Raw genomic sequence first — 57,671 nt, forward strand, 5'->3', positions numbered from 1 at the left:
CGTTGCTCCCGTTGCTCCCGTTGCTCCCGTTGCTCCCGTTGCTCCCGTTGCTCCCGTTGCTCCCGTTGCTCCCGTTGCTCCCGTTGCTCCCGTTGCTCCCGTTGGACCTGTTGGACCTGTTGGACCTGTTGGACCGAGCTTAGGAACTGTCCCATCGCAACTAAAACAGCACGAATCAACATGTAAACCATTTTGATTATTACATCCACAATATCCATTTGCATTATTACTCCATAAAGACATGTTGACCCTCCTTCGTGTTCGATCTTTTAAGTAAGCCCACTAATTAAAAATATCTTTCTAATAAAAATCAGTTTTTATTTTCCTTATCAACTACCCGCTCTGGAACAAACCTTTTATAAACAAAGTTTTTTTCCTTACATTCTAATAAATATTACATGCAATACGCTCTCCTTTCGCTTGTACTTTCGCCTTCCTCATTAAAGGAATTTCAGCTCCTTCAACCTTGATACACGTATATATTTTAATACAATATATTAAAATCCGTATAAATCGTTATTATTTCGTCAAAATTCCCAAAAAATATTAACATTTAAAATACCCTCATATTTTGTTAAATTAACATTTTTTCCTTCTACATATATTTTTTGCTGAAACTCTTGTAATTGATAGACCTTATTACTTTTTCGTTTATAATCAATGGCTTTAAATTTCGCAACAGATATAAGCCAATTTCTAAACTTCCCACGATTTTTATCATAACTATTAATGTTGTACCAAACGATTAATAAAATATCGTCAACACATTCATCCACTAGCACCTTACTATGTGCCGTATCTAAAACACTATGAACCACCTTATAAATTAAATCTCCATATTGATCAATGACTGTATGTAACGCTAACATTTCTTGTTTTCGAAGACCTTCTACTATTTCTATATCCTTCACCCTTATCACCACTCTTTACTCTATTCTTTATTCATTACATATACGAATGAAAAGATCGATTTTCTGACACTTTTACAAATATTTTCTAATTATTTTTATATCGTATCAATATATATTGAATTTTTTCTATAAAAAGGGAATGAATTAAGTATCTCGAATTTAATCTATGAACATAAGTAGGGGGGATAACAATAATGTACCAAACCATTGAAGGTTTTCTACAATCATGGACATACGAAGCTGAGTCTACTCAGAAGATGCTCGATGCATTAACTGATGAATCTTTATCACAAGAAATTGCACCTGGGCACTGGACGTTAGGCAGAGTTGCTTGGCATATCGTGACTGCAATTCCTGTTATGCTATCTGGAACAGGGCTTCAGTTTGAAGGAGAAACGAAAGATTATCCTGTACCAACTTCAGCAAAAACAATTGCAGATGGGTATCGCAAAGTGAATACGGCTTTTATTGAAGCACTTCAAAGTGAGTGGACTGATAAAGACTTAGCTACTATTAATAACTTCTTTGGTCGTCCTATGCCGAATTCTATATTTTTAATGACACTCATCAATCATCAAAATCACCACCGCGGACAGATGACTGTTTTAATGCGTCAAGCTGGCTTAACAGTCCCTGGCGTTTATGGTCCTGCAAAAGAAGAATGGGCTGCTAATGGAATGGAAGCTCCCCAAATGTAACGACAGAAAAAGACAAGGTGCATAAACACCTTGTCTTTTTCTGTAACTTGTTTCATGTGAAACTATTTTCTACTAAATGGTATTTTATGAGAAAATACGTTAAGATAAATTCATATTAATTGGAGGGAACTAAATTGAATACAAAAAACAAAAAAATAACAATAAGAACTCTCTTACTAACTTCTATCATTGGAGTTATCGGTATATCTCTTTATTTCACAAGTTATGGTACCCCTTGGGGAAAACAAACAGCAGTTACGGAATCAAAAGAATATATTACAAAATACTTTAATCTAGATGCAGAAGTCAAAAATACTTCTTACGATGCTAAAATGAATAGCTATGCAATCGCCTTTGAAACAATTGAAGATGGAGAGTTTACTATCGAATATAAAGGTCCTAATAACTTTAACATTTCTCCAGGAGTGCAAGAGTATTTAAGCAAACACTATAAATTTACAGAGTAGTAACGAAGCATACATATACAAAAAAGAGTTGGTATAACGCCAACTCTTTTTTACGTATTCTTGTCATACTGTTATATCTTCCTTCTCTATATTTTTAATTCCGTAATATGCAATCGCAACTCCAATCGCTGCAAATGTGAATTGAAGAGGAAGAAACGTCGCTATAGGAAATATGGACGGGTTATTAATTGCGATTAATACAACGATAATAGAAGAAACGATTGTAGCTGGCACAGAACGTTTACGCATCCCGAAATATAGAGGAATTAAGCTTATTCCTGCCGTGGCAATGGCTAAAGGAATAAGCTTTATCCCTTCTTGAATCAATTGATCTACTGTGAATGAATTAGGAAGAATTGAAAAATAACTATCTATCCCAAAGAAAATTCCTACTACTAAAATGTTCGATAAAATAACTGTTATAAATGTTAATGTCGCTGTAATAGCCAACTTACTAGCCATCATTTTCTTTCGGTTAATTGGATAAGAAAACATGAGTAGTATTGTTTTACTTTTATATTCATCAATTATTAACTTGGCTATTAGTACGCCACCAAAAATAATAAATGTTGCTCTTACTAACGCACTAGCCATCGACAAAATTATCTGCGGATCCCTTATTTTTGGATCCCCTTCTATTTGAGCAACGATACTAACGAAGATTAGTAGTGCCAGTATAACGATATTCGCAATAACCGCTCTCTTCACATACGATCCAAGCTTAAACTTCCTCAATTCTAGCTTCATAAGACGTAGCATGATAGTCCTCCTTTCATGTAAGTTACTAAAATTAACTTAAAATTGCAATTACTATTATTTTTTTCACTATTCATACCCCAGTTCGTTGTTGTTTTAAGCTTACTTCACGCCACATCAATTTTGTCGATTTTACGATATGAAAGATAACTAATAAAAATCCCTAATAAACAGAGCACTATTGGAATAGCGATAAAATTAAACATACTTACTTGACCGTTTCCAGAACCAACGTTACCATTAATTAGCATCCCAATTATTACTGCAGAAGTAATTGTTGTCGGTGTCGATTTTTTTCTCATCCCAAAAAATAAAGGAATTAAACTTATACCAGATATCATAAATGCACTTATAATAGTAGTTGGAACGCTAGCTATTAATTCGCCTATCGTAGCAGGCGTTTCAATCAGTCCGATCATTGGACTCACAAAATATACGAGCAAACTAATAATGAAAGTAGCAATAATCGTGCTCACAAAACAAAAACAAAAAACAATTGTTAATTTCGCCCTCATTAGCATTTTCCTTTGTAGCGGGTACATAAACGATAGTTGCATCGTTTTGTTCTTATACTCATCAATTACTAAACGTGATAAAAGGACTGAACTAAAAGTAATGAATGTTATCCTAATAAAAATGTTTATTAAAGCCATTTGTTGTGTGAAGTCAGAGAGTAGCAAATCTACCTCGCCTTTCCCTCCCAACATCATGAGGTTTACTACGGCGAAAATTGCTATAATACAAATTGCTACACTTTTAAAGTAACTAGATAATTGATGCTTCTTCCATTCAAGCTTCATTAATTTAAGCATATAAACCACGCCTCCATTCCTTATATAGCTGTCCTTACGCTACTAACATTCTAATTCCAGCAGTAACTACGCTTAACATTCCTATCACTAGTAAAATTAAAATCCAGTTTCGTTCTGGCTTTTTATAATATAAGATTCCACTTATGAGTATTACGATAAATCCAGCTATAAGATTTAGTATTAATGCATTCATGATCATATCCCCCTCGCTGAAGTTACATTAAGCATGAATGCCCTCTCCATCCATTACGTTTAAGAAATATTCTTCTAAGGAACTATGTTTCTTATTAATACTTTCAATTTCTAAATCGTTCATAATAAGTGCTTTTGAAATAGCTTGCTGAGACGCTGCCGTATCATACACACGAATCATATTTCCACTCATTATTTTGTAATTTTTTATACCGAGTTTATCTTCTAAAATATAAGCTGCACGCTTCACATCAGGAACAGTAATTTCAATGTACTCTGTTTGTTTTCCGTTAATACTCTTCATTGAAACTTCTTTTATTAGCTTTCCATTTTGAATCATACCGATTGTATCTGCCATTAGTTCCATCTCGCCTAAAATATGACTAGAGACTAATAACGTAATACCATATTCTTTGCAAAGCATTTTAAATAAATCTCTTAATTCTTTAATACCAATTGGATCTAATCCGTTAATTGGCTCATCTAAAATGAGTAATTCTGGCTTCGTCATAATCGCCCTTGCAATACCAAGTCTTTGCTTCATCCCTAATGAAAAATCTTTTACTTTTTTATCATCTATACCGTGCAGCTTCACTAAATGTAAAGCATGATCAATTGCGTTTTTATCGTAATACCCCATATATTCACAATGTAATTCTAGGTTTTCCTTCGCCGTTAATTTATCATAAAAAATTGGATATTCGATAATTGTCCCCATGCGCTTTAACAATTCATAAGATGTATCCGTTAGCTTCTCACCAAAAATTTCAATATCACCGCTCGTCGGTTTTATTAAGTTTGTGATCATTTTCATAATCGTTGTTTTACCTGCACCATTCGGTCCTAAGAAACCATATATCTCACCTTTTTTCACATGCATGTTAACGCTAGAAATTACTTCTTTCCCTTTAAACACTTTCGTTAACTGATTCGTTTTTAATATATATGTCATGTCACTATCTCCTTTCGCACTACCTTATACTTCTATAATAGACAACGGAATTCTCTTTTTTCTTACCCGTTCCTTACAAATTCCTTACGCTGAAAAAAAGCTTGTAGAATCTACTTCTCTACAAGCTAAAACAGCATCTTTTTTAATACAACAGTAAAAATTGTTTTTTCATACGGCTTACTAGAAAGATGTATTTTTCCATCCATCGCTTCCACAAGTCTTTTCGTAATCGTTAACCCTAAACCGCTCCCTTGGTACAATCTATTTCTGGAATCTTCAAGTGTGTACATACGCTCAAACACTTTATCAATATGAGATTCATCAATTCCTTTTCCTGTATCCCATACATCTATATACACACTCGTTTCATCATCTCTTAACGTCACACCAAGTGTCTTTCCATCGTCTCCATATGTAATTGCATTGGATATTAAATTATTCAATACTCTACCTAATACTTCTACATTTCCAAGTGCAAATATATTTCTTTCTGGTATATCAATATGAACTTGAAATCCTTTCGTCGTCACTAAATCATAAAAAGATAAAATCTTCTCGCGGCAAACTTCATTCATATTTACTTTTGTCATCTCGATTGCTTTGTCACCGGATTCTAATTTTGCTAAATCAAAAAACTTATGAATCAGTTCCATCACTTCTAGTGTTTTTACATGCACCTTTTCGAGTAATATTTGCTGCTCTTCCTCATTTATCGTTTTATCCTTATTTAACATTTCGGTATATCCAAGAATAACTGTTAGTGGTGTTTTCAAATCATGTGAAATATTTGAAAGCATTTTTCTCATCGAAATTTCCACTTTCGCATGATCTGCATTCGTTTTCTGTTTTGCATCTAATAAATGATTAATCGCCACTAATAACTTTTGCAATTCTAGATCATCTGTCATAATTAATAGCTTCTCACCAGTTTGTTCTTTTACAATTCGATTTAACTTCTCATACGTGTAGCGTAAATTCCTACTACTATTTTTTCTAATTTTATATTGCACGTAAATAACGATAAGCAATATAATAATCACCACTGTTAAAAATACAACCATACTACATCACTTCCAACTTATAGCCGATGCCCCATAATGTTTTAATATATTCTGGATTAGATGGATCACTTTCAATTTTCTCACGTAATCTTCTCATATGAACATTAATAACGTTATCGTCACCGTAATACTCTTCATTCCAAACTAACGTATATATTTGTGCTTTTGTAAATACACGATTTTGATTCTTTAAGAACAGTTTTAAAATCTCAAATTCTTTTAACGTAAGTTTGAGATGCTTCCCATTTTTTTCAACCGTAAAATTAATTGGATCGATTGTTAAATCACCAATCTGAATCCTCTTTTCTGTTGTTTCTGTAGCCGAATATTTCGTAGACCTCCGAATCCCCGCTTTTACACGTGCAGCCAATTCAATCATAGAAAATGGCTTACAAATGTAATCATCTGCTCCAATTCCTAATCCAACAGCTTTATCAACATCTGTATCTTTTGCCGACATCATTAAAATTGGGACGGCACTTTTTTCTCGAATGATTCGCACAACCTCTAAGCCATCTAACTTTGGCATCATAATATCGAGAATGATCAAATCAAATGAACCTTTAAAAAATGCGGTAACTCCTTCTTCTCCGTCAGATGCGATTGTAACTTGAAAGCCTTCTTTTATTAAATATGTTTCAACCATCTCCTGAATTGAGATATTATCTTCAACTAATAAAATATGATGTGACATATTTCTATCCCCTTTTTTTTACAAACATTAACATTTTAATTGTATCGTAACGAATGAATACTGGAAAGAATTATATGAATTTTCAAACCAACTTCCCTTCCTTCCCTAACAATGATATGATGAAATTCACTACGATTGTTCATAATTAACTTTATATAAAGGAGACTTATCATGTCAGAAAACAAAAAAGTAAGCTTAGCTGATTTAATGCGCGAACAACTTGCAAAGAAAAAGCAAGGAAATGGAAACGGCTCAAATAATGGAAGTCAAAGTCAAGAAACGAAAAAATTACAAAACCAACAAACGAAGAAAACAAACAACCAACGTAGACGTACAGGTGTATAAATGAACGGGCAAAAACGATCTAACATTTCATCAGGCCTTGAAGTTGATATTGTATTAAAACAAGATCAACGTACAGGCAAGCTAACAAGAGGAATTGTAAAAGATATTTTAACTAACTCACCCTCTCATCCGCACGGCATTAAAGTACGATTGCAGGACGGGCAAGTTGGCAGAGTCCAAAATATCATTCAATAAGAAAAGGAGCTCATTTAAACTTGAGCTCCTTTTTTCTTTATTAACCTTTAATTTTCTCGATGAAAACTACTTTTAAATAGTCTCCTTCTTTAAATTGATCAATTGTACGGAAATCTTCCGGTAAAGAATGTTCTTCTAATATTTTATACTTACCGTTCATTTCTTTAAATGCAGTATCGATAAAGCCTTTAAACTTTTTCATATCGAATGCACTGCAATTTGTTGAAGCGACGATAATACCATTATTTTCTGTAATGGCAATTGTTTCTTTTAATAAATTTTTATAATCTTTCGCTGCACTAAATGTATATTTTTTCGAACGTGCAAAGCTTGGAGGATCTAGCACAACCATATCAAACTTCATCTTTTTCTTAGCTGCATATTTAAAGTAAAGAAATACATCTTCTACGATAATATCTTGTGCTTCGTAATCAATTTCATTTACACTGAACTGCTCAATCGTTTTACTTAAACTACGATTGGCAAGGTCAACACTTGTTGTTTTACTTGCCCCGCCAAGCGCTGCAAATACAGAGAAAGCCCCAGTATAAGAGAACATATTTAAAACCGTTCTTCCTTGTGCATACTTATCACGAATTTGTTTTCGAACGTTACGCTGATCTAAAAACACACCAACCATCGCCCCGTCATTTAAATATACAGCAAAGTTTACACCGTTTTCTTTTACGATAAGTGGGAACTCACCGCGCTCTCCTGTTACGAAATCATCACCTTCAATGTACTTTCCTTTCGTATCAAAACGCTTTTTCTCATAAATCCCTTTGAAGTTTGCTACTTTTTGAAGAGCTGCTATAATTTCATCTCGGAAAGTATAAATCCCTTCACTATACCAGCTTACTACGTAATAGCCGTCATAATAATCGATGATTAAACCGCCAAGGCCATCACCTTCACCATTCAGGGCACGAAATGCTGTTGTATCATTTGATTTATAAAAATCTTTTCGTTTATGTAAAGCAGATTTGATTTTACTTTCAAAGAAAGATTGATTCACTTCCTCCTTCTCTTTTCTCGTTAAAATCCATCCATATCCTTTATTTTGTTTTCCATAATAGCCTTTTCCGATGAATTGGTTCTTCTCATCCACTACGTTGATGATTGTCCCTTCTTCACGTACATCATTTAAATTTTGAATTGCATCTTTTAAAATAAGTGGATATCCACCTTTAATTTCTTTTATAAACTTCGGTTTTATTTTTATAGTTACTTCAGATCGCATGTAATGTCTTCCTTTCCATTTGAATGCTTTCTATTAGTAGGAAGCATTTAAAAAACGAGACTGAAAAAAGCCTCGTTTCACTATACCATATTATTGCTTTGCTAGTACAACTAGCTCATCCTCTCGCTTAATCGAAAAAAAACTTATATATTTTATCATTATCATTGACAACGATAATGATTTTCATTATCATTTAATACATATGAAACGATGAACATAATGATAGATTTATAGGAGGAATAAAGAAATGATTATTGTTACAAATACATCTAAAATTACGAAGGGTGACGCACATAAATTAATTGAGCGCTTTAATAAAGTAGGTAAAGTTGAAACGATGCCCGGTTTCTTAGGATTAGAAGTTCTTCTAACTGAAAATACAGTTGATTATGACGAAGTGACGATCAGCACTCGTTGGAATGCAAAAGAAGATTTCCAAGGTTGGACGAAGAGCACTGCCTTTAAAGATGCGCATTCACATCGCGGTGGATTACCAGACTTTATTATCGATAATAAAATCTCATTCTATGACGTTAAAATTGTTCGTATGCCAATAGCTGCGGCTCAATAACTTCGGTTTTAATAATTGGTATAGAAGTATGAGAAGTGATACATCTTCTCTACTTCTATACCTTTTCTTTTTTCAATTTCTTTTCACCAATTTCGCATGCACGACTAGTCTACCAGCCTCTGAATCCAGTGCATAATCACACGTTGAAAGTGTTACAATTTGATCATCCCCTGTCACTTTTGTATCTGTTTTATAGAGTGACCTTCCCTTAATTTTTTCTAGAAAAGATACATAGTCCTCATCGCTTCCAAAATCCGTTTCAATATAATAGAAATCAGTTGTCGTTGTATATACTGAAAATACTTCTACATCGTATCCTTCAAACAAAGTATCGTAATACAATTTGCGATGAGACATAAAGAAATCTTCTTCTAACATTTTTTTTAGACTCCCAAACATAGAACCGTCTTTCATACGATGTCCGTATAGAATCGTATTTCGATTTTGAGATTTCACATCGTTACGATGATCCATGAAGATACTTCCTGCTCTCATATCCTCGCCTTTATAATTACGATACAAATAGTAATCATTATCTTTCGCTTGAACAATCGGATAATTAATTTGCGTATCATCCATCGTAATCCAACCAACTATTTCTGGATTAATTTTTTGTAAGGCTTGGAACTGTGCACGTACTGCTCCATCTGATGATTTTTCTTCCATCGGACTCCTTTGATAAATATCTTGTGCTTCAGCCATTACTTTGCGATTTTCATAGTAATCTATGAACATCCCGCCTAATTCATACACAGAGTAGAAAAAGATGCCTAAAAAAACAACTGTAAGTATTCTTTGAAAAAAGGAATTCTTTTTCTTTTCTTTCTTGCTGCTCAAAATATCACCTCAAAACGAATTGCCAAAGGGATTTAGCCGCCTGTCAAATCCCCATTGGTACCATATACAATCCTGTATCTTCATCGTGTTTCACAACGACCTCTACGCCATATATGCTCTTAATCATATCTTCTGTTACAACATCATGTGGCGTACCTTTCATAACTATTTCTCCATCCTTCATCACGATAATATGATCGCTATAACGGATTGCTTGATTAATGTCATGTAATACCATAACAATCGTTAAACCATGTACTTCATTTAACTCTTTCACTAACTCTAATATTTCAAGCTGATAGTAAATATCTAAATACGTCGTTGGTTCGTCTAAAAACAGCATGGGCGTATTTTGCGCTAAAGTCATCGCAATCCAAACACGTTGCCTTTCTCCACCAGATAATGCGTGTATTGGCTTATCACGCTTATCTTGTAGTCTCGTACACGTCAATGCTCTTTCGATTGCTTCGCTATCCTCATCCGTTTGTGTAGAAAAAATATTTTTATATGGCATACGCCCAAAACTCGTCAATTTTTCAACTGTAATATCTGCTGGCGCCTCATTTTGCTGATGAACGACCGCTAGCTTTCTAGCAAACTCTTTCGGCTTATACTGGCTAATAGCTTTACCATCTAGCATTACTTCTCCACTACGGGGATCATGATTTCGCGACATAACACCTAGTAATGTTGATTTCCCACAACCATTTGGGCCAATAATTGTTGTAATTTTTCCAACCTCTATTTCACTACTAACAGACTTTAAACGATCCGTTACATTATCATAAGAAAAGGTTACATTTTTAATTTCCATGAACTTGATCACTCTTTCTAAGCAAGAATATTAAGAACGGACCACCGATAACTGCCATAATCGTTGCTGCTGGAATTTCATTTGGCGGTACGATAAGCCTACCGATTGTGTCTGCCGTTAAAATTAATAACGCACCTGCAAGGGCTGAAAACGGAATAAGTACTTTATGATCCGATCCAACCAATTGCCTTGAAATATGCGGGATAAGTAATCCAACGAAAGCGATAACGCCCGCAATCGCAGTTGATACAGCCGCTAACAAGACAGCGATAGCAGAAATAATAAGGCGTACCCTTGTTACATGAAGTCCAAGGTTTTTAGCCGTTTTATCTTGTAAAGATAATAAATTACACCCTGCCCCTACAAACAGTGCAAGTATAAGGCCGATTGATCCATATGTAACAAGTACTTCCACATCGCTCCATGTCTTCATCGTTATATTAGATGTTGTCGTCTGCTTAATACTTTTAATGAAATATCCGCAAATCGTAACGAAAGATTCATTTAAACCAGTAAACATCGCATTTATCGCTATACCGATCAAAATGATACGCAGCGGACTTAAACCTGATTTCCAAGAAAACGCATAAACGAGATAACAAGCAAACGCACCGCCTAAAAACGCGAATAGTGGTGTCCAGAAAAAGAACTGAGGAAATAGTGTAATGATAACAAGTGTCATAAAACTGGCCCCTGAAGATATCCCGATAACCCCAGCATCCGCAAGTGGATTTTTCATAACCGCTTGGAAAAGCACACCAGAAACAGCAAGCGCTGCTCCAGTGAAAAGTGCAATAATAATACGCGGGAAACGTAAATCTTTAATGACTTCAACATCTTCATTTGTCCCTGTAAATACACCTTGTAAAAGATCAATGACACCTATTTCTAAACTACCTTTCACAGCGGATACAGTAGTCATAATAACTAGTAATACCGTGACGATGAAGAAACTCCAAAATTTTTTATTCATCTCAATCTTCCTTTATATATACATGTATCATGGATACATCATTTTCTTTAATTCATCTAGAGCTTCAATAGCTGCTAAATTCCCTGTTGTTCCAAACAAACGCTCTTCTAAATCGTACACTCTATTATTTTTAACTGCGGCAAAATGCTTCCAAATGTCGTTCGTTTTAAATTCCTTATCGAACATTTTCACAACTTCATCTGGCATACCGTGTGCTGCACGTAAAATAATATCTGGGTCAGCTTTTTTTAAGTACTCTGTATTAGAAGCTAAATACTCTACTTTTTCACCTTGTACGATATTTTTACCACCTAGTTGTTTTACTAAATCCCCAATATATGAGTGTTCTGTCGCTACCAAATAACTTCCAGGTACTCCAAGTAAAATAAGGACTGTCGGTTCTTTCTTCCCTTTTACTTGTTTTTGAATGTCTGTAACCTTGTTATCAAACTTTGTTACAACTGCTTCAGCCTGCTTCTCACGCCCATACTTTTCACCCAACTCTGTAATTGAGTTTTTCATGTTTTTTAAACTCGTTAAATTTAAAAAATTTGCCTTAATGCCCGCTTCATTAAAAACTGGCTTCAACTCATATTCAAGCGTCGTAACAGATAATACTTCTGATGGTTTCATTGATTTTACTTTTTCCATATCAGGACTCATCGGATTTCCAACATCCGGTAAACCTTTATAACGCTTCGGTAATGTTTTATAACTAGTTGGAACACCAACTAAATCTACTTCTAATGCATCCATAATTTCAGTCACGGCGACTGTCGTTGCAATAACACGTTCCTCACTACTGCTCTTTACCTTTTTTGCCGTTTCTTTTTTGGGTGATGAGCACCCAGCTATACTAAATAAAAGAATGATAGCCATGAATACACTCGTGATTTTCTTCACTCTCAATCACCACTCCTTTCGGTACAATATGAAACGAGTCTTGATGCATGAAACCATGCATCAAGACTCCAAATTTTACAGTCTACCTGCTCTATATTTACGAACTAAGAAAGCAAGTGATCCTAGTAATAGCAACATATACATTCCAATCTGTGCTGTATCTGCTGTTTTTGAGTTTTTCTCTTTTTTTACATCATTCTTCACATTTTCATTTTGCTTCTTACCGTCTGCATTTCGATTAAAATCAGGATTACTGATTGTTTTTACATTGTCTACTTTCGGTGTACTCACTGGATTTTTCGGTTCATTCTTCGGATCGTTTTTCGGATCCTCTTTAATAGTTCCTACTGCACCAATATTATTTGTATCAAATTGAATTTGCACGTCGTAGAAATGATGGTAGTTCATTGAATCGATATCTACTTTTGTTTTCGCATTTAATTTCGCAAATAACTCATCAATTTCAAACTCTACTACTCTCGTATCTGCATTTTTATCTTCACTCACTACTTTTGCATCAACAAATGCACCAGCACTTTCTGTTTGGAACTTCGTAATCCATGCACTATTTTTCAGTGTCATCGCAACATATTTCTTGCCATCTTTCACTGTTAATCTTGCTGGCTTTACAACGTATTGATTCATCATTGAAATCTCATCCGTTTTATCTTTTAACACTTTAAAAGTAACATCATATTGACCGTCTTTTAAATTTTTCGGATCAACTATTGTGTGTCCATTTTGATTATTATTTCCACCTTGATTATTGTTATCGTCTTGGTTGTTATTTCCACCTTGGTTATCGTTTCCGCCTTGGTTGTTATTTCCACCTTGGTTATCGTTTCCACCTTGGTTGCCTAAAGCTTTAATACTACCTTTATCAAATGCGAATTGAATGTCGTAGAAATGATGGTAATTCATCGTATCAATATCAACTTTCACTTTTGCATTTAACTTTTTCGATAAGTCGTCTACTTCTACTTCCACTACTCTTGTATCTAGCTCTTTATTTGTACCTAATACTTTCGCATCGACAAACGAATTATTCTTTTCAAACTCAAACTTTGTAATCCATGAGCTATTCGTTACTGTGAAAGATACATATTTCTTACCATCTTTCACTTTTAATACGCCTGGACTCTTCGTATATGTGTTCATCATTGAAATTTCGTCTGTTTTATCTTTTAGCACTTTAAAACCGATACTGTATTCACCGTCTTTAAGAGCATTGGGATCAATTGTTGTGTTATTGTCTTGGTTGTCGTTTCCGCCTTGGTTGTCGTTTCCACCTTGGTTATTGTTTCCGCCTTGGTTGTCGTTTCCACCTTGGTTATTGTTTCCGTTTTGGTTGTCGTTTCCACCTTGGTTATCTAACGGCTTAATGCTATCTTTATCAAATGCAAATTGAATATCGTAGAAATGATGATAATTCATTGAATCGATGTCTACTTTTACTTTTGCATTTAATTTTTTTGATAAATCTGCTACTTCTACTTCCACTACGCGTGTGTCAGCTTTCGTATCTTCACTTAATACATTCACATCAACAAACGAACCATTTTTATCAAATTCAAACTTTGTAATCCATGCGCTATTCGTTAATGTAAATGATACATATTTCTTACCATCTTTTACTTTTAATACACCTGGATTTTTTGTATATGTGTTCATCATTGAAATTTCGTCTGTTTGATCTTTTAATGTTTTAAAATTGATGCTGTATTCACCATCTTTAATTGTTTCAGCATCTGGGTTCTTATTTCCATCCGGTTTTTCTACTTCCGGCTTTTTATCTTCATCCGGTTGTTTCTCTTCATTTTTAACTTGTTCAAGTTTATCTTGCTCAAATACAAGCTGTACGTCATGAGTTTGCTTGTAACCTTGCGATGCCACTTCAATAAATACTTTTGTATTTAGTTTTTTTGATAAATCAGCTACTTCAAATTCTACTACTCTTGTATCTTTTTCTTTATCTTCACTCACTACTTTTGCATCAACAAATGCACCATCTTTTTCCGTTTGGAAATTTTTAATTAATGAGCTACTTTTTAGCGTTACAATCGCTTTTTTCTTACCATTTTCTACTTTCAATACCCCTGGATTTTCCATGTAAGTATTCATCTTAGATTCTTCATCTGTTTGATCTTTTAATACTTTAAATGGAATGCTGTACGCACCATCTTTAATTATTTCAGCATCCGGCTTTTTATCTTCATCCGGTTGTTTCTCTTCATTTTTAATTTGTTCAAGCTTGTCTTGTTCAAATACAAATTGTACGTCATGAGTTTGCTTGTAGTTTCTTGATGCCATCTCAATAAATACTTTTGTGTTTAGTTTTTTTGATAAATCAGCTACTTCAAATTCTACTACTCTTGTATCTTTTTCTTTATCTTCACTCACTACTTTTGCATCAACAAATGCACCATCTTTTTCCGTTTGGAAATTTTTAATTAATGAGCTACTTTTTAGCGTTACAATCGCTTTTTTCTTACCATTTTCTACTTTCAATACCCCTGGATTTTCCATGTAAGTATTCATCTTAGATTCTTCATCTGTTTGATCTTTTAATACTTTAAATGGAATGCTGTACGCACCATCTTTAATTGTGTTAGAATTTGGTTGTTGATCTGAGTCAGGCTTTTGGTCGGGCTTCTGACTTGGATCCGGATTTTCATTTGGATCTGGCTTATTAGCTGGGTCCTCTTTTTCATCTGGTTTTTCTACATGAATTGGTGTAATGCTATTTTGGTCGAATGAAATACGAATATCATAGTAATGATGATAATTAAAAGCATCAATATCAACTTTCACTTTCGCATTTAATATTTTCTCTAAATCTTCCACATCAAATTCTACTACTCTTGTATCGCTCTCTTTATCTTCACTAACTACATTTACATCAACGAATTGACTACCTTTTTCTGTTTCAAACTTCGTAATCCATGAGCTATGCGTTAACGTAAAGGATACTTTCTTTTTCCCATCCTTCACCTTCAAAGTCCCAGGGCTTACAGAATATTGATTCATCATTGATTCTTCATCTGATGTATCTTTCAAAACTTTAAAACCAATTGAATACTCACCGTCAGCTAATTGGGTAGCTGCTTGAACTGCAAGTGGTTGTAGTGTCGACACGAATGTAAATATGGTTAAAAACATTGCAACGACAATTTTAAAATATCTGTTCAATAGAATGACTCTCCTTTTTGAAAAATTTCCAATTATTTAATACTGTTCCCATCAAATACAAAACGAATATCATATGAAGCGTTATAATTAATAATTGGGATATTAATTTTCACCTTGCCTTTTAGTTTTTCTGACAAGTCAGCAACTTCAAATTCTACTACTCTAGTATTCTCTTTTTTGTTTTCACTTAAGACTGTTGTTTCTAAGAATTGACCATCTTTTTCTACTTGAAAACTTTTAATAGAAGCACTATCTTTCACTTTAAATGAAACATATTGTTTTCCATTTTTAACGGTTAATGTTGCTGGGCTTTCAAAATAACTATTCATTCTAGATGATTCATCTTTATCGCCTTTCCACACAGTAAAAGCAATATTATATTTTCCATCAGCTAGTTGTGTAGCAGCTTTTGCATCTTGTAAACCTAGTGTTGCTATAAACGTAAATAAGACAGCAAATACGGCAATAATCATTTTAAATTGTTTAAACATATATTCATCGCCCTTCCAAAGATTTATTTACTTAACTTCACTTTACGAACTAAGAAAATACCTGAGATTAAAACTAACGCTGCAAATAATCCAATGCGAGCATCATCACCTGTTTTTGGGTTATCTGTTTTTTCAGCCTTTCCACTTTCATTTGTTCCTTTATTTGCATCTTTATTTGTTGCTTTGCTCTCTTCTTTCTTTTGCTCTTCTTTTACTTGGCCATCTTTTTTAGTTTGATCATCAGTTTTTGTTACACCAGCTACACCTTTATCGCCACCTACAGCTTTTACATTCGCATCAAATGCAAAGCGAACTGTGTAATGATGGTCATAGTTTGCACTTGGTACAACAACATGAATTTTTACTCCTAACGGTTTAGATAAATCATCAACTTTAAATTCAACCGTTCTTTTATCTGCTGCTTCGTCTTTGCTAATTACTTTTGAATCAACGAAGTTCCCATTATCTGGTGCTTTAAATTCTGTAATCCAAGCACTATGATTCATTGGAACTTGTACTCTCATCTCACCATTTTTCACAATTAACTTAGCTGGTTTTTCAAAATAATCATTTGCCATTGAAGCTGAATCATCTTCCGCCTTTTTGATAACGTAGTTAATATCGTAAGTACCGTCAGCTAATTTTGCTGAAGCTTGTCCAGATGGCATTACGAGAAAAGCTAGCATACATACTAACGTTATAATAAATGCGGATAATACTGAAAACTTTCTCATTTTGCTTACTTCCTCCTTGTTTATCTTTCGTTTTATAATTTGAAAATGATAATTATTCTCAATTTATAAGAAAAAAATAATCTCTTCTACCTTTATTTAATTGTCATTACTTTATGTAATATAAGTATCATTGATTATCATTCTCACTAGAGGTCAAAAAATATAATATCCCTCAATATTCCCTATAAAAAGCAATCTAAAATAATTTAACCATTTTACTGATTATCATTCTCAACAGACTACAAAAAAAATAAACTACCTATTCTACTGTTCCATCACCCCTTCTTCAAAAATGATATAGTCATAGAAAACCTCTTCCCTTGCCCCCGTCACTTCCCTTCCAACATTTCCACAACTAAGTCAATCTTAGCCTAATGCTAATTTTTTTGTCAACTATATTATGTATAAAATTTTTAATATCTAAATTTCTCTATATACGGCTTTCCCTACAAAAAAAGAGACTTTCTTTCATAGAAAGCCTCTTTTCTCTATTTTTCTACAGCAATTTTTTGCTTTTGAAACTTAGGAACTATATAACCAATTCCTATACCGATCATACCTGGAACTAACCAGCCAATCCCTACACTATATAATGGAATCTTCTCTAAAATAGGTGCTAATGCTGCAATTTGCAGATTCGCATTGTGCAATCCATCAAAGAAGCTAATTGCAAATGCGCCTACAATACCGCCTACATACATAGCTAATGGAAGACGAATATAGTTTTCAACAAGTGATAATACGATCAGTACGATACCAATTGGGTAAATTGCAATTAAGATTGGTAATGCTAATGCGTTTAACTGAGTTAAACCAAGATTTGCTACCATAAATGCTAATACAGAGAAAATGAAAATGACTTTTTGATAAGAAAGCTTTGGTAATAACGAAGAAAAATATTCTCCACAAGCTGCTACAATACCGACAGAAGTTGTTAAGCATGCTGCTGTAATTGCGATACCTAGTAATAATGTTCCGTAGCTACCAAATAAATGATTCACGACGTTTGTTAAAATAATTCCGCCGTTTGCTCCCATTCCAAGTGAAACACTTGAAGCTCCAAGGTAAGCAAGTGCTAAATAAACAAGAAGTAAGCCAAGTGCTGCAATAAATCCTGCAAAGATTGTTACTTTCGCAATACTGTTCTTATTTGTAATGCCTTTTGCTTTTAAAGCATTGATCACAACATTTCCGAAAACAAGTGCTGCAAGTCCATCTAAAGTTAAATATCCATCAATAAAACCTTTAAAGAGCGGGGCACTATACGCTTCTGTAGGGGCACCAAACTCTCCCATTGGAGTCATAATTGCTTTCGCTATAATAATTGCAATAACAGCTAATAAAATTGGAGTTAACACTTTACCAATGCGCCCCACTAATTTCGATGGGTTTAATGCTAAATAGAAAGTTACTGCAAAGAAAATAAATGTAAAGATAACAAGTGGATAGGATTGACCAGCTATCTCACTTGGTAAAAACGGTGCAACACTCATTTCATAAGCAACAGTCCCTGTACGTGGCACACTAACAAATACGCCTAAACATAAATAAATTGCAGTAATGAAAATTAGCGCGAATACAGGATGTACACGTCTTGCTAATTCATTAATATCTCCCTTTAGAGCTATAACAATAACTCCTAATAAAGGCAGTCCTACACCTGTTACGATAAAGCCAAATAACGCGATCCATACATCTGTTCCAGCACCTTGCCCTAACGCTGGTGGGAAAATCATATTACCGGCACCGAAAAACAGTGCAAATAACATTAAGCTTATTGCAAACATCTCAGAAAACTTTAAAGATGACTTCATTTCTACTACCTCCTAATTATTTTATTGACAAAATATTCTGAATTAAAATCCGTCACATATCCTCTTTCAAGCATACTTCCCCGTAAAAGAACGCAAAAAACACCCGTCCCTAACAAAGGGACGAGTGTTGAAATCGTGGTTCCACCCTTATTCTAATAAAATGAATTTATAACGAAATAAGCTCATTTTATAGCTCGTGTAAATTGATAACGGTTTTATCCGCCAAGAATTACAATGCATCTGCAGTTCACTCTTGAAGTTTAGAGGTGGTAAGTTTGTCTTTCCGTATTAGGAAGCTCACAGCCTAAGGCTTCCCTCTCTGAAAATCGTCAAAAACAACTCATGTCCTCATCATTACTTTTATAAAATATGTTGTCGAAACTTGTTGTTTTTTATTATATGGGCTATTTTTTAAAAAATCAATAGTTTTATTTTTTCTGACAAAAAAATATAGGGAGAAAACTTTCCTCCCTATAACTGCCTTATTAATATTTCTAATTCCTTAGGTGTAATGTCTCGCCATTTTCCAGCTTCAAGCTCATTTAGCTCTATATTCATAATGCGCACTCGCTTTAGCTTTGTTACAGTAAATCCGAAAGCACGACTCATTCTACGAATTTGCCTGTTCATTCCTTGCGTTAAAACGATGCGGAATGTAGACTGATTAACTCTCGTCACTTTACATGGCTTCGTCATTCCATCTTTAATCTTTACACCGCTGGACATCTCATCAATAAACCAATCTGTAAACGGCTTATCAACAGTGACAACATATTCTTTCTCATGCTCATGATCACTGTGCAAAATTTGATTCGCAATCGTGCCATCATTCGTTAATAAAATGAGTCCTTCCGATGCTTTATCTAATCGTCCAACAGGAAAGATTCGCTCTGGATAATTGATATAATCAATAATATTATCTTCAATATGATCGGCTGCTGTACAAGTAATTCCAACTGGTTTATGGAAGGCAATATACACCTTTTCTTTCTCTTCTTTTGCAATAACTTGCCCATCAATCGTTACAATATCACCTTCATTAACGAGTGCACCGTGCGTACATACTTCACCGTTAATACAGGCACGTCCTGCTTTAATGAGACGGTCTGTTTCACGTCTTGAGCAGGATTTTGCTTCGCTTATGTATTGGTTGATTTTCATGTTTTATTCCTTTTCTTATAGATTAAAAGCGTCAATCCATGGCAATATCATTATGCCAAGATTGACGCTCCTTTACTTCGCAAAAACAACTAAATAAATAACCCCAATTACCAAAAATATTCCGCAACAAGCTAACAATACTTTTGCAAGTTTGTCCATAAACATATAATGGTTTCCCCTTTTGTTTGGTTGTTTGCTATTTTAATTCGACAACTGTTACGCCTAGGCCTCCCTCGCCCATATCACCGTAGCGGTAGGTTTTCACGCCGCGATGTTTCTTCAAGTAATCTTGTACACCTTGGCGAAGCGCTCCTGTTCCTTTGCCGTGAATAATTGATACACGAGGATAGCTTGCAAGCTGTGCATCGTCTAAATATTTTTCAACGCGCATCATTGCATCTTCATAACGTTCGCCGCGAAGGTCTAGCTCTAACGACACGTGATAATCTCTACCCTTCACACTTGCGACTGCTTTTTTCTCAGTTTGCTTCGGTGTATTAATGTATTCCATATTGGATTCTTTCACTTTCATCTTCAGAATACCAATTTGTACGCTCCACTCTGTATCACTTACTTTTTCAAGTAATTGACCTTTTTGACCGAACGTTAACACTTTTACTTCATCACCTGATCGTAATTGTTGTTTCGGCGCTGTATTTTTCACATGTACTTTTTGTTTCTTCACAAGCTCTGGCGCTGCCCCTTCTAGACGGCTCTTCGCTTCAATAAGCTCATGGTCTTTCACATTTACAAGCTGTGCTTTACGCAATTGACGAAGTTCATGAATAATGCCTTCTGCTTCTTTCTTCGCAGCTTCGACTTTTTCTTCCCCTTCTTTTTGCGCTTTTAATAATTTTTCATCGCGCTCATCATTAAATTCAATAATTTGACGCTGTAATTCACGATGAAGTTTTTCAGATTGCTTACGATGCTCTTCCGCTTCTTTTCGTTCGCGCTCTGCATTTTTTTGGCTTTCTTCTAGCTTTGCAATCATATTTTCGATTTTGTTCGTATCTGTACTAATATGGTTACGAGCGCGATCAATAACTCGATCAGACAAACCAAGACGCTTCGAAATTTCAAAGGCGTTACTACGTCCTGGTACACCGATTAATAATTTGTACGTTGGGCTTAATGTATTCACATCGAACTCAACGCTCGCATTAATAACTTGCTCACGATTGTATCCATATGCTTTTAATTCTGGGTAATGCGTCGTTGCAACAACGCGAGCACCACGGTTACATACTTCATCTAAAATAGAAATCGCTAGTGCAGCCCCTTCTTGCGGATCTGTCCCAGCACCTAATTCATCAAATAGGACTAAACTTTCAAAATCAGCTTTTTCTAAAATATCTACAATGTTTACCATATGAGAAGAGAATGTACTTAAATTTTGTTCAATCGATTGCTCATCACCGATATCAGCAAAGATGTTTTTAAATACACATATCTCTGATTCATCCATTACTGGAATATGAAGACCAGATTGCGCCATTAAGACACAAATACCGACTGTTTTAAGTGTAACTGTTTTACCACCTGTATTCGGTCCTGTAATAACGATTGTTGTAAAGTCTTTACCAAGCATAATGTTATTTGGCACGATAATTTCCGGATCAATAAGCGGATGGCGTGCTTGTTTTAAATCCATGTAGCGTTCATTATTTACGATTGGCTTCGTCGCTTTAATTCGCTTCGCATAAAGAGCTTTCGCAAAAATAAAATCAAGATTTGCAACTACTTCTACGTTTGATAAAACAATATCAGCTTCCACTGCCACTTCTTCCGTTAACATCATTAAAATGCGTTCTACTTCTTGTTTTTCTTTCACACGTGCTTCTTGAAGTGCGTTATTTAATTCCACGATTACTTGCGGTTCGATAAATAATGTTTGTCCAGAAGCAGATTGATCGTGAACAATACCACCATATACGCCGCGGTATTCTTGTTTTACCGGGATTACGTAGCGTTCGTTACGAATCGTTACAATTGCATCTGATAACATTTTTTGCGCGTTTGAAGAACGCGTCATGTTTTCTAATTTCTCACGAATACGGCTTTCCGCAGTACGAATTTGATTACGAATACCACGCAATTTGTCACTTGCGCTATCGACTACTTCACCGCCGTCACCAATACAATTTGTAATCTTCTTTTCTAAGTCATATAAAGACACAATTTGCGCGACATGTGTTTCTAAAATTGGAAGCTCAACACCGTTGTCAATCATATCGTCAATGAAACGTTTCATTTGGCGACTACCGTACATCGTACTTGCGATTTCAATTAATTCATAAGGACTTAACATACTTCCAATTTTCGCACGCTTAATATTTGAACGAATATCAGAAATCCCTCCAAGTGGTACATGTCCTTTTAAACGGATGACTTTCACTGCCTCATCCGTTGTTTCTTGCAATTCCACAATTTCTTCAAAATCTGTGCTTGGCACTAAATTCTTCACTTTATCACGACCAAGTGAAGATGCTGTATGTTCAAGTAATTGTTCTTTTACTTTATTGTATTCTAATACACGCAACGTTCGTTCTAACATGTTGCAGGTCCCCCCTGTATTACTTATTACGTTTAATATAGTCTAATAAACGTTCAATATCCCATGTGTTAATCACGTTATCTTTTTGAATCCAACCTTTACGCGCTGCTGCTACACCTGTTTCCATATCTTCTAACATTTCAAGTGTATGGGCATCCGTATTAATCGCTACTTTTACACCAGCATCTTGTGCTTGTTTTAATAATTTCGCGCTTAAATCTAGACGGTTTGGATTTGCATTTAATTCTAAAACTGTATTTGTTTCTTTTGCGAGCTGGATTAATAAATCTGTATCTACATCGTAACCCTCACGGCGCCCAAGAAGACGTCCTGTCGGATGGGCAATCATTGTGACATGCTTATTCTCAAGTGCAGTGCGAAGACGCTTCATAATCGTTTCACGGTCTTGTGAGAAGCTTGAGTGAATAGCTCCAATGACATAATCTAGTTCTGCTAATACTTCATCGTCAAAATCAAGTGTCGCATCTGGTAAAATGTCCATTTCAATCCCGCGCAAAATTGTAATGTCTGGATACTTTTCATTCATACGTTCAATTTCTTTCGCTTGTTCACGAAGACGCTCTTTCGTTAAACCGTTCGCTACTTTCAAGTATTGCGAGTGATCAGTAATTGCCATAAATTTATATCCATGAGCGCGGCACGCTTGTACCATTTCTTCAATTGAAAAAGCACCGTCACTCCACGTTGTATGCATATGTAAATCACCCTGTATATCAGAGAACTGAATTAAGTTCGGATACTCTTTAATTAATTCAATTTCTTTTCCATCTTCACGCACTTCTGGTGGGATGAATGGAAGGCCAAAGTGGGCGAAGAATGCTTCTTCTGTTTCGAATGTTTTCACTTCACCTGTGTCTAAGATTTCCACACCGTATTCACTAATTTTCTCGCCTCTATCTTTCGCAATTTGGCGCATTTTTACGTTATGGTCTTTTGATCCGGTGAAATGGTGAAGAGTTGTAATAAATTCTTCTGGTTTTACTAAGCGGAAGTCAATTGAAATATCATATTCATATTGAAGACGAACAGATACTTTCGTATCTCCACTTGCAATCACTTCAATCATATTATCAAATTGTAGTAAATGTTCACGCACTACTGCTGGCTCTGTCGTTGCAATGATGAAATCTAAGTCCTTCACTGTCTCACGAACACGGCGTAAACTACCAGCGCGTGAGAAACGAATTATTTCAGCAACATTCGACAATTTCTCCTCTATTTCCCCGGCAATAGGCAATACCATCGCAATTGGTAAACGCTCTGGACGAGAGCCTACTTGATCAATTGCTTCTAATATTTTCTCTTCTGTTTTCTTACCGAATCCAGCTAAAGCTTGTACTTTATTTTCTTCACAAACAGCTTTTAACGTTTCCATATCAACAACACCAAGTTCTTTGTATAACTTGGCCACCTTCTTACCACCAAGGCCTGGTAGTTTTAATAGTGGTAATAAACTGCTTGGTACTTCTTTTTCAAGTTCTTGTAGTACTTCAGATGTTCCCGATTCTATATATTCTTGAATAACTGCTGCCGTTCCTTTTCCGATACCTGGAATCTTTGTGAAATCTTCAATTTCAGAAAGACTACGGTCATCACTTTCTAGTGCTGCCGCCGCTTTACGGAATGCAGATATTTTAAATGGATTCGCGCCCTTTAGTTCCATAAATAGGCCGATTGTCTCTAGTAATTTGATAACTTGTTTTTTATTCACTTTCATCATTGCCCCGCCTTTCTTTCATAGAAAAAAACTTCTCTTTCCGAAAAAAGAGAAGTTACACTCTGCTACCTGTCTGCCATAGTTCCTTCACCTTTTCAGAAAGAATCGGTGTATCGTCTACAATTATTTTGCTAATTGATGATTTTTGTAATGGTGTTTGTATTTGTTCAATTGGAAGAATTGTTCCAACAATAATTAAGACAAACAGAATGATATACACTTCTAAAAAGCCAAGAAGTGCCCCAGCAACCGCATTGACTTGCTTTAAAACTGGGATTTCTGCAAACATATTCAGTAAATTACCAAGTAGTGAAAGTGCGATTTTTGTAATAATAAATAATACGATAAACGCAATTGCTTGATAGAAGACACCCTCAATATTATTCGCATCTATCCATTCTGGAACAGAAACATTCTTATCAAATGGATACGGAATAATTTTCGCAAGTGCTGGCGCTAAATCTTTACAATACCAGTATGCAACGAGGTATGCGATAATAAAGCTTGTTAACTTTACAAGTTGCAAAATAAATCCTCTGCGTAAACCGAGGAAGAATCCCATAACAAGCAATAAAATGATAATAATATCAATCATGTTTATTCAATTCCTTTTTGTGTCATACTTTCTTTCAATTTCTCATGTTCTTCTTTTAATTTTATGTAATCGTGTATGACGTTTACCGCCGTCAATACCGCTAGTCTACTCGTATCAAGCGAAGGATTCTTGGCATTGAGTTCGCGCATTTTATCATCCACAATCGCTGCTACCATGCGGATATGACTTGTACTTTCATCGCCAACAACTGAATACTGTTGGCCATATATTTCTACATTAATTCGACTTTTATTTCCCTTTTGTTGTGACAACTCACCGGCCTCCAATCACGTACAGAATCCTAAAGTTTATCATACCATGAACCATCATAATATGGAAACAGAAAGAACAATCCGATATGATAAAAATAACAACATAAAAAAGGAGCGACCATTTTGTCAAATTCTATCGTAATACAAACAAGTTCTACAGTAATTGAAGACATGAAACAACAATACAAACAAGCACTTAGCCCCAAAATTCCGCAAGGCGGTATCTTTATGGCAAAAGTTCAATCTTGCACAATTACAGCTTATAAATCAGGAAAAGTGATGTTTCAGGGTGGACGTGCTGAAGCAGAAGCTTCTCGTTGGCAAACTGTCTCTCAAACACCAAAATCAGCTGTAAAAAAATCGGTCAATTCACATCGTTATGCGCCGCCCGCTTCCATCGGCACAATGTCTATTCTAGGATCAGACGAAGTAGGTACTGGTGATTACTTCGGACCGATGACAGTAGTTGCTGTATATGTGGATGCAAAGCAAATTCCACTTTTAAAAGAACTTGGTGTAAAAGACTCCAAAAACTTAAATGATGCTCAAATTGCTGAGATTGCAAAACAACTCCTTCACGTTGTTCCTTACAGCTCCCTCGTTCTTCATAATGAAAAATATAACGAGCTATTTGATAAAGGAAACAACCAAGGTAAACTAAAAGCTTTACTGCATAACAAAGCCATCACAAACTTATTGGCAAAAATCGCGCCTACAAAACCAGAAGGCATCTTAATCGACCAATTTACACAGCCTGATACATACTATAAATATTTAGCGAAACAAAAACAGGTACAGCGTGAAAATGTTTACTTCGCTACAAAAGGTGAAAGTGTCCATTTAGCAGTAGCCGCCGCTTCCATTTTAGCTCGTTACTCATTCGTAAAACAATTTGACGAACTAAGCAAAAAAGCTGGTATGCAACTTCCGAAAGGTGCTGGTAAACAAGTTGATATTGCCGCTGCTAAATTAATTCAAAAGCTTGGTAAAGAACGACTACCTGAGTTTGTGAAAGTGCATTTTGCTAATACAGAGAAGGCGTTTCGCTTATTAAAATAGTATCGACAAAAACAGGAGCCTACAAACTCCTGTTTTTTGTTTCGCTTTAGTCCACTCTACTATCGCCTGTGTATTTTTGTTATAATTAAAATATACATATTTTTCAAATATATGAGTTCCTATTACTACTTCTACAAATGATTCTAGATATTTTACTAGGTGATCCACACGAAAAACAGTTCGAAATTAGAGAAAACATTCAGCTACTAAGTGAACAACCAGTGTTCAACGATTTAATAGAGCGCTATGGCCGATCTTTCTTATTAAACTTTCGGATTCAAAGATTTATCGGGAAACACGATGCCCGCTTGTTAATACATAATCCAGCAAAGCTGCAACACTTCTGTGAGGAACTTGAATTTATGATTAGAAAAAGAGGATTGTTTAAATAAGGAGGTAATTCATATGAACTCTGTTAAAGTTAAAAAGATATTATATGTTTTCGTACACCTCGTGTTCCCTCTTTCTTATCTTACAATCTCTATCATTTGGGGAGCTTTTTTCACTTCCAAATCCACATTCGAAAATATATCTGATAATCTTTGTGTTATGGCCATCTATTACGTTCTCATGAGCTTACTGTGGTTTTTCTATTTAGATCGATTAGACAAAGATGTAGATAAAATTACAAAAGAGATTAATGATAATAAGATGTAATACATAAAAAAGGAGAGCCGCCAAGACTCTCCTTTTTTATGTTAGCTTCGTTTCTGCTTCTTATTTGATGAAGATACTTTATGAGAACCTGTTTCATGTGTCGTCGTTCCTTGTCCTTCTACTTCAGGAGAACCTAGGCTTGATCTTGAATGATCTTTTTTCACTTTTTTACTCATTTATATTCACCCCTTCGCGTTACTTTTTGCTACGAGGTAATAAACTATTCAAAATAAAAAGCGAGAGGAAACCCTCTCGCTTTTTTCATATTTTAGAACTCAGAAGAACCTGGAGTTCTTGGGAATGGAATTACGTCACGGATGTTAGCCATGCCAGTGATGTACATTAGGAAGCGCTCGAAACCTAGGCCGAATCCAGCGTGTTTTGTACCGCCGTATTTTCTAAGTTCTAAGTACCACCAGTAGTCCTCTTCGTTCATACCTAATTCTTTAATTCTGTCTACTAAAACGTCCATTCTTTCCTCACGTTGACTTCCGCCGATTAATTCACCGATGCCAGGAACTAGAAGGTCAGTAGCTGCTACTGTTTTACCATCTTCGTTCATACGCATGTAGAATGCTTTAATGTCTTTCGGATAGTCAGTTACGAATACAGGGCGTTTGAAGATTTCTTCTGATAAGTATCTTTCGTGCTCTGTTTGTAAGTCAATACCCCATTCTACTGGGTATTTAAATTCAGCACCTGATTCTTGAAGTACTTTAATTGCTTCTGTATAAGTGATGCGACCGAAGTCAGAGTTGATCACGTTGTTCATGCGCTCTAGAACTGTTTTATCAACGAAGCTGTTGAAGAAGTCCATTTCTTCTGGTGCATGCTCTAGTACGTATTTCATTGCATATTTCAGCATATCTTCTGTAAGATCCATTACATCGCCTAACTCAGCGAATGCAATCTCAGGCTCAACCATCCAGAACTCAGCTGCGTGGCGAGTTGTGTTTGAGTTTTCTGCACGGAATGTAGGACCGAATGTGTACACATCACGGAATGCTAACGCATAAGCTTCAGCATTAAGCTGTCCACTTACTGTTAAGTTTGTTTCTTTACCGAAGAAGTCTTTTGATTCGTCAACTTGTCCGTCTTCACCTTTAGGTACGTTGTTTAAATCTTGCGTTGTTACGCGGAACATTTCGCCTGCACCTTCTGTATCACTACCAGTGATGATTGGTGTGTGAACATGTACGAATCCACGCTCTTGGAAGAACTGGTGAATCGCAAATGCTGCGATAGAACGCACACGGAACGTTGCAGAGAATGCATTTGTTCTTGGACGTAAGTGAGCGATTGTACGTAAGTATTCAAACGTATGACGCTTCTTTTGAAGTGGGTAATCAGAATCTGATAAGCCCTCGATATCAATTTTTTCTGCTTTAATTTCAAATGGTTGCTTCGCTCCAGGTGTTGCAATTACTTTACCTTCTACTTTAACTGAAGAGCTAAGTGGAAGTTTTGCAATTTCTTTGAAGTTCTCTAATTCTGTATCGAAAACGATTTGAACGCCTTTGAAGAAGCTACCGTCGTTTAATTCGATGAAACCAAATGCTTTTGAATCACGTAAGTTACGAATCCACCCTGATACTTGTACTGTTTGATCTGCATACTTTTCTGTATCTCTATACAGACTTTTTACTAATGTGTTTTCCATAGTGAAATTCTCCTTTGCTGATATATTTAAATACAAAAAAACCTTTCATCCATAAAGGGACGAAAGGTTAAACTTCGCGGTACCACCCAATTTGTCATAAAGACCAACTTTAACTCGTATGTAATACATACTTCCCGGTTTGTAACAGGCCGGATTCCCGTCTAAGTCTACTCTTGAATACAAGTTTCAATTTCGGTTAGCAACTCCAAGGTGTTCTTCACATATACCGCCTCATCAGGCTCTCACCGTCCCTGACTCGCTTTGGATTATAGTATATACTACTTTTCCTTATCATCGTCTTTCGTTTTGTTAAACTAAAATTAATGTACTACATTCGAGAGAAAGATGCAAGATGCCAGAAAATATATCAGCGATTTTCGCAATATATCGACCGTAACTCCAAATATATCAGCGATTTTTATAATATATCGACTTACCGACATTTTCCGACAATCATGCCATAAAAAAAATTACCGGACTTAATCCGGCAATTTTTTATTACTTACGTAACTCCGCACCAAATTTCTCTTCTACCGCTGTTAATACACGGTTATGTGCTTCTGTTACTTCTTCGTCTGTTAATGTACGTTCTGCATCGAAGTAGTTCATAGAGAATGCAAGTGATTTCTTGCCTTCTTCCATTTTTTCGCCTTCGTATAAGTCGAATAGTGCTACGTCTTTCAGAAGTTCTCCGCCAGCTTCAGCAATGACTTGCTTCATTTCACCAGCTTTTGTTTCTGTTGTTACTACAACAGCCATATCACGTGTCATAGATGGGAAACGTGGAATTGCTAAGTAGTAAGTTTCCTCAGCGTCTGCACCGAATACTTTTGCAAGAGATAATTCGAATACGAATGTATTTTTCACATCTAATTGTTTTTCTGTTTCCGGGTGCAATTGACCGATGAATCCGATTGCTTCACCATCTAATACGATGTCAGCTGTACGGCCTGGGTGCATACCTTCACGTTTTGCTGGTGCATAAGTGATTTGATTTGCCACGCCAAGTACGTCGAATAATCCTTCTAATACACCTTTAACAACGAAGAAGTCTACAACTTTCTTCTCACCTTGCCATGCATGGTGAAGAGCAAGACCTGTCATAACACCTGCAAGATGTTGTTCTTCTTTCGGAAGTTCTCCTGCTTCTGTTGGTAAGAAGATAGAACCTACTTCATATAATGCAACGCTGTCGTTTTTACGTGCAACATTGTATGAAACTGCTTCTAACAATTGTGGCACTAAGCTTAAACGAAGTTGGCTACGCTCTTCGCTCATTGGAAGCGCAAGATTTACAGGAGCTTTTTCGTTCGGCTCAACCATATATTGTTTCGCTTTGTCAGCGCTTGTTAATGAATATGTGATTGCTTCATATAAACCAGCACCTTCTAGGAAGCGGCGTACTTTACGACGTTTCGTTTGTGCTGATGTTAATTTACCACGTGTCATTGTTCCAGATGGTAATGTAACTGGAATGTGATCATAACCATACAGACGACCTACTTCTTCTACTAAGTCTTCTGAAATTGTAATGTCAGGACGACGTGCTGGTACATTTACATGGAATGTTCCTTCTACTTCTGTGAATGGGAATTTTAAGTTTGTGAACATTGTACCCATTTCACTCGCAGAAATATCTGTACCTAATACACGGTTTACTTTTTCAGCTGTAACAGATACTGTACGTTCTTGTACTTGTAAGTTATCAGCTTCTACTACACCTTCAAGTGCTTCTCCACCAGCGTATTTTGCCATTAAAGCAGCTGCATGTTGAATTGCTTCAAATGTACGTGTTGGGTCGATTCCTTTTTCAAAACGTGCACTTGATTCGCTACGAAGACCTAAGTCTTTTGATGTACGGCGCACGGTTTGACCTGCAAAGTATGCAGACTCAATTAGAACGTTTACTGTCTCGCTATCAACTTCAGAATCCGCTCCGCCCATTACACCAGCAACAGCTAACGCTTTTTCACCGTTTGTAATAACAAGGTGGTGGCTTTGTAACGTACGTTCTTGAGCATCTAATGTTTGAATCTTTTCGCCTTCTTTTGCAAGACGAACAACGATTTCTTTTGAACCTAATTTATCGTAATCGAATGCATGTAACGGTTGACCGTATTCCATTAAAATGTAGTTTGTAATATCAACTACATTACTAATTGGACGAATGCCAGCTGCCATAAGACGAGTTTGCATCCACATTGGTGATGGACCAATCTTTACGTTCTTCACCATTTTTGCAATATATAATGGGTTTTCTTCTTTCGCTTCTACACTTACAGAAATGTAATCAGAAGTTTTTTCTTCTGTTTCTTGTAAGTCGATAGCTGGAAGTTTTACTTCACGGCCGTAAATAGCAGCTACTTCATATGCAACACCTAACATATTTAAGCAATCTGCACGGTTTGGTGTTAAACCAAGCTCAAGTACTTCATCATGTAAATTTAAAATTTCAAGTGCATCTGCACCAACTTCAGCATCACTTGGGAAGATGAAGATACCATCTGCATATTCTTTCGCAACGAATTTCCCATCAATACCAAGCTCTTGAAGAGCACAAACCATACCGTGAGAAGCTTCCCCGCGTAGTTTTGCTTTTTTAATTTTGAAGTTACCAGGAAGTACAGCGCCAACTTTTGCAACTGGTACTTTTAAACCTTTTGCAATGTTAGCAGCTCCACAAATAATTTGAACCGGCTCTTCTTCACCGATATCGATTAAGCATTTGCTTAATTTATCAGCTTCTGGGTGTTTTTCACATTCTAATACGTGACCAACTACAACACCCTTTACACCTTTATTTAATACTTCAACACCTTCTACTTCAATACCACTTTTCGTGATTTTGTCTGCTAGTTCTTGTGCTGTTACATCTTTAATATCTACATACTCTTGTAACCAACGATATGATACGAACATATTTATCCTCTCCTTCCCTTACGCTCGTTTGAATTGTTGTAAGAAACGTACATCATTTGTATAGAAATGACGAATGTCATCTACGCCGTATTTCAACATTGCGATACGCTCTGCGCCCATACCGAATGCGAAACCTTGATATTCTTTTGAATCATAACCAGCCATTTCAAGTACGTTCGGGTGAACCATACCTGCTCCTAAAATTTCAATCCAGCCAGTCCCTTTACAAGTGCCACAACCTTTACCGTGACACATCATACAAGAAATATCCATCTCTACAGACGGCTCTGTGAATGGGAAGAAACTTGGACGAAGACGGATTTCACGATCTTCACCGAACATCTTTTTCACGAATACTTGCAGTGTACCTTTTAAGTCACTCATGCGAATGTTTTTATCAATTACAAGACCTTCAATTTGCATGAATTGGTGTGAATGCGTCGCATCATCGTCATCGCGGCGATACACTTTACCAGGACAAATAATTTTAATCGGTCCTTTTTCTTTATTCTTTTCCATCGTACGTGCTTGCACAGAAGATGTATGTGTACGTAGTAACGTTTCTTCTGTAATGTAGAATGTATCTTGCATATCACGCGCTGGGTGATCTTTCGGTAAGTTTAATGCTTCGAAGTTGTAGTAGTCTTTTTCTACTTCTGTTCCTTCAGCTACTTCATAACCCATACCGATGAATACATCTTCAATTTGTTCAACAACTGCTGTTAACGGATGGTGACAACCTGTTTCAACAGGACGACCTGGCAGTGTAACATCAATTGTTTCAGTAGCTAATTTCGCCTCAATTACTGCTTTTTCTAAGTTACCAATTTTGTCTTCTAGACGCGTTTGAATCGCTTCACGTACTTCATTTACTAATGCTCCCATACGTGGACGCTCTTCTGCTGATAATTTTCCCATGCCGCGTAATACTTCTGTAATTGGACCTTTTTTCCCTAAATACGCTACGCGTACGTCGTTTAAGCCCTTTAGCTCTTTCGCTTCTTCAATAAGCTCTAACGCTTTTTGCTTTAGCTCTTTTAAACGTGCTTCCATTTGGAACCCTCCTAATTTTAAAAATAAAAAAACCCCGCTCCCAAAAAGGGACGAGGTAAATTCGCGGTACCACCCTAAATTGACAGAACAAGTCTGCCCACTCATTAGTTATAACGATCAATTCTGACCGGAACGCCTTTACATATAAATGGTCCTGGCGCCAACTCCAGAGGTGAATTCACTTCCATCTACCATAAGAATGCTTTCAGTCTACGGCACTCTCTCCCTATATGGCGATTTTGTAAGCTACTCTTCTCTATCAACGTTTTTCATTAATATACTTTTATTATATGTTCAAAAAAGTTCGATACTCATTTCACCACTTTTTTATGAACATGCACTTCAACTTATTATAAGAAGTTTTTTATCGATTCGCAACTGGGCTTTGTAAATAATACGTTAAAATCCCTGCTGCAACCGCAACATTTAATGATTCTGCCCCGCCGTAAATCGGAATATACAAGTTTTGATCACTTTTCGCAAGAATTTCTTGGCGTACGCCGCTTCCTTCATTCCCTACAATTAATGCAAAACTTCCAGCCGGGGTTACTTCACCAAATGGAACTCCATTTTCAAGAGCTGTTCCATATACAGGGACGTTATTTTCTTTTAACTTGTCTACCCATTCTTCTAAGTTCCCTTTCACAACCGGTAAGTGGAAAATAGAACCTTGTGTAGATCGTAGTACTTTACTATTATAAACATCAACGCACCCTTCTCCAAGCACAACGGCATGAATACCCGCTGCATCCGCTGTACGAATAATCGTTCCCAAATTACCTGGGTCTTGAAGGCCGTCTAATAAAAGAAATTTCCCATCAGTAAGAGCTACTTCTTTCTCATGTTTCTCACAAACAGCAAATACACCTTGCGTTGTTTCTGTTTCGCGAAGTACTTTTACAATTGCTTCAGGCACAATATACATTTCAACATCATTAACTGTCCAATCTTTCGGAAGATCTGTCTGATCTGAAACGATAAGTTCTGTTACAACTCCTGCCTTTAACGCTTCCTCTACTAAATGGAATCCTTCTACAAAAAATAAAGCTTTGTTATCGCGCTCTTTTTTCGTCTGCAGCTTTTTCCACTGCTTCACACGCGGGTTTTGTACTGAATCAATGTTTTTCATAATATGTATTTCCCTCTCTTCTTGTCTTATCATTATAGCCTATTTTTCATACATATTTACATAAAAAAGAACAAAAACTAACGTCAGTTTCAATTCTGAAGAAGAGGTGAAGATAATGAGTTTTAATTTACGCGGCGCGGTATTAGCGAATGTATCTGGAAATTCACAAGATCAATTACAAGAAACGATTGTCGATGCAATTCAAAGCGGTGAAGAAAAAATGCTTCCAGGTCTTGGCGTTTTATTCGAAGTCATTTGGAAAAATGCTGATGAAAATGAAAAACACGAAATGTTAGGAACACTGGAGCAAGGATTAAAAAAATAAGCAATAAAAGGTCACCTTAGAAAAAAAACTAAGGTGACCTTTTATGTCTATAAAATTTTTCTTCTCCTAAACATTTCTACTTTACTAACGCTGATTGATGGAGTACAATGTTCAAAATACATTTAAACCGATCGATTTTCTTCATATACATCATTGGATAAAAGGAGTGAATGTTTTATGCACCGTATTACGCTTGAACAAATTTTTAAACATCACATTACGCAAAAATATGTAAACCGTTCTGGAATGGTCCACGCGATTGCTGTCGCTTACCATGCGTTTCACTTAGCCAAAAAGCATCACGCCTCAGTCGATGCTGCGACAAAGGCTGGCTTCCTTCATGATATCGGACATCATACGTGGTACACAGGCGGCGAATGGGACTATGACTTGTATAAAAAGAATGATATACATGCGATTAAAGGAGCAGAAAGATCTCATAAATTGCTTATTAGATTAGGAGAACATCCTAAACTAGCAAAAGAAATTTCTATTGCGATTCTTCTTCATACAGATTCTTTCTTAGTACAGCAAGAAATTGAAAGAACATCTCTTCAAAACATTATTAAATGGGCAGACGAAGCAGATGAAGAACCGGGCGGAGCGCATCATTATAGAACGATTTCTTATGAAAAAGCACTTAAAGCAATTCAGCAGTTAGATCGATTGGTCGAGCGTGAATTACAAATAGAGCAATCGAAATCGAACAATAAAGCAGAACATAGTTATCAATGAGAAAGAGGCATCACTATAGGGTGATACCTCTTTTATTATTTTGCGAAAAATACACCTTTATATGTAATATTTAAATATTACACCCGAAAACAAAATGCTTTATAATTAAATATACAAATATAAAGAGGTGATTTTACAAATGCAACCCGTTACACAACTTTCTAATGAGCAGAAATACTCTATGTCATGGGGACAATTTATTAGCTCCGTTTTATTCGCTTTTTTCGGAACCGGACTTATTACTGTGTTCCTCGCAATGCCCTTAACAATTTATACAGCCGGTCTTACAGATAAAAAACAAATTGCCCTGTATGAATCTATTGCAAATACTGCAAGTATCGTATTACAACTAGCCGTGTTGTTATTCTTCATTTTTAAATTCGAACCCGCAAAAAAATTACTACTAAAATCTTTTAACTTTAAAGTACTTAAAGAATGGCGTACATACGTATACTTACTTCTTTTCTTCGCTATAAACATTATACTCAATTACATCTTGTTAAATTATGTGTTCCAAGACGCAACGAAGCAGCAATCTTCCGCACTAAACTTAGATGTTTTTAAGCAGTATCAAATATTATTACTTCTCGGCTTCGCTATACTCACACCAATTTTTGAAGAACTTATTTTCCGTGGCTTTATACTTCGCTTCTTCTCAGAGCGCTTTCCATTTTGGATTGCAGCCATCATAACAAGCTTCTTCTTCGGTATCGCTCATACATACTCACTTGGAGTAATGGTAATTACTTTCTTCATGGGATTATTAATGGCTATTTTATGTAAAAAAACAAAAACCATTATTCCAGCTATGTTATTTCATATTATGAATAATATGTTAGCATTCTTGAATTAGAAAGAGGTGTCATCGCGATACCTCTTTTATTAATTCGTATCATCACTTCTCATTTCTATCAATTTATACATATTTATTAATAACATCCAAAATAAACCTCATGTAGTAAAATATAACTCATCACCATAGAAGGAGATTATTTATGTCGAGCTTACTTTGGATTTTTTATATGCCACTTCTTGTTTTATGCGGATTTTCCGGTGGTATTTTTTTAATTATTACTAGCATTAAACATCTTAAATTATTTGTGGGTTTAATGGGGCTACTTATCCTATCTTTTGTCACACTACCTTTTGTTTTTTGGGGCATGGGGGTGAATAGCGATACGATCCTCCCTATTTCAACTACTTTATATTGGATACTGTTTTCTTTAACTGGATTATTGGCAGGATTAAATGGATTACAGGCAAAGATTAAAAGTATACGTAATATGGGATTCATTATTTTTATCGCTGGCATATTAGGGGTTATTTTCTGGGTACTTATGTCTGTAGGGGATTCATTCTATATATAATATTTTATCGGAGGTAATACAGAAGTGTTTGGAATATTAACTTGGATGGTTTTGGCTCTTACTTTGATGTTATGCCAATTCATCGTTGGCATTTTTTTAATTATTGCTGGCATTAAATATCGTAAATCACTTACTATTATAGCTGGTTTGATTAGCATATCGCTTATCTTTGTTCCTATCATTTGTATAGGTTTTGGAATAGATTTAGAGGGGATGGTTCCAATTTCAGGAACTTTATATTGGTGTTTCTTCTCTTTAGCTGGACTATTAGCTATTATAAGCGGAAGACAAATATCCAGCATTCGTGCTATGGGAACAATTTTGTTTATAACAGGGCTGTGCTCCGTAGCTGGTTATCATTTTTTATATCTCACTCTTTAAAAAGACAAAAAAGCAGGGAAATTAATTCCCTGCTTTTCTATTTGGTTTATTGCCTGATGGTAAGAAGAACGATAACACCCAAGCAATACCTGCGAGTATTGTCGCAATTAAGAAGGCATCGTTAATACCGTTAATTGCAGATAGCTTTGAAATTTGTCCGAATAATAGTTGTGTACTCATCGCATCTCCTGCTTGAGCTGATCCGGCTAATGCCGCTAAGCTTTGGCCCATACCGTGTACTTTATCAACTAAAATCGGGTTTGACGTTGTTAACATATTGCCATAATCCGCTACGTGAGCAGTAGTTTGTTGCGTCATAAGCGTGATTAATATCGCTGTTCCAATTGAACCAGCTACTTGTCTTGACGTATTTTGCGTTGCTGTACCGTGAGAAATTAATTTCATCGGCAGTGCATTCATACCAGCTGTCATAATTGGCATCATAATGAATGACATACCAATTGAGCGTATAATATAATCCGTCATAATAACGCTATACGGTGTATCCATCGATAACGTTGTAAATTTATATGTCGCAAATGTTGTAATGGCTAATCCGACAATTGCTAACGGACGAATACCATACTTATCAAATAGTTTACCTGCAACTGGTCCCATGATCCCCATAATTAATGATCCTGGAAGTAATAATAAACCAGATTCCATCGGTGTAAAACCGCGAATGTTTTGCAAGTATACTGGAAGTAATAACATACCTCCGAATAAGGCCATCGTTACAATCGCGTTAATTACTAATGTGAAAGTGAACGTCGGATATTTAAACACTTGTAAATCAAGCATTTTATTGTCTGTTGTTAACTCTCTCCAAATAAATACAGCTAAACCAATGACACCGATGATAAGTGTTATAACAACTTCTGCACTAGTCCAGCCATTATTTCCAGCTTCACTAAATCCGTACAGTAAGCTACCTAGTCCAATACTTGAACTAATAACACCGAATACATCTAACTTTGTTTTAGACACTGGCTGAGCTAGTGTAAAGAATTTTAAAGATAAGAACGTAATAATTAAACCGATAACAAACATCCCATAGAACATTAAGTTCCAGCTATAGTTTTCAATTACCCAACCTGTTACAGTTGGTCCGATAGCTGGTGCTAAAATCATCGCTACCCCAAGTAGTCCCATAGCTGCTCCGCGTTTATTAGGCGGGAATAATGTCATGAAGATATTCATACCAACTGGCATTAAAATACCTGCACCAACCGCTTGAATAACGCGGCCCGTCATCATCATTGTGAAGTTTCCTGATGTAGCACAAATGATAGATCCTACAGTGAAGAATAACATTGCTGCTATGAATAATTTACGATACGTAAACCGTGAAACTAAAAATGCACTGATTGGTACTAAAATTCCGTTTACAAGCATGAAGCCTGTAATTAGCCATTGTGCTGTTGAAGTTGATACGTTAAATTCGTTCATTAATGGAGGCAGTGCAACATTAATGATCGTTTGGTTTAAAATAGAAACGAACATACCGAGAATTAATACAGCTACAACTGCTTTTACATTCACATTCTCTACCGGCAATTGTCTCTTCAGCATTTCTTTTTCCTGTTTTACTTGCTCTTGCTTCCCTGTTTCTAATTCCACTACGTTAGAAGCTTCTGTTTCTTGTTTTTGTTCAAGTTCTTTCTCTACTGTTTCTGCTTGACTTACTTCTATCTTACTTACGGCTGGGACTTGTTCTTCTCCCACATTCGTTTTTTTCTTTCGTAAAAGACGATTTATAAGGAAGAAGACGATTATACAAAATAGTGCATATCCTACAATTGCAATTGAGGACATCTCATCTCCCCCTTACTTATGAATACGAACTGACACATTCATTCCAGGAACAATATTTACTGATTTACTATGATCTAAAGAAATTTTAACTGGTACAACTTGCTTTACTTTCGTATAGTTCGCTGTTGAGTTACTTGATGGTAACATCGAGAATGTATTCGCCGTTGTTAATCCAACTTGTTCTACTTTTCCTGTTAACGTTGTATCTGGGTATGCATCTACATACACATCTACTGTTTGACCTTTTTGAACATCATCAATATTTGTTTCTTCAATATTTGCTGTTACCCATAAATTGTTCATATCAAATGCGTAAGCAATTGGGCTTCCTGCTCCAACGAACGCATTAGTTGTTGCGTTTGATTGTACAACTGTTGCATTTTGTGGAATTGTTACATCTACTGTTTGCTCACCATTTGCTCCTGCTACAGTAACCGCACCTAATTTATCGTTCTCATTGTAGTTTTTTCCTACTTCAGCTTTCCAGTCTGTTAATTTACCTGCTACTGGTGATGCAATTGGGATTACTTTCCCATCAATCTTTGCATTTTCTGTTTTTAAATAGTTTTCCGATTGATTGTAATAGTAATAACCGCCAATACCGCCGCCAACTAATACAATTAATGTGATAATGTTGATAATTACCATTCTTCGAAACTGATTCATTGCATTCCTCTCCTTATATCGCATATAATTTTTTTCTAAACTATTTACACCCTTAGTGTTTATATTGTTTAATTGTTAATTATATTAACCTTTAAACAAAAAAAGCACACCTTTTACGATGCAAACTATGTTTTGTCTGCATCCTAGCGGTGCTGATTTCTAAAGGACTATCGTTTATAATTATAAATAATTATCCCGAATCTACAACCAACAATTTAAACCTATATGTTGTTTAAACAACATTACACTATACATGTGTTGTTTAAATTCAAAAAATTAAACGAGGTGAAGTAAAAATGTCTATTAAAAATACAAATGATCCACGTGTAAAACGAACGAGACAACTCATACAGGATGCTTTTGTCGCTTTAGTAGGCGAAAAGGGCTTCGAAAATGTAACTGTGCAACATATCGCGGAACGTGCTCCTGTAAATCGCGCTACATTTTATAGCCATTACCATGATAAATATGATTTATTAGACAAAAGCATAGAAGAAATGTTAGAAAAATTAGCTGAAGTAATTAAACCACAAAATCGAAATAAAGAAGATTTTCAGCTCACTTTTGATTCACCGCATCCAACATTTTTAGCTTTGTTTGAACATATAGCAGAAAATGTGAACTTCTATAACGTTATGCTTGGTGATAAAGCCGCTGGAAACTACTCTTATAAAATGATGAAAACAGTCCAAACACATTTAACATTAAGCTTATCTATTTCACAACCTGATGATGAAGAACTCATGGTTCCTCGTGACATTCTTATTAGTTATGTTACAGGGGCTCATATCGGAATGATTATGTCATGGTTAAAAAGAGGCATGATTTATACCCCGCATTTCATGGCAATGCAATTAACTCGCTTAATTATTTTAGGAGCCCATACTGCAGCAGGATTAGAACGACCGTTTTAAAAATGGAAAAAGCGAAGGAAATTATCCTTCGCTTTTTTCTATTAATTAAATGTAATGTTATGTACAGCCTCTTTATCAAGACGTTTAATAACTTCCACAATTAACTTCACTGCGTTTTCATAATCATCACGATGTAACATCGCTGCATGAGAATGAATGTAGCGTGTCGCAATCGTAATTGCCATAGACGGAATACCGTTTACAGAAATGTGAATTGCTCCTGCATCCGTTCCCCCGCCCGCTACAGAGTCATATTGGTATGGAATTTGTAATTCATCAGCAACATCAACTACGAAATCACGTAAACCTGTATGACCTATAACAGAAGCATCATATAAAATGATCTGCGGTCCATCGCCCATTTTACTTTGCGCTTCTTTTGCCGTTACACCTGGTGTATCCCCAGCAATACCAACATCTACAGCGAATGCGATATCAGGTTTAATATAGTTTGCAGATGTTTTCGCACCACGAAGACCAACTTCTTCTTGTACAGTACCAACGCCGTATACAACGTTTGGATGCTTTTCATCTTTTAATTGTTTTAATACGTCAATTGCAATTGCACAACCAATTCGGTTATCCCATGCTTTTGCAAGTAACATCTTTTCATTCTTCATCACTTGGAATTCGAAGTACGGTACAACTTGATCTCCTGGTCGTATGCCCCACTCCATCGCTTCTTCTTGGCTAGAAGCACCAATATCAATGAACATGTCTTTAATTTCAACTGGCTTTTTACGAGCTTCTGGAGGTAAAATGTGCGGTGGTTTTGAACCAATTACACCTGTTACATCTCCTTTACGCGTTACAATCGTTACGCGCTGTGCAAGCATAACTTGCGACCACCAGCCACCCACCGTTTGGAAACGAAGGAAGCCTTTGTCATCAATTTGCGTAATCATAAAGCCAACTTCATCTAAATGACCTGCAACCATAATTTTCGGGCCGTTTTCTTCCCCAACTTTTTTCGCAACTAAACTTCCTAAATTGTCAGTAGAAAGTTCATCTGCAAACGGCTCAATATATTTCTTCATTACTTCACGTGGTTCGCGCTCGTTACCCGCAATACCGCGTGCGTCTGTTAATTCTTTTAGCATTGTCAATGTCTCGTCTAATTTTATCATTGCCAACACCCTCCTTTTTCTTCAGTCACTTTATTATACAAAAGGAAATTGAAATATTCAAAAATTAAATTAGTATCCTTGTGTTTGACGCTGATGATTTACTTCATTTTTATCTAAATATGCTTTTTCAATTTCATCTTGTTCAAATTCAAGCGCTTGTCCAAGGCGAAGATAGCTTGTAAATAGTTCAATATAGTTCGTAATAGAAGGTTGATCTGTAAAACGAATTACTTTCGCATATGTGTCTAAGAAAATTTCCACTTGTGTTTTATTCGTTTGCGCACATTTATAGAATAAGAAGTTTTTATCAATTCCTAAATCGATTCCGATTGATAAAATAAAATGCAAACCATCTACGTATTCTTCTAATATTACTTCACGTTCTGAAGCTGGTTTATTGCTCCAATATTTAAAACAACGTGTTTCATTTGCAAGTTCTCCAATTTCTACAAGAAGAGCTAACATTTTTTCTTTTAACAATTTCTTCGGTTGTAAGTCATGTTCTTTCACAATACGGTCATCTAATTCTTTTTGTAATTTAAATAGTTGTAGTAAGTCCATTCTATTGTCCTCCTCCAACATCGCATTTTCCGCAACAATGTTGTTTCATCTCAAAGTTCATTATTATTTTTCGTTTCTTATTAACAAGTCAGCTACCTACATCTTATAAAGATAGCTTGTCCTTAATTTGCAAATACGTTTCAATCATCACTCATATATTGTTCACTTGATGAAAGTTCCATATCATCTTTCCATTATAGCAGTGTCGTTTCTGCTAGGAAAGATGCACTTCTCACGAATGAGTTCAAATAAAGTGAAACTTTAATAAGTGGGGGGTTTTGTTCATCCCCACTTATTATTAGCCTTCACCAATCGGGCTTTTACGGGCAGTTGATCTCCCACCTAACTTCTTTGCTCCAGCTGAATTTTGAGGTGGGAGTTTTACTGCCCGCAAATAGCGGGATAAAAAAAGTCAGGAGGATTCTCCTGACTTTATATATATATTCTTTTATATCGCTATAGCTTTTATATTGATTTTGTCATATCGATAACGACACATCCGTTAATCTTTCCTACTTTCATGTAAAAGCCTCCTCGTTATCGTTACAAAAGTTCTTACAAGCACATCTTAATATACTTGAGCAAGAAATAACGATAATAAGTGGAGGATTTTACAATAAATGCAAATAAAAAAACCTTAGAAGAAAATCTTCTAAGGTTTTAAACAATTAGTTAATGTTGTTTTTTGCAACTGTTGCTAATTCAGCGAAAGCTTTTTCGTCATGAACAGCTAAGTCAGCAAGCATCTTGCGGTTAACTTCGATGCCAGCATTTTTTAAACCGTGCATTAAGCGGCTGTAAGAAAGACCATTCATACGAGCTGCTGCGTTGATACGTGTAATCCATAATTTACGGAAGTCACGTTTCTTTTGACGACGGTCACGGAATGCATACATTAGAGATTTCATAACCTGTTGGTTAGCAACCTTAAATAATGTACTCTTAGAACCGTAGTAACCTTTTGCTAATTTTATAACTTTTTTACGACGTTGACGAGTAACTGTACCACCTTTTACTCTTGGCATAATATTACCTCCTAGTTTGTTCTATATATCAGCCGAACTTATTTTAAGTTGTCAAGCATTTGACGAATGCGTTTGAAGTCACCAGCGCTAACTACACCAGCTTTACGTAGTTTACGTTTAGCTTTTGTAGATTTGTTAGCGAATAAATGGCTTGTGTAAGCGTGAGAACGCTTCAGTTTACCAGATCCAGTCTTTTTGAAACGCTTTGCAGCGCCGCGATGAGTTTTTTGTTTAGGCATAGGTATTTCCTCCTCTATCTATTACTTATCGTTTTTCGGTGCTAAAACTAAGAACATACTACGTCCTTCCATTTTAGGCTTAGATTCAATTGTACTAACTTCAGCACAAGCTTCTGAGAAGCGATCTAAAACACGTTGACCGATTTCTTTATGAGTAATGGCACGTCCTTTAAAGCGAATTGACGCTTTAACCTTGTCGCCTTTCTCTAAAAACTTGACAGCATTACGAAGTTTTGTGTTAAAGTCATGTTCATCAATTGTTGGACTTAAACGAACTTCTTTCATGCTAATTACTTTTTGATTTTTGCGCTGTTCTTTTTCTTTCTTCTGTTGCTCAAAGCGGAATTTACCGTAGTCCATAATGCGGCATACTGGTGGTTTCGCATTTGGAGCAACCAATACTAAATCAAGATTAAGACCTGCAGCTAAGTCTAAAGCGTCATTACGAGACTTGATTCCAAGTTGATCGCCGTTTGCGCCAACTAAGCGTACTTCACGTGCACGAATTTGCTCGTTAATCATCATATCCTTGCTAATAGTAAGCCACCTCCAAGGTTTTCTTAGAATACGTTTTGCAATTGTAGAACCCGAACAAAAAAAGTGCGGGCACACGGCACCCACACTTGTAATATCTCTAGTAAGAAATACATTTACCTGCTAACTGCGAATGCGTCCATCAGGTGAGAAGCGGGTGCTTCTACTTGTCAAAACCATATTCTATTATCCTTGATGAGTTTATCATAGGACATGACGTCTGTCAAGAAGACGCGATGTGTTTTACTAACAACAAGAAATATTGTAACAAACAACCAGCATACTTGCAATACTTTTTTATGATAAGTATTGTTTGGTTATTTTTTCTAGATTTTCTTTTTTATTATACATAAAAAAGCCGCGGTATACCGCGGCTCTTTCTTATCGTTTTCCTTCTACCTTAATCATGTCAACAAACGCATCTAATGCGATTGTTTCTGATTTTTGTTCACCATATTTACGTACGTTAACGCCATTTTCAGTAACTTCATTGTCACCTACTACAAGCATGTACGGAATCTTTTGCATTTGTGCTTCACGGATTTTGTAACCAATTTTCTCTTCACGAGTGTCTAATTCAACACGGATACCAGCACGTCGTAATTCATCTTGTACTTTCTTCGCATAGTCTAAATGTACTTGCGGAGAAACTGGAATTACTTGCGCCTGAACTGGAGCTAACCAAGTTGGGAATGCGCCTTTGTATTCTTCAATTAAGAAGGCTACGAAACGTTCCATAGTTGATACAACACCACGGTGAATTACAACTGGACGATGTTGTTTACCGTCTTCACCAACGTAAGTTAATTCAAAGCGTTCTGGAAGTAAGAAGTCTAATTGTACAGTTGAAAGTGTTTCGTCTTTTCCAAGAGCAGTACGAACTTGAACGTCAAGTTTCGGACCATAGAATGCCGCTTCACCTTCAGCTTCATAGTAATCAAGACCCATTTCATCCATAGCTTCTTTTAACATACCTTGTGCTTTTTCCCACATCTCATCATCAGCATAATACTTTTTAGTATCTGCTGGGTCACGATAAGATAGACGGAATGAATAGTTTTCTAAACCGAAATCTTTGTACACTTCTAACGTTAAGTTTACAACACGTTTTAATTCTTCTTTAATTTGATCTGGACGAACGAAAATGTGCGCATCATTTAAAGTCATTCCGCGTACACGTTGTAATCCAGATAATGCTCCAGACATTTCATAGCGGTGCATTGTTCCAAGTTCCGCAATACGGATTGGTAATTCACGGTAGCTGTGAATATCGTTTTTATAAACCATCATATGGTGAGGGCAGTTCATTGGACGAAGAACTAACTCTTCATTATCCATTTCCATTGATGGGAACATGCCATCACGGTAATGGTTCCAGTGACCAGAAGTTTCATAAAGTTCTCTACTTCCTAATACTGGAGTGTATACGTGATCATAGCCTAAGCTTGCTTCTTTATCAACGATGTAACGCTCGATAATACGGCGAATTGTTGCACCTTTTGGTAACCAAAGTGGTAAACCTTGTCCTACTTTTTGGCTATTAGTAAATAGTTTTAACTCTTTACCTAATTTACGGTGATCGCGCTCTTTCGCTTCTTCAAGCATACGTAAGTGCTCATCTAATTCTGCTTTCTTAACGAATCCAGTACCGTAAATACGTTGTAACATTTTATTATTGCTATCGCCGCGCCAGTAAGCACCAGCAACACTTAATAATTTAAACACTTTAATCTTCCCTGTAGATGGAAGGTGAACACCACGGCAAAGGTCGAAGAATTCGCCTTGCTCATAGATTGAAATAACTGCATCTTCTGGAAGATCGTTAATTAAATCTAATTTTAACTCATCGCCGATTTCTTCAAAGCGACGAAGTGCTTCTGCACGTGGTACTTCATGACGAACGATTTCTAAGTTTTCGTTCACGATTTTTTGCATTTCTTTTTCGATTTTCTTGAAGTCCTCAACCGTAATTGCTTCTTCCATATCAATATCGTAGTAGAAGCCATTTTCGATTACTGGACCAATGCCAAGCTCAAGCTTAACATCTTTATATAAACGTTTTAACGCTTGTGCTAAAAGGTGAGCTGTTGAGTGGCGTAAAATATATAAGCCATCTTCAGAATCTAATGTAATAATAGAAACTGCACCATCTTCTTCGATTGGTGTAACAAGATCAATCATCTCATCGTTTAATTTTCCAGCCACAGCTTTTTTCTTTAAGCCTGGGCTAATAGAAGCTGCGATTTCTTCAGTTGTTACTCCTTTTGGAAACTCCTTCACAGCTCCATCAGGGAAAGTAATTTTAACTACATCTGCCATCACTGGTCACTCCTCTTTTTTTCAAAATAAAAAACACTCATCCCATAAAAAGGGACGAGTGTTGAATTCGTGGTTCCACCCTTGTTCCAATTAACCTTATTGTTAATTGCTCAAGTTCAACATAACGGTGTTGTCCGTTAGCAATTACTAGAAAAACGTTCACTGCTAAAGTTTAGAGGTGGTAAGTAATAATCCCGTACTAGGAAGCTCGCACCCTAAGGCTTCCCTCTCTGAAAATCGTAGATAACTACTCATGTCCTCATCATGACATTTCAATATATTTCATTTATGTAGGTAATTATATGCTCAAAAACTTAGAAAATCAAGGGCGTTACCTTTATTTTTTAAATTTTTCACATTGCGCTCAAACTCATGCAAACCATGTAATTGGACCCGTTCTTGAAATACATTTCGCAAAGTAACAATCATGTTATGATCTTGTTTTTTCGTATATAAATAAATCTTTTTCGGCGAAATAGAAAGAAGTGGTGCAATTACTTTCGTATCGATATATACATCCTGTTTCTTTAATAATTCTTCATCTATATATTGAACCAATTTCTCCTGTTTTAAACGCCTACCTTTATCATCATAGAAAATAAAACTTTCATCAAAAATAAGATGTACACAGGACAAACGTGATTTCCGGCTACTTACTTGTTGGCGAAGTGTCTCAATGAATATTTGGTATTCCTGCTCCATCTTATACTCATCAATTGCAACTTCAGCAAGCTTAGTTACCATTTCCCTATATGTACGAAGACGAAAACGAACGTATGATGAAAACGAGAATGAGAGCGGATCACAAAGCCATTCATTCAAAGACGACGCAATATAAGATTCAAATTTTTGACGTGTTAAATCACTAGCTACTCCTTTTCTTCTTTCCTTTAAAATCTCATGTGCCATATGCAATATTTGATGACACTCTTCTTGTTCTTCATAAAAAAACTTTTCCTTTAAAATGGTATGAATCCATTCATTTTGTTTCACATTCATAATGAAATATAGTAATACTGGCAATAAAATCTTTTCAATATAATTTGATTCACATAATGGTATATGAATAACAACCTTTTGTTCATTTAAATATACACTTGTTTCCTTATATAAGGATTCTGTTCTTTTCGTTAGTTGTCTGTATACGTACACAGCATCATTTTTTTCTTCGAAGCAAATTTCAATCACTTTTGTCCCCCCTTTTATCCCCGCTCTAAAGGATTGCATCTATACGTTACAAATCCTATAAGAGTCCGATCTATGGAAGTTCACTCTTAGTAGAAACCTATCTCCCATCGTTAGAACATCCACTCGATATGGCTTGCTAATTTTATATATATTAAGGGAGGGAGAAAAAAATGATACAAGCTACTCTGAAAAAATGATTAAAATAAAGTGAAGCTTTAATCAGTGGAGGTTTTGTCCATCCTCCACTGATTATTAGCCCGCACCAATCGGGCTTTTACGGGCAGCAGGGCTCCCACCTAACTTCTTTGCTTTACAGCCGAATTTTGAGGTGGGAGTCTTACTGCCCGCCAATAGCGGGATAAAAAAGAGCAAGCTTCTCAGCTCGCTCTTTACTTATTACGACGATTTTTCCCGCCAATTGGGATTGGCTTCGCTAAATATTTAATTCGTTCCATAATACGGGCTGCTTTCATCTCTTCTGCTTCACCGCGCTGTGTATACGTTAAATGATGTTCCAACTGTTTGAAATCAAAGTTAGATGTAAAGAACGTCGGTAAGTTTTCCAACATACGGAATTGCAAGATTGCACCGAGTACATCATCACGTACAAAACTTGACATCGCTTCTGCCCCGATATCATCTAACATTAATACTTGTACACGTTTGACAGCATCAATCTTTCCGCTAATCGAATTATCTTGAATCGAACTTTTGATTTCACGTAAAAATTCAGGGAAGTATACGAGCATCGAACTAATTTTCTTTCGCGCAAGCTCATTTGCAATTGCCCCTAAAAGATACGTTTTCCCTACACCAAATTTACCGTACAAATATAAACCTTGTGCTTTTTTACCTGGTTCGTATGTGTTTAAAAATTCATTCGTTGCACCTATTGCATCAATACGTGCATCTAAATCTGAAGGGTCTAAATTTTCCATAGTTGCCTGCAAAATGTCAACTGGCATATATACACTTTGAACGAGTTTTTCATATTTTTTTCTCTCATCATATGCTACTTTTCTAATACAACGATCGTATTGAATATCAATCATCTTACCTTGAATGACGAGCTTCGGCTCATATCCTTGTAGCATATTTTTACATGACCCTAAATCTGGACAATCCGCACACCCTACACTTTGTCCAATATATTCATATAACTTCACAAGACTTCGTTCAATCATAGAAGTCGTTACTTCACCTTTATGTTCGTCTATAAATTCTTTCACACGAGGGTGCGCCATCACTTCTGCCTTTAAGACTTCATATCTATTTTTAAAGTTTTTATTTTCCATTAATTTCGTAAATGAATTTTGAATATGCTCCATTTTCTCACCTCAAAGAGCGTTCATTTTCTTTTATTAATCACGCTTATATTTTTTCAATACTTCTTCTAATCGTTTCCGTTCATCTTCTAACGTACTTGCATCTTTTTTCGCACTTACGTCATTTTTTACAGGTTCTTTCTCTTCTTCTTTCGACTCTTCCTTAAGCCAATCTGGTACCATTTCTTTTCGCACTGTTTTCTTCGCTGTACGACCTTTTTTCTTCGTCTCAGCCCACTCTTGATATTGACGATTCTCTTCTTTTGCTAGCGCCATCGCCTCGCCTACTGTACCGACCTTTTTTCGCGCCCAATGTCCAGCAATCTTCTCGACATACGTTTTAGCAAGCTTCATATCTGAGCGTAGCATAACGTAATAAATAAGTACATTCACAACCCCTGGCGTTAATTTTTGATTTATCATTACATCCTCAACGATTTGCAAGTCCGCTTTCGTCGCCTCTGCACCGCCTGAAATCTCTTTCAATAGTTGTTTTGGCGAGATTTCCTCTAACTGCTTCATTAGCATCTCTTCTTGCGTAGATGGCTCTTTCTCTTTCATTGTACGAGCAGCATGAGGTTGCACTCTTTCACTTAATACAGGTAACGCTTGACCATTTTCGAATTGATACCAATCGCGTGCTCCCTTCCGAAGCCTTTCGATATCAATTGTTTGCACTTCTGTCACTGCGCCAAGAACGATATTTTGCATCGATAACACATCCACACCGTACACATAAGCGAGTGTAATAACACATTCTCTCACTTGATCTGTAATCGCCTTTTTAGGAACAAGCGCTGATAGTCCGTCTACAAATAAAGAGAAATCAAAGAAGTCGTTCCAAACTTTCGGAGCATCCCCATTCTCGTTACTTGGCATAATTGTCGTTTTCGGGATACGCAGTTCTTCTTGCGCATATTCAAACTGACCTGGGTTAAACGAATCAAATATATCGTTGAAGGAGCGCGTAACATTTTCATAAGAACCAAAATCGAATTCTTCTTCTAAGAAATATTGCTTTACTTGGTTGTATTTTGTCCGACTCAAGCGATTATATAAAAAGATACTTAAAACAATATCATCAAAAAACTGCTTCGGAGATAAAGGTGGTTGCAATTCATATATAAACATTCGAATATCTTTTTCTTTCTTAATATATACATTTAAAAGACCAATCGCTTCTAACTTTACTCGTTCCCCATATATTTCAGGAAGTTGCATTTGCATAGTCACCATAAGGGAGTGATGTGTATTCTCTTTTCCAAACACACGATCTTGCTCTAACTCTCCCCATAGTGTCATGTATAAGCTAAAAGCTCTACTACCTATTAACGGCTGATACAACATCGTTAATACTTTCCGGTCGTAATTATGTAACAACCCTTTCGCACTTACTTTATAACGATCAATCGGCAATAGCTCCATCCATGACTGTTTTTCCATTCTTGCTTTTCCTTTCTCTCATCCAATCTAACCTACATTTCACTCGTTCTATCTTTATTATATAATTTATTAGCGAAAAAGAGCTATTAGCTTCCGCTTCTAGCTCTCTTATCTCGTTTACTTACAGTATATAAAGAGATTCCTTCTACTCTCTCTCTTTTTGCAGTATATCTTTTAATTCTTCAATAAATACATTTAAATCTTTAAATTGACGATACACAGAAGCAAAACGTACGTAAGCAACATCATCAATATCACGAAGTTCTTCCATAACAATTTCACCAATCATATCACTTTTCACTTCTGATATACCTAAGTTACGAAGTTCACGCTCCACACTTTGTGTTACTTCCTCTAACTGCCTTAAAGATACAGGTCTTTTTTCACACGCTTTAATTAAACCGCGTAAAATTTTCTCTTTATTAAACTCTTCTCGTGTTCCTTCTTTTTTAACAACGATAAGAGGTGATTCTTCTACTCTTTCAAAGGTCGTAAAGCGACTTAAACAACTTTCACACTCTCTTCTTCTTCGAATAGAGCGCCCCTCGTCTACCGGACGCGAATCTAACACTCTTGTTCCATTATGAAAACAGGATGGACAACGCAATTCATTCACTCCTTTACACTATAATCTTTATTCTTTCGCTACTCACCTACATGTGAAAATATATATACAATATTATATAACTCATTCTTCTATAATGACCACTCTAAGTTATTACATATCATGATCCTATTTTATATAAACTAAAAAAGAGGTGCATTATACACCTCTTTACATTTTAAATCAATTATGTTCTTTTTTAAAGAGCTTTTGTTTCTCTCTGCTTAATTTCGAAGCTACCAGTGCCTCGAGGAAGCTCGATGCTCTCACGCGTTTTCGCGTTTAAACCTTCTGCAATATATTCTGCAGCAACATTTGGATCAATACGATCCCCACAAGTATAAACATCAATACTTGCGTAACCGTGCTCCGGAAAGCTATGAATTGTTAAATGTGATTCCGAGATAATTACTACTCCACTTACACCTTGTGGTGCAAATTTATGAAAAGCAACCTCACGTACCTCAGCACCAGCTCTTAGTGCTGCATCCACAAATAATTGTTCAATATACGGCATGTCATTAAGCTTGTCGAAATCGCAATCCCAAAGTTCAGCAATCACGTGACGACCCATCGTATCCATAGTATCCATTCTACAGTTCCCCCTTGTAAATTTATTCTAACTGTTCGAATTGAAAACTAATTTGCAATTTGGCTTGCTCCACTACCACGGGGGAAAGTTAGTCCAGAGAGGTCCTAACCCTTTAAGTAGTGACTACGTACCTCAGCTCTTAAGTTTACGAGTGTTAGTATACTTTGTTTATTTTCATTTTGCAACAACAGTTTTTTCGATTTTCTGTCATATTTTCCTCTTTACTTTTCCCTAAAAAAAATTAATGATTCACGAATACAGTAATCCCAACGTTTCGTGGTATGTCCACTATTTGAAAATATATTCATATAATTTTTTCCCTTTTCAGAAAAAAATAAAAAAAGAGGGCAAATATTTACTTGCCCTCTCTCTATTTCACTTAAATATGTTGCACATTTTCTTGTTTTGCTAATTCATCAACAACTAACGTTACAAGATCTACAACACGACGAGAGTAGCCCCACTCGTTATCATACCAAGCAAGCACTTTCACTTTACGATCACCCATTACTATTGTAGATAAACCATCAATAATAGCTGAGTGTGTATTTGTATTAAAGTCGATAGACACTAAAGGCTCTTCGCTGAATTCTACAATTCCTTTTAACGCACCGTTTGCAACAGTTTTGAATGCTTCATTAATATCTTCAACTGTTACATCACGTTTTACGTCTACTACTAAATCAACAAGAGACACGTTTGGTGTTGGTACACGAAGTGCCATACCATGAAGTTTTCCGTTTAAGTGTGGAAGAACTTTTGCTAGCGCTTTTGCAGCACCCGTCGTTGTTGGAATGATAGACTGTCCGCAAGCACGCGCTCTTCTTAAATCTTTATGTGGGTTATCAATATTTTTTTGGTCATTTGTATAAGCGTGAACAGTTGTCATTAAACCGTTTTCAATTCCGAACTGCTCATCTAACACCTTTACAACAGGCGCTAAACAGTTTGTTGTACAAGATGCATTTGAAATAACAGTATGTTTTGTAATATCTAATTGGTCTTCGTTCACACCAACTACGATTGTTACATCTTCATTTTTACCAGGTGCTGTTAAAATAACTTTTTTCGCTCCAGCTTCAACATGAAGAATTGCTTTTTCTTTCGAGTTAAATTTACCAGTTGCTTCAATTACAACTTCAACACCTAGATCTTTCCAAGGCAACTCCTTTGGATCGCGGTTGTTTAAAAGGCGAATCATTTTCCCATCAACTAGTAAGTGATCTTCAAATGCTTCCACTGTTCCGTCAAACTTTCCATGAACTGTATCATATTTAATTAAATGCGCTAACGTTTCTGATGGATAGCTTGCATTGATTGCTACAATTTTGAATGCGCTTTCTTTTATTGCTTGACGAAATACCATTCTCCCGATACGTCCAAATCCATTAATTGCCACACGAGTCATAATATGTTATCCCCCTTGAATGCGTTATACTATTTATCTCCAATCCCAATAATAGTATAACACAAAAAGGAGATATGTCACTAAGCATTTTCATTAATTTCACAATTTTTTAATCAATAATGTTCCATTCTTTCAAAATAGAAGCTAATTGTGTTTTCGTTCCAGTAATTGTGCCATCATTATAAATCACCTCATCTGCCTTCTTTACTTTTTCTTCTAATGGCATTTGAGATTGAATACGAGCCGTTGCTTCTTCTTCTGAAAAGTTATTTCGTTTCATTAAACGTTCCAATTGCGTATTCGGTGTGACTGCTACAACTAAAACACGATCAACGAGATTTGTTAATTTACTTTCAAACAAAAGAGGGATATCTAACACAACCGCTTGCATACCTTCTTTTATGTACATCTCCTTTTGTGCATTCATTTCTTCACGCACTGCAGGATGAACAATTTCGTTTAACTGCAATCGTTTTTCTTCATTATAAAAAACGACACTCCCAAGCTTTGGTCGATCAAGCTCTCCATCTTTTTGTAACACTTCCGTTCCGAACACCTCTACAATTTTGTTATATGCCGGTTTTCCTCGTTCTACAACTTCTCGCGCAATAATATCTGCATCAATAACCGGTATACTCATTTCACGAAACATTTCTGATACCGTACTTTTTCCGCTTGCAATGCCTCCTGTTAATCCAATTACTACTGTCATAATAATCCTCCTCACAATATTAAAGGCGCGAAACTAATGTTCCACGCCCATACTTACATTTTCCAAATTCCAATAATAATGAGTAATACCCCAGGCAGGAATGTAAATTTTTGTAACCATTTCATATTTGATAAAATCGTACCTAGCTTCATTCCAATAAATAAAAATAAAGAACTCATAACCGCGACTAATGCCGCCATCATCGCGGGTGCATAACCTAATAAAGATGCACCAATTCCAGCACCAAACGAATCTATAGAAAGAGCGATACCGAGAAGTAGCGCTTCTCCTGCAGAGATAGTTCCTGATTTATCAAAATCCGCAACAGTCGGCTTCCGCAAAATTTGAATCACTAACCCTAGCGAAGCAATTTCTAGTTTCCAAACCTTCTCCTCTTGCTTCGGTTCTTCTTTTTTATCACTTCGAAAAAATTGATATAATACCCAAATACCTATTCCAATAAGAACAAATCCGCCGATACGCGTTGCGATAACAGGTGAAAATATTTTCGCGATCATATGTCCAATTCCCATGGAAACGAGCATTACAGCTGCTGAACAGATCCCGATAATTATAATTGATCTTAGTGGAATTCTTACGCTCCTTAACCCGTATGTTAGCCCTACACTACAGCTATCTAAGCTTAATGTAAAAGCTAATAAAATAAGAGATAAATAAAGGTACATCGGTAAGCTCCTCCCTTATACATAGCTCTGCTCTATGTATATGACAAATGCCTATCCGATGTTATCCCTTTTCTATATTCTAGGTTGGCAAATTGGGCAGTAATGTGTTCCCCTTCCGCCAACAACTGTTTTTTCTAATAGCGTACCGCAAGTCACACACGGTTCTCCTTTTTTCCCATATACATTTAGAAGTTCCTGGAACGAACCAATTTGTCCTTGTGAATTAATATACGTTCTAATTGTACTTCCGCCTCGCTTAACAGCTTCGCCCAGCGTTGTAACAATCGCCTCGTAAATTCTTTCTATTTCTTCTTCTGTTAAAGATGCAGCTTCTCGTTCTGGGTGAATTTGAGAACGGAATAATACTTCATCTACATATATATTTCCAAGCCCTACTAAAAGACGCTGATCTAATAATACGACTTTTATTTTTCGATTTGTTTTTTGCAATCTTTCTTGTAAATACTGCGGTGTTAATTCAGCATCAAATGGCTCCGGGCCTAAGTCAGCAAGAGGCATTTGATTCAACTCTTCACCTTTCTTAAAGAGATGCATCGTACCAAACTTCCTCACATCTTTATAATGTAATTCAGTTCCATCTGTAAATAAGAAACGGACGTGCGTATGTTTATCAATCGGCTCATCCTCTTGATGAAGTAAAAACTTACCTTCCATGCGCAAATGTGAAACAATGACATAATTCGTTACATATAAAAGCAAAAACTTTCCTCTTCGCTTTATATTTTCAATTGTCTCGCCTCTTAGCATTTCTTTAAAAATTTCTGCATCATCCGGTCGTTTTACTATTTTGGGATAAGTAATAACGACATCTTCAATCGTTTTTCCTGTTACAAGATTTTCAAGCGTCCGTCTAACGTTTTCAACCTCTGGTAATTCCGGCATTTCATCACGTCCTTATTTCGCATCGTACCAAGTTGGACCGTAAGAATAATCAACTTTCAATGGAACGGCTAGTTCAATTGCATGCTCCATTACTTCAGGTACAAGCTTCTCTAATTTTTCAATTTCTTCTTTTGGTGCTTCAAATATCAATTCATCGTGTACTTGCAGAAGAAGACGTGCTTGTAATCCTTCTTCTTCTAGACGATCTGCCATAATAATCATCGCTTTTTTAATAATATCAGCCGCACTACCTTGAATTGGTGTATTCATAGCTGTACGCTCAGCAAAGCTACGTAAATTGAAATTACGACTCGTAATTTCCGGAATGTAACGGCGACGATTTAATAATGTAACCACATATCCTTTTTGTTTCGCATCTTTTACGATTTCATCCATGTATTCTTGTACACCAGGGAAACTTTCTAAATACTTTTCAATAAATTCCGCTGCTGCTTTTCTTGTAATTCCTAAGTTTTGCGAAAGACCATAATCACTAATACCATACACAATTCCGAAGTTAACAGCTTTTGCTTGTCGTCTCATGTTAGATGTTACTTCATCTTTCCCAACACCAAATACATCCATAGCTGTTTTCGTATGAATATCCATGTCATGTTGGAACGCTTCAACTAACCCTGGATCATTTGCAATATGAGCAAGCACACGAAGTTCGATTTGTGAATAATCAGCCGCGTACATGATCCATCCTTCTTCTGATGGAACGAATGCCTGACGAATCTTTCTTCCTTCTTCTAATCGAATCGGGATATTTTGTAAGTTCGGATCTGTTGAACTTAATCGACCTGTTTGCGTTAACACTTGATTAAAACGAGTATGGATTTTAGATGAATCTTCATGTACAACTTTCAATAAACCTTCAATGTACGTTGAATTTAGCTTTCCTAATTGACGGTAATGTAAAATATTTGGAATAATTTCATGACGATCCATAAGTTTATCTAATACATCCGCCGACGTAGAATAACCTGTTTTCGTCTTTTTAATAACTGGTAAATTTAAATTCTCAAACAGAATAACCCCAAGTTGCTTCGGTGAATTAATATTAAATTCTGTTCCCGCAAGCTTATAAATTTCCTGTTCCATTTCCTTTAATCTACCTGCAAGTTCTTCTCCCATATTACGAAGACGCTCCGTATCAACTTTTACACCTTTCACTTCCATATCAGCTAATACACGTGCAAGTGGTAATTCTAATTCCGTAAATAATTCATATTGCTCGTTCTTTTTTAATTCTTCTAAGAACGTTTGCTTTACATCATATAATACATGCACTTTACGAGCTATATGCTCCGCTACTACCTCTAGCTCCGGAACAGCACGCTTCGCACCTTTTCCGTAAACTTCTTCATCTGATTTTACGGCATGCGTTTCTTTCATTTTCGCTACAGTACGGAAATCTTTATCCGTATCAGCTGGATCAAGTAAATAAGCAGCGATTAATAAATCAAAGTCAATTCCTTGAATATCTACACCTTTCCACTTGAGGGCAACGATAGCACGCTTCGCATCAAATGTATGTTTTCTCATTTCTCCATTTGCAAGCCACTCTTTAAAAGCATCCGATTTAAGAGCAACATCGGCTGGAATGAAGTAACAACCATTTTCATTTTGAATACCAAAACCTTGAATATCGGCTTTATGATAATTATCTTCTTGCACTTCAACAATAAGCGCACTATCTTGCTGAAGCATTTCTTCTGTAACTTCTTCTACAATATCAAATGTAATATCATCTAATTCAGCTGGAGCCGTTTCCTCCGGCGTAACACCTAACTTATTTAAAAGGGATGTAAATCCTAAATTCTCGAACATTGGAATCAAATCGCTTGGTTCATACCCTTTATATTCCATATCATCTACATGCACAGTAATCGGTGCGTCTGTAATAATAGTCGCAAGTTCTTTACTCATAAGAGCTTGTTCTTTATTCGCTTCTAACTTTTCTTTTAATTTCTTTCCACTCACTTGATCTAAGTTTTCATATACTGCTTCTACCGTTTCAAATTGCGTTAATAATTTAATGGCGGTCTTCTCACCAACACCTGGTACACCTGGAATGTTATCCGATTGGTCTCCCATTAAACCTTTCATATCGATAATTTGCTTTGGTGATAAGCTATATTTCTCAAATAAAGCTTCTTTCGTATATTCATCTACTTCCGTAATCCCTTTGCGAGGAATACATACGAGTGTATTATCTGAAACAAGTTGCAGTAAATCTTTATCTCCTGAAATAACTTTAACATGAAACCCTTGCTCACTCGCTTCTTTCGCTAACGTTCCCATAATGTCATCCGCTTCATAATTTTCCAGCTCATAACGCGGTACATTGAATGCATCAAGCACCTCACGAATAAACGGGAATTGCTCTGATAACTCAGGTGGAGTCTTTTGACGCCCTCCCTTGTAATCACTATACGTTTTATGACGGAATGTTGTTTTCCCCGCATCAAATGCCACAAGCATATGCGTCGGTTTTTCTTCCTCTAGTATCCTCATTAACATCATTGTAAAACCATAAATTGCGTTCGTATGTATACCTTTGTCGTTATTTAAAAGCGGTAGTGCAAAGAAAGCACGATACGCGATATTATTACCATCTACTAATACGACTTTTTTTTCCAAACTACAAACCTCCCCATACATATTTGAAACGATTTTTCCCACAGAAAAAAACCGTTCCTGTCCTCTCTCTATATTAACATGACTAATAGAGAGAAGAAAAATAACGGTTTTTTTCTATCATATATAAACAGACTTACATTGGCATAAAGGGAAGTGACGAGAATAGCATAACTACTCTCGTCCAAAATTACTCCTTGGATGAAGGGGTTTTCATATATTATATTAACAGAGCTTTATTAATATTTAATTAAGCCATTGTTAATATATTGTAAATATCCTTCATCCTATTTTTCAGTAGCTGATTTTGGTAAAACAACTGTAAATGTTGTTCCTTCCCCAACCTCACTATCCACCGTAATCGTACCTTGATGCGCTTCAACTAAATGTTTTACAATTGATAAACCAAGACCCGTTCCACCCGTATTTCTACTTCTTGCTTTATCCACTCGGTAAAAGCGTTCAAAAATACGCGGAATTTCCTCTTTACTAATACCAATTCCAGTATCAGATACTTTTATATAAGCATTATATTTATCTTCTGCCAATTCAACAGAAACAACGCCTCCAGCCGGTGTGTATACAATCGCGTTATTAATTAAATTAATAAAGATTTGTTTCAAGCGGCCTGGATCTCCAATAACGGAAACTCGTTTCAATGCATTCACTTGTAAAGAGATTTCTTTTTCTCCCGCTTTATTATCAAGCAC

At 36.1% G+C, this 57,671-nt stretch carries 58 protein-coding genes, 2 pseudogenes and 5 other annotated features (1 of these 65 running past the window's edge); of the genes and pseudogenes, 14 read left to right on the top strand and 46 right to left on the bottom strand.

Annotated elements, in window-relative coordinates:
* Both ABH955_RS22790 and ABH955_RS22795 read right to left on the bottom strand, forming a co-directional pair.
* Positions 1–243, bottom strand: a pseudogene (locus tag ABH955_RS22790) (BclA C-terminal domain-containing protein); the annotation flags it as partial.
* Between the two features lie 320 nt (positions 244–563).
* A pseudogene (locus ABH955_RS22795) lies at positions 564–869 on the bottom strand (sigma factor); the annotation flags it as partial.
* A gap of 236 nt (positions 870–1,105) precedes the next feature.
* Between ABH955_RS22795 and ABH955_RS22800 the strand changes: the two are divergent.
* Together ABH955_RS22800 and ABH955_RS22805 are read left to right on the top strand one after the other, a co-directional pair.
* On the top strand, positions 1,106–1,609 hold the full coding sequence (locus ABH955_RS22800; protein WP_404454190.1) for a DinB family protein: 504 nt from the start codon (positions 1,106–1,108) through the stop codon (positions 1,607–1,609).
* A 134-nt stretch (positions 1,610–1,743) separates the two neighbouring features.
* Complete coding sequence (locus tag ABH955_RS22805; RefSeq protein ID WP_404491701.1) at positions 1,744–2,076, top strand: YfjL-like protein; 333 nt, start codon at positions 1,744–1,746, stop codon at positions 2,074–2,076.
* Positions 2,077–2,139: 63 nt separating this feature from the next.
* On the opposite strand, the gene ABH955_RS22810 is transcribed toward ABH955_RS22805, so the two are convergent.
* From ABH955_RS22810 to ABH955_RS22835, 6 genes are all read right to left on the bottom strand, one after another.
* Positions 2,140–2,835, bottom strand: coding sequence for an ABC transporter permease (locus ABH955_RS22810; protein WP_002192432.1), 696 nt, complete (start codon positions 2,833–2,835; stop codon positions 2,140–2,142).
* Between the two features lie 104 nt (positions 2,836–2,939).
* Entirely contained in the window at positions 2,940–3,644 is a 705-nt protein-coding gene (locus ABH955_RS22815) for an ABC transporter permease (protein WP_002192431.1), read from the bottom strand.
* 34 nt (positions 3,645–3,678) lie between these two features.
* A complete protein-coding gene (locus tag ABH955_RS22820; RefSeq protein WP_404454378.1) occupies positions 3,679–3,837 on the bottom strand; it encodes a hypothetical protein in 159 nt (52 codons plus the stop codon).
* 27 nt (positions 3,838–3,864) lie between these two features.
* Entirely contained in the window at positions 3,865–4,788 is a 924-nt protein-coding gene (locus ABH955_RS22825; protein ID WP_404491702.1) for an ABC transporter ATP-binding protein, read from the bottom strand.
* 125 nt (positions 4,789–4,913) lie between these two features.
* The gene (locus ABH955_RS22830) at positions 4,914–5,849 is read right to left on the bottom strand and encodes a HAMP domain-containing histidine kinase (protein WP_002184875.1); all 936 of its coding nucleotides are present in this window, start codon (positions 5,847–5,849) and stop codon (positions 4,914–4,916) included.
* Position 5,850: 1 nt separating this feature from the next.
* Complete coding sequence (locus ABH955_RS22835) at positions 5,851–6,543, bottom strand: response regulator transcription factor (protein WP_404491704.1); 693 nt, start codon at positions 6,541–6,543, stop codon at positions 5,851–5,853.
* 171 nt (positions 6,544–6,714) lie between these two features.
* On the opposite strand from ABH955_RS22835, the gene ABH955_RS22840 reads away from it, so the two are divergent.
* Together ABH955_RS22840 and ABH955_RS22845 are read left to right on the top strand one after the other, a co-directional pair.
* Entirely contained in the window at positions 6,715–6,888 is a 174-nt protein-coding gene (locus ABH955_RS22840) for a hypothetical protein (RefSeq protein WP_002015431.1), read from the top strand.
* The gene (locus ABH955_RS22845; RefSeq protein WP_001014315.1) at positions 6,889–7,083 is read left to right on the top strand and encodes a YwbE family protein; all 195 of its coding nucleotides are present in this window, start codon (positions 6,889–6,891) and stop codon (positions 7,081–7,083) included.
* 40 nt (positions 7,084–7,123) lie between these two features.
* On the opposite strand, the gene ABH955_RS22850 is transcribed toward ABH955_RS22845, so the two are convergent.
* Positions 7,124–8,323, bottom strand: coding sequence for a class I SAM-dependent rRNA methyltransferase (locus ABH955_RS22850; RefSeq protein ID WP_002184870.1), 1,200 nt, complete (start codon positions 8,321–8,323; stop codon positions 7,124–7,126).
* Between the two features lie 247 nt (positions 8,324–8,570).
* Here ABH955_RS22850 and isdG point away from each other — a divergent pair, with 247 nt between their 5' ends.
* Positions 8,571–8,894 carry a heme oxygenase gene (isdG, locus tag ABH955_RS22855; protein ID WP_002112144.1) on the top strand — a complete coding sequence of 108 codons (324 nt, stop codon included), beginning with the start codon at positions 8,571–8,573 and terminating at the stop codon, positions 8,892–8,894.
* A 72-nt stretch (positions 8,895–8,966) separates the two neighbouring features.
* Here the strand turns inward: isdG and srtB are convergent, their stop codons facing one another.
* The 13 genes from srtB to zapA form a co-directional block, all read right to left on the bottom strand.
* The gene (gene srtB, locus ABH955_RS22860; RefSeq protein ID WP_404491705.1) at positions 8,967–9,731 is read right to left on the bottom strand and encodes a class B sortase; all 765 of its coding nucleotides are present in this window, start codon (positions 9,729–9,731) and stop codon (positions 8,967–8,969) included.
* A 43-nt stretch (positions 9,732–9,774) separates the two neighbouring features.
* The gene (locus ABH955_RS22865) at positions 9,775–10,545 is read right to left on the bottom strand and encodes an ABC transporter ATP-binding protein (protein WP_016120867.1); all 771 of its coding nucleotides are present in this window, start codon (positions 10,543–10,545) and stop codon (positions 9,775–9,777) included.
* Entirely contained in the window at positions 10,535–11,518 is a 984-nt protein-coding gene (locus ABH955_RS22870; protein ID WP_404491706.1) for a FecCD family ABC transporter permease, read from the bottom strand. Before ABH955_RS22870 ends, ABH955_RS22865 begins: the two co-directional genes overlap by 11 nt.
* 27 nt (positions 11,519–11,545) lie before the next feature.
* Entirely contained in the window at positions 11,546–12,427 is an 882-nt protein-coding gene (gene isdE, locus ABH955_RS22875; RefSeq protein WP_340953400.1) for a heme ABC transporter substrate-binding protein IsdE, read from the bottom strand.
* Positions 12,428–12,496: 69 nt separating this feature from the next.
* On the bottom strand, positions 12,497–15,610 hold the full coding sequence (locus tag ABH955_RS22880; RefSeq protein WP_404491707.1) for an NEAT domain-containing protein: 3,114 nt from the start codon (positions 15,608–15,610) through the stop codon (positions 12,497–12,499).
* Between the two features lie 32 nt (positions 15,611–15,642).
* Complete coding sequence (locus tag ABH955_RS22885; protein WP_002145465.1) at positions 15,643–16,101, bottom strand: NEAT domain-containing protein; 459 nt, start codon at positions 16,099–16,101, stop codon at positions 15,643–15,645.
* Positions 16,102–16,124: 23 nt separating this feature from the next.
* Positions 16,125–16,835 carry a heme uptake protein IsdC gene (isdC, locus tag ABH955_RS22890; RefSeq protein WP_016120874.1) on the bottom strand — a complete coding sequence of 237 codons (711 nt, stop codon included), beginning with the start codon at positions 16,833–16,835 and terminating at the stop codon, positions 16,125–16,127.
* A 488-nt stretch (positions 16,836–17,323) separates the two neighbouring features.
* Positions 17,324–18,649, bottom strand: a complete 1,326-nt coding sequence (gene brnQ6, locus ABH955_RS22895) for a branched-chain amino acid transport system II carrier protein BrnQ6 (RefSeq protein WP_404454211.1) — start codon at positions 18,647–18,649, stop codon at positions 17,324–17,326.
* Positions 18,650–18,762: 113 nt separating this feature from the next.
* Positions 18,763–19,013: a binding site (T-box leader), on the bottom strand.
* 107 nt (positions 19,014–19,120) lie between these two features.
* A complete protein-coding gene (locus tag ABH955_RS22900; protein ID WP_404454213.1) occupies positions 19,121–19,810 on the bottom strand; it encodes a 23S rRNA pseudouridine(2604) synthase RluF in 690 nt (229 codons plus the stop codon).
* A 196-nt stretch (positions 19,811–20,006) separates the two neighbouring features.
* Positions 20,007–22,367 carry an endonuclease MutS2 gene (locus tag ABH955_RS22905; protein WP_404491709.1) on the bottom strand — a complete coding sequence of 787 codons (2,361 nt, stop codon included), beginning with the start codon at positions 22,365–22,367 and terminating at the stop codon, positions 20,007–20,009.
* A gap of 19 nt (positions 22,368–22,386) precedes the next feature.
* On the bottom strand, positions 22,387–24,105 hold the full coding sequence (gene polX / locus ABH955_RS22910) for a DNA polymerase/3'-5' exonuclease PolX (RefSeq protein ID WP_002129332.1): 1,719 nt from the start codon (positions 24,103–24,105) through the stop codon (positions 22,387–22,389).
* Positions 24,106–24,160: 55 nt separating this feature from the next.
* Entirely contained in the window at positions 24,161–24,700 is a 540-nt protein-coding gene (locus ABH955_RS22915) for a CvpA family protein (protein ID WP_002129333.1), read from the bottom strand.
* A gap of 2 nt (positions 24,701–24,702) precedes the next feature.
* A complete protein-coding gene (gene zapA / locus ABH955_RS22920) occupies positions 24,703–24,972 on the bottom strand; it encodes a cell division protein ZapA (protein ID WP_002112165.1) in 270 nt (89 codons plus the stop codon).
* A 123-nt stretch (positions 24,973–25,095) separates the two neighbouring features.
* Here zapA and rnhC point away from each other — a divergent pair, with 123 nt between their 5' ends.
* The 3 genes from rnhC to ABH955_RS22935 all read left to right on the top strand — a co-directional run bounded on the left by rnhC (position 25,096) and on the right by ABH955_RS22935 (position 26,688).
* Positions 25,096–26,031: a ribonuclease HIII gene (gene rnhC, locus ABH955_RS22925; RefSeq protein ID WP_404491711.1), complete on the top strand. Its 936-nt coding sequence runs from the start codon at positions 25,096–25,098 to the stop codon at positions 26,029–26,031.
* Between the two features lie 137 nt (positions 26,032–26,168).
* Positions 26,169–26,423, top strand: a complete 255-nt coding sequence (locus ABH955_RS22930; protein ID WP_404491713.1) for a hypothetical protein — start codon at positions 26,169–26,171, stop codon at positions 26,421–26,423.
* Positions 26,424–26,436: 13 nt separating this feature from the next.
* The gene (locus ABH955_RS22935) at positions 26,437–26,688 is read left to right on the top strand and encodes a hypothetical protein (RefSeq protein WP_404454226.1); all 252 of its coding nucleotides are present in this window, start codon (positions 26,437–26,439) and stop codon (positions 26,686–26,688) included.
* Between the two features lie 41 nt (positions 26,689–26,729).
* On the opposite strand, the gene ABH955_RS22940 is transcribed toward ABH955_RS22935, so the two are convergent.
* From ABH955_RS22940 to ABH955_RS22960, 5 genes are all read right to left on the bottom strand, one after another.
* Positions 26,730–26,864, bottom strand: a complete 135-nt coding sequence (locus tag ABH955_RS22940) for a YuzL family protein (protein ID WP_000039594.1) — start codon at positions 26,862–26,864, stop codon at positions 26,730–26,732.
* 92 nt (positions 26,865–26,956) lie between these two features.
* Complete coding sequence (asnS, locus tag ABH955_RS22945) at positions 26,957–28,348, bottom strand: asparagine--tRNA ligase (RefSeq protein ID WP_002015453.1); 1,392 nt, start codon at positions 28,346–28,348, stop codon at positions 26,957–26,959.
* Between the two features lie 52 nt (positions 28,349–28,400).
* Positions 28,401–28,652 (bottom strand) — a binding site (T-box leader).
* A 194-nt stretch (positions 28,653–28,846) separates the two neighbouring features.
* On the bottom strand, positions 28,847–31,267 hold the full coding sequence (pheT, locus tag ABH955_RS22950) for a phenylalanine--tRNA ligase subunit beta (protein WP_215551610.1): 2,421 nt from the start codon (positions 31,265–31,267) through the stop codon (positions 28,847–28,849).
* 18 nt (positions 31,268–31,285) lie between these two features.
* The gene (pheS, locus tag ABH955_RS22955) at positions 31,286–32,320 is read right to left on the bottom strand and encodes a phenylalanine--tRNA ligase subunit alpha (RefSeq protein WP_002015457.1); all 1,035 of its coding nucleotides are present in this window, start codon (positions 32,318–32,320) and stop codon (positions 31,286–31,288) included.
* A 43-nt stretch (positions 32,321–32,363) separates the two neighbouring features.
* Positions 32,364–32,592: a binding site (T-box leader), on the bottom strand.
* A gap of 92 nt (positions 32,593–32,684) precedes the next feature.
* Positions 32,685–33,482 carry a TrmH family RNA methyltransferase gene (locus tag ABH955_RS22960; RefSeq protein WP_002015458.1) on the bottom strand — a complete coding sequence of 266 codons (798 nt, stop codon included), beginning with the start codon at positions 33,480–33,482 and terminating at the stop codon, positions 32,685–32,687.
* 82 nt (positions 33,483–33,564) lie between these two features.
* On the opposite strand from ABH955_RS22960, the gene sspI reads away from it, so the two are divergent.
* The 5 genes from sspI to ABH955_RS22985 all read left to right on the top strand — a co-directional run bounded on the left by sspI (position 33,565) and on the right by ABH955_RS22985 (position 36,257).
* On the top strand, positions 33,565–33,774 hold the full coding sequence (sspI, locus tag ABH955_RS22965) for a small acid-soluble spore protein SspI (RefSeq protein ID WP_000009511.1): 210 nt from the start codon (positions 33,565–33,567) through the stop codon (positions 33,772–33,774).
* Positions 33,775–33,951: 177 nt separating this feature from the next.
* The gene (locus ABH955_RS22970; RefSeq protein ID WP_367962333.1) at positions 33,952–34,509 is read left to right on the top strand and encodes an HD domain-containing protein; all 558 of its coding nucleotides are present in this window, start codon (positions 33,952–33,954) and stop codon (positions 34,507–34,509) included.
* Positions 34,510–34,648: 139 nt separating this feature from the next.
* Positions 34,649–35,362, top strand: a complete 714-nt coding sequence (locus tag ABH955_RS22975; RefSeq protein ID WP_404491715.1) for a CPBP family intramembrane glutamic endopeptidase — start codon at positions 34,649–34,651, stop codon at positions 35,360–35,362.
* Between the two features lie 142 nt (positions 35,363–35,504).
* A complete protein-coding gene (locus tag ABH955_RS22980) occupies positions 35,505–35,876 on the top strand; it encodes a DNA-binding protein (RefSeq protein WP_404443542.1) in 372 nt (123 codons plus the stop codon).
* 24 nt (positions 35,877–35,900) lie between these two features.
* A complete protein-coding gene (locus ABH955_RS22985; RefSeq protein WP_016092408.1) occupies positions 35,901–36,257 on the top strand; it encodes a hypothetical protein in 357 nt (118 codons plus the stop codon).
* Between the two features lie 21 nt (positions 36,258–36,278).
* Here ABH955_RS22985 and ABH955_RS22990 read toward each other — a convergent pair whose 3' ends face one another.
* Positions 36,279–38,072 (bottom strand): DHA2 family efflux MFS transporter permease subunit, encoded by a 1,794-nt coding sequence (locus ABH955_RS22990; protein WP_002088915.1) that lies wholly within the window; start codon positions 38,070–38,072, stop codon positions 36,279–36,281.
* Between the two features lie 12 nt (positions 38,073–38,084).
* Positions 38,085–38,738, bottom strand: a complete 654-nt coding sequence (locus ABH955_RS22995) for an HlyD family secretion protein (protein WP_002088916.1) — start codon at positions 38,736–38,738, stop codon at positions 38,085–38,087.
* Between the two features lie 296 nt (positions 38,739–39,034).
* On the opposite strand from ABH955_RS22995, the gene ABH955_RS23000 reads away from it, so the two are divergent.
* On the top strand, positions 39,035–39,652 hold the full coding sequence (locus ABH955_RS23000; RefSeq protein ID WP_016092410.1) for a TetR/AcrR family transcriptional regulator: 618 nt from the start codon (positions 39,035–39,037) through the stop codon (positions 39,650–39,652).
* Positions 39,653–39,693: 41 nt separating this feature from the next.
* Here the strand turns inward: ABH955_RS23000 and ABH955_RS23005 are convergent, their stop codons facing one another.
* The 17 genes from ABH955_RS23005 to phoR form a co-directional block, all read right to left on the bottom strand.
* The gene (locus ABH955_RS23005; RefSeq protein WP_002088917.1) at positions 39,694–40,779 is read right to left on the bottom strand and encodes a M42 family metallopeptidase; all 1,086 of its coding nucleotides are present in this window, start codon (positions 40,777–40,779) and stop codon (positions 39,694–39,696) included.
* A 69-nt stretch (positions 40,780–40,848) separates the two neighbouring features.
* Positions 40,849–41,340: a dUTP diphosphatase gene (locus ABH955_RS23010; protein ID WP_002015469.1), complete on the bottom strand. Its 492-nt coding sequence runs from the start codon at positions 41,338–41,340 to the stop codon at positions 40,849–40,851.
* Positions 41,341–42,008: 668 nt separating this feature from the next.
* Complete coding sequence (gene rplT / locus ABH955_RS23015; RefSeq protein WP_001138364.1) at positions 42,009–42,365, bottom strand: 50S ribosomal protein L20; 357 nt, start codon at positions 42,363–42,365, stop codon at positions 42,009–42,011.
* A 38-nt stretch (positions 42,366–42,403) separates the two neighbouring features.
* Positions 42,404–42,604: a 50S ribosomal protein L35 gene (rpmI, locus tag ABH955_RS23020; RefSeq protein WP_001125945.1), complete on the bottom strand. Its 201-nt coding sequence runs from the start codon at positions 42,602–42,604 to the stop codon at positions 42,404–42,406.
* A 21-nt stretch (positions 42,605–42,625) separates the two neighbouring features.
* Entirely contained in the window at positions 42,626–43,129 is a 504-nt protein-coding gene (gene infC, locus ABH955_RS23025; RefSeq protein WP_002015470.1) for a translation initiation factor IF-3, read from the bottom strand.
* Between the two features lie 63 nt (positions 43,130–43,192).
* Positions 43,193–43,313, bottom strand: a sequence feature (ribosomal protein L20 leader region).
* Positions 43,314–43,519: 206 nt separating this feature from the next.
* The gene (gene thrS, locus ABH955_RS23030) at positions 43,520–45,457 is read right to left on the bottom strand and encodes a threonine--tRNA ligase (protein ID WP_002034275.1); all 1,938 of its coding nucleotides are present in this window, start codon (positions 45,455–45,457) and stop codon (positions 43,520–43,522) included.
* A 47-nt stretch (positions 45,458–45,504) separates the two neighbouring features.
* Positions 45,505–45,732 (bottom strand) — a binding site (T-box leader).
* Between the two features lie 31 nt (positions 45,733–45,763).
* Positions 45,764–46,645: a putative sporulation protein YtxC gene (gene ytxC / locus ABH955_RS23035; RefSeq protein ID WP_404443557.1), complete on the bottom strand. Its 882-nt coding sequence runs from the start codon at positions 46,643–46,645 to the stop codon at positions 45,764–45,766.
* 389 nt (positions 46,646–47,034) lie between these two features.
* A complete protein-coding gene (gene dnaI, locus ABH955_RS23040; protein ID WP_002015473.1) occupies positions 47,035–47,973 on the bottom strand; it encodes a primosomal protein DnaI in 939 nt (312 codons plus the stop codon).
* Positions 47,974–48,006: 33 nt separating this feature from the next.
* Complete coding sequence (locus tag ABH955_RS23045) at positions 48,007–49,413, bottom strand: replication initiation and membrane attachment family protein (protein WP_113935711.1); 1,407 nt, start codon at positions 49,411–49,413, stop codon at positions 48,007–48,009.
* A gap of 145 nt (positions 49,414–49,558) precedes the next feature.
* Positions 49,559–50,020 carry a transcriptional regulator NrdR gene (gene nrdR, locus ABH955_RS23050; protein ID WP_001203686.1) on the bottom strand — a complete coding sequence of 154 codons (462 nt, stop codon included), beginning with the start codon at positions 50,018–50,020 and terminating at the stop codon, positions 49,559–49,561.
* A gap of 196 nt (positions 50,021–50,216) precedes the next feature.
* Positions 50,217–50,600, bottom strand: a complete 384-nt coding sequence (speD, locus tag ABH955_RS23055) for an adenosylmethionine decarboxylase (protein WP_002003660.1) — start codon at positions 50,598–50,600, stop codon at positions 50,217–50,219.
* 388 nt (positions 50,601–50,988) lie between these two features.
* Complete coding sequence (locus ABH955_RS23060) at positions 50,989–52,017, bottom strand: glyceraldehyde-3-phosphate dehydrogenase (RefSeq protein WP_002088923.1); 1,029 nt, start codon at positions 52,015–52,017, stop codon at positions 50,989–50,991.
* A 109-nt stretch (positions 52,018–52,126) separates the two neighbouring features.
* Positions 52,127–52,729, bottom strand: coding sequence for a dephospho-CoA kinase (gene coaE, locus ABH955_RS23065; protein ID WP_002088924.1), 603 nt, complete (start codon positions 52,727–52,729; stop codon positions 52,127–52,129).
* A gap of 53 nt (positions 52,730–52,782) precedes the next feature.
* Positions 52,783–53,415, bottom strand: coding sequence for a sporulation membrane protein YtaF (gene ytaF, locus ABH955_RS23070; RefSeq protein WP_002190849.1), 633 nt, complete (start codon positions 53,413–53,415; stop codon positions 52,783–52,785).
* 72 nt (positions 53,416–53,487) lie between these two features.
* Entirely contained in the window at positions 53,488–54,318 is an 831-nt protein-coding gene (gene mutM, locus ABH955_RS23075) for a DNA-formamidopyrimidine glycosylase (RefSeq protein WP_002015480.1), read from the bottom strand.
* 12 nt (positions 54,319–54,330) lie between these two features.
* A complete protein-coding gene (gene polA, locus ABH955_RS23080) occupies positions 54,331–56,964 on the bottom strand; it encodes a DNA polymerase I (protein WP_002138586.1) in 2,634 nt (877 codons plus the stop codon).
* 284 nt (positions 56,965–57,248) lie between these two features.
* A protein-coding gene (gene phoR, locus ABH955_RS23085; protein WP_002167588.1) for a sensory box histidine kinase PhoR crosses the window boundary here: on the bottom strand, positions 57,249–57,671 show its 3' portion. It continues 1,341 nt past the right edge of the window; 423 of the gene's 1,764 nt are visible here — the last part of the coding sequence; its start codon lies off the right edge, out of view; the stop codon is at positions 57,249–57,251.

This window comes from Bacillus sp. RC240 (genome assembly GCF_044907945.1).
Classification (GTDB): domain Bacteria; phylum Bacillota; class Bacilli; order Bacillales; family Bacillaceae_G; genus Bacillus_A; species Bacillus_A mycoides.

Excerpts from the sequence above, each read along its gene's own strand:
- ABH955_RS23045 (WP_113935711.1), bottom strand. The coding sequence starts at position 49,413 with ATGGAAAAACAGTCATGGATGGAGCTATTGCCGATTGATCGTTATAAA.
- sspI (WP_000009511.1), top strand. The coding sequence starts at position 33,565 with ATGAGTTTTAATTTACGCGGCGCGGTATTAGCGAATGTATCTGGAAAT.
- asnS (WP_002015453.1), bottom strand. The coding sequence starts at position 28,348 with ATGGAAAACACATTAGTAAAAAGTCTGTATAGAGATACAGAAAAGTAT.
- mutM (WP_002015480.1), bottom strand. The coding sequence starts at position 54,318 with ATGCCGGAATTACCAGAGGTTGAAAACGTTAGACGGACGCTTGAAAAT.
- rpmI (WP_001125945.1), bottom strand. The coding sequence starts at position 42,604 with ATGCCTAAACAAAAAACTCATCGCGGCGCTGCAAAGCGTTTCAAAAAG.
- speD (WP_002003660.1), bottom strand. The coding sequence starts at position 50,600 with ATGGATACGATGGGTCGTCACGTGATTGCTGAACTTTGGGATTGCGAT.
- ABH955_RS22835 (WP_404491704.1), bottom strand. The coding sequence starts at position 6,543 with ATGTCACATCATATTTTATTAGTTGAAGATAATATCTCAATTCAGGAG.
- ABH955_RS22960 (WP_002015458.1), bottom strand. The coding sequence starts at position 33,482 with ATGATAAGACAAGAAGAGAGGGAAATACATATTATGAAAAACATTGAT.
- ABH955_RS22975 (WP_404491715.1), top strand. The coding sequence starts at position 34,649 with ATGCAACCCGTTACACAACTTTCTAATGAGCAGAAATACTCTATGTCA.
- ABH955_RS22995 (WP_002088916.1), bottom strand. The coding sequence starts at position 38,738 with ATGAATCAGTTTCGAAGAATGGTAATTATCAACATTATCACATTAATT.
- ABH955_RS22885 (WP_002145465.1), bottom strand. The coding sequence starts at position 16,101 with ATGTTTAAACAATTTAAAATGATTATTGCCGTATTTGCTGTCTTATTT.
- ABH955_RS22870 (WP_404491706.1), bottom strand. The coding sequence starts at position 11,518 with ATGAATAAAAAATTTTGGAGTTTCTTCATCGTCACGGTATTACTAGTT.
- infC (WP_002015470.1), bottom strand. The coding sequence starts at position 43,129 with ATGATGATTAACGAGCAAATTCGTGCACGTGAAGTACGCTTAGTTGGC.
- ABH955_RS22820 (WP_404454378.1), bottom strand. The coding sequence starts at position 3,837 with ATGAATGCATTAATACTAAATCTTATAGCTGGATTTATCGTAATACTC.
- ABH955_RS22980 (WP_404443542.1), top strand. The coding sequence starts at position 35,505 with ATGTCGAGCTTACTTTGGATTTTTTATATGCCACTTCTTGTTTTATGC.
- ABH955_RS22865 (WP_016120867.1), bottom strand. The coding sequence starts at position 10,545 with ATGGAAATTAAAAATGTAACCTTTTCTTATGATAATGTAACGGATCGT.
- ABH955_RS22970 (WP_367962333.1), top strand. The coding sequence starts at position 33,952 with ATGCACCGTATTACGCTTGAACAAATTTTTAAACATCACATTACGCAA.
- rplT (WP_001138364.1), bottom strand. The coding sequence starts at position 42,365 with ATGCCAAGAGTAAAAGGTGGTACAGTTACTCGTCAACGTCGTAAAAAA.
- ABH955_RS23010 (WP_002015469.1), bottom strand. The coding sequence starts at position 41,340 with ATGGACTTACTACAACTATTTAAATTACAAAAAGAATTAGATGACCGT.
- ABH955_RS22800 (WP_404454190.1), top strand. The coding sequence starts at position 1,106 with ATGTACCAAACCATTGAAGGTTTTCTACAATCATGGACATACGAAGCT.
- ABH955_RS22815 (WP_002192431.1), bottom strand. The coding sequence starts at position 3,644 with ATGCTTAAATTAATGAAGCTTGAATGGAAGAAGCATCAATTATCTAGT.
- ABH955_RS22825 (WP_404491702.1), bottom strand. The coding sequence starts at position 4,788 with ATGACATATATATTAAAAACGAATCAGTTAACGAAAGTGTTTAAAGGG.
- ABH955_RS22935 (WP_404454226.1), top strand. The coding sequence starts at position 26,437 with ATGAACTCTGTTAAAGTTAAAAAGATATTATATGTTTTCGTACACCTC.
- isdG (WP_002112144.1), top strand. The coding sequence starts at position 8,571 with ATGATTATTGTTACAAATACATCTAAAATTACGAAGGGTGACGCACAT.
- polX (WP_002129332.1), bottom strand. The coding sequence starts at position 24,105 with ATGAAAGTGAATAAAAAACAAGTTATCAAATTACTAGAGACAATCGGC.
- ABH955_RS22845 (WP_001014315.1), top strand. The coding sequence starts at position 6,889 with ATGAACGGGCAAAAACGATCTAACATTTCATCAGGCCTTGAAGTTGAT.
- ABH955_RS23000 (WP_016092410.1), top strand. The coding sequence starts at position 39,035 with ATGTCTATTAAAAATACAAATGATCCACGTGTAAAACGAACGAGACAA.
- ABH955_RS22930 (WP_404491713.1), top strand. The coding sequence starts at position 26,169 with ATGATTCTAGATATTTTACTAGGTGATCCACACGAAAAACAGTTCGAA.
- ABH955_RS23005 (WP_002088917.1), bottom strand. The coding sequence starts at position 40,779 with ATGATAAAATTAGACGAGACATTGACAATGCTAAAAGAATTAACAGAC.
- ABH955_RS22830 (WP_002184875.1), bottom strand. The coding sequence starts at position 5,849 with ATGGTTGTATTTTTAACAGTGGTGATTATTATATTGCTTATCGTTATT.
- ABH955_RS22990 (WP_002088915.1), bottom strand. The coding sequence starts at position 38,072 with ATGTCCTCAATTGCAATTGTAGGATATGCACTATTTTGTATAATCGTC.
- isdC (WP_016120874.1), bottom strand. The coding sequence starts at position 16,835 with ATGAGAAAGTTTTCAGTATTATCCGCATTTATTATAACGTTAGTATGT.
- ABH955_RS23060 (WP_002088923.1), bottom strand. The coding sequence starts at position 52,017 with ATGACTCGTGTGGCAATTAATGGATTTGGACGTATCGGGAGAATGGTA.
- ABH955_RS22810 (WP_002192432.1), bottom strand. The coding sequence starts at position 2,835 with ATGCTACGTCTTATGAAGCTAGAATTGAGGAAGTTTAAGCTTGGATCG.
- ABH955_RS22840 (WP_002015431.1), top strand. The coding sequence starts at position 6,715 with ATGTCAGAAAACAAAAAAGTAAGCTTAGCTGATTTAATGCGCGAACAA.
- pheT (WP_215551610.1), bottom strand. The coding sequence starts at position 31,267 with ATGTTCGTATCATATCGTTGGTTACAAGAGTATGTAGATATTAAAGAT.
- ABH955_RS22940 (WP_000039594.1), bottom strand. The coding sequence starts at position 26,864 with ATGAGTAAAAAAGTGAAAAAAGATCATTCAAGATCAAGCCTAGGTTCT.
- ABH955_RS22915 (WP_002129333.1), bottom strand. The coding sequence starts at position 24,700 with ATGATTGATATTATTATCATTTTATTGCTTGTTATGGGATTCTTCCTC.
- thrS (WP_002034275.1), bottom strand. The coding sequence starts at position 45,457 with ATGGCAGATGTAGTTAAAATTACTTTCCCTGATGGAGCTGTGAAGGAG.
- ABH955_RS22905 (WP_404491709.1), bottom strand. The coding sequence starts at position 22,367 with ATGTTAGAACGAACGTTGCGTGTATTAGAATACAATAAAGTAAAAGAA.
- dnaI (WP_002015473.1), bottom strand. The coding sequence starts at position 47,973 with ATGGAGCATATTCAAAATTCATTTACGAAATTAATGGAAAATAAAAAC.
- ytaF (WP_002190849.1), bottom strand. The coding sequence starts at position 53,415 with ATGTACCTTTATTTATCTCTTATTTTATTAGCTTTTACATTAAGCTTA.
- brnQ6 (WP_404454211.1), bottom strand. The coding sequence starts at position 18,649 with ATGAAGTCATCTTTAAAGTTTTCTGAGATGTTTGCAATAAGCTTAATG.
- ABH955_RS22850 (WP_002184870.1), bottom strand. The coding sequence starts at position 8,323 with ATGCGATCTGAAGTAACTATAAAAATAAAACCGAAGTTTATAAAAGAA.
- ABH955_RS22900 (WP_404454213.1), bottom strand. The coding sequence starts at position 19,810 with ATGAAAATCAACCAATACATAAGCGAAGCAAAATCCTGCTCAAGACGT.
- pheS (WP_002015457.1), bottom strand. The coding sequence starts at position 32,320 with ATGGAAGCACGTTTAAAAGAGCTAAAGCAAAAAGCGTTAGAGCTTATT.
- coaE (WP_002088924.1), bottom strand. The coding sequence starts at position 52,729 with ATGACAGTAGTAATTGGATTAACAGGAGGCATTGCAAGCGGAAAAAGT.